Source organism: Bacillus sp. D48C, assembly GCF_053345735.1.
On record NZ_JBKFAQ010000008.1, the window covers coordinates 115,344 to 165,044 of the forward strand.

The following is a 49,701-nucleotide window of genomic DNA, read 5'->3' on the forward strand; positions in this document are numbered from 1 at the left end:
AGTAACGAAATTAATATGCAAGAAGACCAATTAACGGTTGTTTTATTTGTTGGTGTTAACGGTGTAGGAAAAACGACGACAATTGGTAAACTGGCGCATAAGTTTAAATCAGAAGGTAAGTCAGTCTTATTGGCGGCAGGAGACACATTCCGTGCTGGGGCGATTGAACAATTAGAAGTATGGGGCGATCGCGTTGGTGTAGAAGTGATTAAACAAGGATCTGGATCTGATCCAGCGGCGGTTATGTATGACGCTGTACAAGCTGCAAAAGCACGTAAGGTAGATGTATTACTATGTGACACAGCAGGACGCTTGCAAAATAAAGTAAACTTAATGAAAGAGTTAGAGAAGGTGAAGCGTGTAATTGAGCGTGAAGTACCAGGTGCTCCTCATGAAGTATTGCTTGTTATTGATGCAACAACAGGACAAAACGGTTTAAGCCAAGCGAAAATATTCCGTGAAGCAACGAATGTAACAGGTATTGTTTTAACGAAGTTAGATGGAACTGCTAAAGGTGGTATTGTATTAGCGATTCGTAACGAAATTGATGTACCGGTGAAGTTTGTTGGATTAGGAGAGCAAATGGATGACTTGCAGCAGTTTGATCCAGAACAATATGTGTATGGTTTATTTGCGAACTTAGTAGAAACAGAAGAAGCGTAAGCGAAAGAAGCGGTATTTCCGCTTCTTTTTCTATAAAAATATATGATGTTAAGAAAAAAACTTGACACTCTTTTGGACTCCATGTAAACTAACTTATGTAAAGGGAAATCACTTAACAAAGGATGATCCAACATGCTCGAAAAAACAACGAGAATGAACTATTTATTTGATTTTTATCAATCGTTGTTAACGCAAAAACAAAGAAGTTATATGTCGCTTTATTATCTAGATGATTTATCTCTTGGTGAAATTGCGGAAGAATTTGATGTAAGTCGCCAAGCCGTGTATGATAACATTAAACGGACTGAAGCGATGCTTGAAGAATATGAAGAAAAATTAGTATTACTTCAAAAGTTTCAAGAGCGACAGCGACTTGTTGCAAAGCTAAAACAGCTAATCAGCGAAGAAGAGCATGTGAATGAAGAAATGAAACAAGTTGTTGAAGCTATCGAAAAATTAGATTAGGAGGGCGGCAATATGGCATTTGAAGGATTAGCCGACCGACTTCAACAGACAATGCAAAAAATCCGCGGCAAAGGAAAAGTTTCTGAAGCCGATGTGAAAGAAATGATGAGAGAAGTTCGTCTAGCTCTTTTAGAAGCAGATGTTAACTTTAAAGTAGTAAAAGATTTTGTGAAGCGTGTGTCTGAACGTGCTGTCGGACAAGATGTAATGAAAAGTTTGACACCTGGACAACAAGTAATTAAAGTTGTACAGGAAGAACTTACAGAACTTATGGGCGGAGAGCAAAGCAAAATTGCTGTTGCTAATAAGCCACCGACTGTTATTATGATGGTTGGTCTGCAAGGTGCGGGTAAAACAACGACGACAGGTAAGCTTGCGAATTTGCTTCGTAAAAAGCATAATCGTAAACCGATGCTTGTTGCAGCGGATATTTACCGTCCAGCAGCGATTAAACAGCTTGAAACATTAGGGAAGCAATTGGACATGCCTGTATTTTCTTTAGGAGATCAAGTAAGTCCTGTTGAAATTGCGAAACAAGCGATTGCAAAAGCAAAAGAAGATCATCATGATTATGTTTTAATCGATACAGCGGGTCGCCTGCATATTGATGAAGAACTAATGGATGAATTAGCGAAAGTTAAAGAAGTTGCGAAACCGGATGAAATTTTCCTTGTTGTCGATGCGATGACGGGACAAGACGCGGTAAATGTTGCACAAAGTTTCCATGAACAGTTAGGTTTAACAGGTGTTGTATTAACGAAATTAGATGGTGATACCCGCGGTGGTGCTGCATTATCTATTAAGGCTGTAACAAACACACCGATTAAATTTGCTGGTATGGGTGAAAAACTAGATGCAATTGAAGCGTTCCATCCAGAGCGTATGGCATCCCGTATTTTAGGGATGGGCGATGTCTTAACATTGATTGAAAAAGCGCAAGCTACAGTTGATGAAGAGAAAGCAAAAGAACTTGAGCAAAAAATGCGTACGCTTTCGTTTACGCTTGACGATTTCCTAGAACAACTTGGACAAGTGCGTCAACTTGGACCGCTTGATGAATTGTTAGGAATGCTTCCTGGTGCAAATAAAATTAAAGGGCTGAAAAATGCGCAAGTTGATGAAAAACAAATTGGGCATATTGAGGCAATTATTCGTTCTATGACTAAATTAGAACGAGAACAACCGGAAATAATCAATGCTAGTCGCAAAAAGCGCATTGCCAAAGGTAGCGGTACAACTGTACAAGAAATCAATCGTCTAATTAAGCAATTCGATGACATGAAAAAAATGATGAAGACGATGACGGGAATGCAAAAAGGCAAGAAAAAAGGACTAGGTGGATTGAAGTTTCCATTCATGTAAGGAAAAAAAGATGGCTCTGTTAAGAAAAAATACTTTACAAAGCAATAGTCTTTTTGCTAATATAATTATCTGTGTGAAATAAATTCGGAGGTGCTTTATAAATGGCAGTTAAAATTCGTTTAAAACGTATGGGAGCTAAAAAAACTCCTTTCTATCGTGTAGTTGTTGCAGATTCTCGTTCTCCTCGTGACGGACGTTTCATTGAGGAAATCGGAACTTACAATCCAGTTGCTCAACCAGCTGAAGTTAAGATCGACGAAGAAGCAGCATTAAAATGGTTAGGAAATGGTGCTAAACCATCTGATACAGTTCGTAACTTATTCTCTAACCAAGGTATCATGGAGAAATTCCACTTATCTAAACAAGGTAAGTAATTGAGGCAATGACTATGAAGAAGTTAGTCGAGACGATTGTCAAGCCTCTTGTCGATCATCCTGAAGATGTAAAAGTTACACAGGAACTTTGCAACGGAGAGATAAAGTATCGATTAACTGTACATCCTGAGGATGTTGGAAAAGTCATTGGAAAGCAAGGGAGAGTTGCGAAAGCGATTCGAATGCTCTTGTATTCAGTGGGACATCATAATGATGAAAAAGTAACACTGGAAATTCAATAAACGTAAAAAGGGCGAGGAGTTATTCCTCTCCCTTTTTTAACATTTAAATAGAGATTGCATGTTCCATCTATGAAATGGAGATGCTTAATTTATATAGAAACCAGGGGTGACATACTATTTATGACAAAGTGGTTTAACGTAGGGAAAATTGTAAATACTCATGGAGTAAGAGGAGAAATCCGTGTGATTTCTCGTACTGATTTTCCAGAAGAGCGATATAAAGTAGGAAACACGCTATACATATCGAATGAGAAAGACACAGACTATCTTCCAGTGAAGGTAACTTCTCATCGCCAACATAAGACATTCGATTTATTAACATTTGAAGGATATAACAATGTAGATGAAGTAGAGAAGTTTAAAGGTTCTTTAATAAAAGTACCGGAAGAGCAGTTAGGTGAACTTGCTGAAGGTGAATACTACTATCACGAAATTATTGGTTGCAGCGTTGTAACGGAAGAAGGAGAAGCGCTAGGGACAATCAAAGAGATTCTCTCTCCTGGTGCAAATGATGTTTGGGTGATTAAACGTCCGAAGGGTCAAGATCTCTTAATTCCTTATATTGATGACGTTGTACTTCAAGTTAATATTGAAAATAAATTAGTAACCATTCATGTAATGGAAGGATTGCTATAATGAAAATTGATATTTTAACGTTGTTCCCAGACATGTTTACCGGTGTATTTGGATCTTCTATATTAAAGAAGGCACAAGAAAAGGAAGCGGTAAACCTTCGTGTTGTTAACTTTCGTGATTATACAACAAGTAAGCATAATAGCGTAGACGATTATCCTTACGGCGGAGGAGCTGGTATGGTGCTTACTCCTCAGCCTATTTTTGACGCTGTAGAAGATTTGACGAAAGAGACAGAGCGTAAGCCGAGAGTTGTCTTAATGTGTCCGCAGGGCGAAAGATTTACGCAGAAGAAAGCGGAAGAGCTTGCAGGGGAAGAACATTTGATCTTTGTATGTGGGCATTATGAAGGGTATGACGAACGAATTCGTGAGCATCTCGTAACGGATGAGATTTCTATTGGTGACTATGTATTAACGGGCGGAGAATTAGCTTCTATGGTTATTACTGATAGTGTTGTACGTCTCTTGCCAGGCGTGCTAGGAAATCATGCTTCACAAGTAGAGGATTCGTTTAGTACAGGTTTATTAGAGCATCCTCATTATACACGTCCGGCTGATTTTCGTGGTATGAAGGTACCGGATGTATTAATGTCAGGGAATCATAAAAATATTGACGAATGGCGACATAAGGAATCTTTGCGCCGTACGTATACGCGTAGACCTGATTTGTTAGATGATAGAGATCTATCTAAACAAGAGAAAAAATGGCTTGAGGAAATAAAGCGAGAGCAGTAATAACTTCATATATTTGCTATTGCAACAGGCCTAGTAATATGCTATTATAACATTTGTGCTACTGAAATCAGTAGCCGTATTAACGATGTTCCGCTGTAATTTATTAAGACTTTATAAGAGCATCTGTTTAAAGGAGAGAATTTAATATGCAACAATTAATCGCAGAAATTACAAAAGGCCAATTAAAAACTGACCTTCCTTCATTCCGTCCTGGTGACACTTTACGTGTACACGTAAAAGTTGTTGAGGGAACTCGTGAAAGAATTCAGCTTTTCGAAGGTGTTGTAATTAAACGTCGTGGTGGCGGAATTAGTGAAACATTCACAGTTCGTAAGATTTCTTACGGTGTAGGTGTTGAGCGTACATTCCCAGTTCACACGCCAAGAATCGCGAAAATCGAAGTACTTCGCCGTGGTAAAGTACGTCGTGCTAAGTTATACTACTTACGTAACCTTCGCGGTAAAAAAGCACGTATTAAAGAAATTCGATAAGACATGTATGGGAGCTTGTAAATGCACAAGCTCCCTTTTTCCAATCTATATGAAATTTTGGTATAATACGAACAGCTTACATAACCGTGGAGGGGAAATGCATGAAAAAAGAGAAGAGTTCACTTTGGGAATGGATTAAAGCAATTTTGATTGCTGTTGTATTAGCTGGTGTTATTAGACAGTTTTTCTTTGCGCCAATTCTCGTAGACGGGGTATCGATGGCACCTACTTTACATGATCGTGATCGAATGATTGTAAATAAAATTGGTTATCACATTGGAGATCCGAAACGATTTGATATTATCGTATTTCGAGCAACAGAAGATAAAGATTACATTAAGCGCATTATAGGCCTACCGGGCGATGAAATAGAGTATCGTAATGATAAGCTGTATGTTAACGGAAAGGCTTATGAGGAGCCGTATTTAGACAAGCAGAAAAAGCAAATTGCTGACGGACCGCTTACATATGATTTTAATCTTGAAGAAATGACAGGCAAGAAAACCGTTCCAAAAGATCAATTATTTGTTTTAGGTGATAATCGTCGTTTTAGTAAAGATAGCCGTTCAATCGGTACGATTTCAATGGATCAAGTAATTGGTAAAGCTAATATGTTATATTGGCCGTTAGAAGACGCACGTATTGTGAAATAAATGAAAAAGAAGGTGGCAACATGGTAATTCAATGGTTTCCAGGGCATATGGCGAAGGCTAGACGCCAAGTAACGGAGAAATTAAAATTAATTGATGTTGTAATTGAACTTGTAGATGCTCGATTACCATTATCATCTCGAAACCCAATGATTGATGAAATCATTACACATAAGCCAAGGCTTGTTGTTTTAAATAAAGCGGATATGGCAGATGACCGTTTAACAAAACAATGGATCGCATATTTTAAAGAAAAAGGTCATATGGCAATTTCGATTAACGCGCAAGCTGGACAAGGTATGAAAGAAATTGCAGCAGCTTGTAAAGTGCTTGTTAAAGAAAAATTTGATAAAATGGTTGCAAAAGGTATTAGACCGAGAGCGATTCGTGCATTAATTGTAGGTATACCAAATGTTGGTAAATCTACATTAATTAATAAGTTGGCAAAGAAAAATATTGCTAAAACAGGAGATCGTCCAGGTGTGACAACAGCTCAACAATGGATTAAAGTTGGGAAGGAAATGGAATTGTTAGATACGCCAGGTATTCTGTGGCCTAAATTTGAAGATCAATTAGTGGGTCTTCGCTTAGCGACGACGGGTGCAATTAAAGATTCAATTTTAAATTTACAAGATGTAGCTGTTTACGCATTACGTTTTATGGAGAAACATTATCCAGAACGCTTGAAAGAACGCTATAATTTAAATGAGATTCCAGAAGATATTGTGGAATTATTCGATGCAATTGGAAAAAATAGAGGCTGCTTAATGGGCGGCGGAATGATTGATTATGATAAGACATCTGAGCTTGTACTTCGTGAGCTTCGTGGTGGCAAACTTGGAAAAATGACGTTTGAAACACCGGAAGAGTTTGCAGAGCAAGTAGAAGATGTGGAAAAAATAGAAGAAGTATAAGACGTGCGTTTGTGCGTCTTTTCTTTTTGGATACGTTTAAAAAGGAGTTTGTATAAATGCAAAAAATGACGATAAAAGAAGCGGAAAATGTATTGAAAGAAATTATGAATGAAGAAGATGATCGCTTTCAACTGTTAATGAAAGATGAGCGAAAAGGCGTTCAAAAGCTCGTTTTGAAGTGGTATAAACAAAAAGAGTTAGAACAGAAAGAAAAAGAGAATTTTTTTGAAATGTCCAAGTATGAAAATGCTTTGCGTGAAAAAGGGGTCACATATATCGCGGGTATTGATGAAGTAGGGCGTGGCCCGTTGGCTGGGCCTGTTGTGACGGCAGCTGTCGTCCTTCCAGAGGATTTTTATATTCCAGGGTTAAATGACTCAAAAAAGCTGAGTGAAGCGAAACGTGAGCGTTTTTATGATGAAATAAAAGTACAAGCAATTGCAATTGGAGTAGGAATTGTATCACCGCAAGTTATTGATGACATTAATATTTACCAAGCAACGAAACAAGCAATGTTAGATGCAGTTGCAAATTTATCTTGTACACCCCAACATTTATTAATTGATGCGATGAAGCTTCCTACACCAATTCCGCAAACCTCAATTATTAAAGGTGATGCGAAAAGTATTTCTATTTCAGCTGCATCTATTATTGCGAAAGTAACGAGAGATCGTATGATGAAAGAACTGGGAGAAAAGTATCCTGAATACGGATTTGAGCAACATATGGGATATGGCACAAAGCAACATTTAGAGGCAATTGAAGTGCATGGAGTATTAGATGAACACCGAAAGTCATTCGCGCCAATTAAAGATATGATTCAAAAATAAGCTGTAAATATACAGCTTATTTTTTATTTTGGCATATAAACATTACTATTTTCGAAAAAGAATAAAGCGATTTCAGTTTTCTGACACTTTATTGTAGACAGCGTGCCAATCATCTTATACAATGGCAATGTAATGTTTTTTAAACATTAAAAAACTTTTCGAGTAAAACAGGAAAACAGGGGAGGATGGGACCATGAATATCCATGAGTACCAAGGTAAGGCAGTCCTTAGAAGCTATGGGGTTAGCGTTCCGAACGGGAAGGTTGCATTTACAGTAGAAGAAGCTGTAGAAGCAGCGAAAGAACTAGGAACAGATGTATGTGTAGTGAAAGCACAAATTCACGCTGGTGGACGCGGCAAAGCTGGCGGAGTAAAAGTTGCAAAAAATTTAGATGAAGTTCGTACATATGCAGAAAGCATTTTAGGAACTACACTTGTGACACATCAAACAGGTCCTGAAGGTAAGGAAGTAAAACGCTTACTTATCGAAGAAGGTTGCGATATTAAAAAAGAATATTATGTAGGTCTAGTTTTAGATCGTGCAACTTCTCAAGTTGTTTTAATGGCGTCTGAAGAAGGCGGAACAGAAATTGAAGAAGTAGCAGAAAAAACACCTGAAAAAATCTTTAAAGAATATATTGATCCAGCAGTAGGCTTACAAGGTTTCCAAGCACGCCGAATTGCATTTAACATCCATATTCCAAAAGAGCTTGTAGGACAAGCTGTGAAGTTTATGATGGGCTTATACCGTGCGTTTATCGAAAAAGATTGCTCTATCGCTGAGATTAACCCACTTGTTACAACAGGTGAAGGTAAAGTTATGGCATTAGATGCAAAATTAAACTTTGATTCTAATGCGTTATATCGCCATAAAGACATTTTAGAGCTTCGTGATCTTGATGAAGAGGATTCAAAAGAAATTGAAGCTTCAAAATACGATTTAAACTACATTCCTTTAGATGGAAATATCGGTTGTATGGTTAATGGTGCAGGTTTAGCGATGGCTACAATGGATATCATTAAACATTACCACGGTGACCCAGCTAACTTCTTAGATGTTGGTGGCGGTGCAACTGCTGAAAAAGTTACAGAAGCATTCAAAATTATCCTTTCTGACAAAAATGTAAAAGGTATCTTCGTTAACATTTTTGGTGGTATTATGAAGTGTGATGTTATTGCAGAAGGTGTTATTGAAGCAACGAAACAAGTAGGTCTTGAGTTACCTTTAGTTGTACGTCTTGAAGGTACAAACGTAGAACTAGGTAAGAAAATTTTAAATGAGTCTGGCTTAAATATTGTTGCAGCAGAATCTATGGCAGACGGTGCACAAAAAATTGTTTCACTAGTGGGCTAATAGAAAGCGGGGGAGAAAAATGAGCGTATTAGTTAATAAAGATACAAAAGTTATTGTTCAAGGTATTACAGGTTCTCAAGGTTTATTCCATACAAAACAAATGATTGAATACGGTACGAAAATTGTCGGTGGTGTAACACCAGGTAAAGGCGGCACTGATATTGAAGGTGTACCAGTATTTGATACAGTAGAAGATGCAGTGAAAGCAACAGGCGCAAACGCTTCAGTTGTATACGTTCCACCCGCTTTTGCGGCAGATGCAATTATGGAAGCAGTTGATGCAGAAATTGATTTAGTAGTATGTATTACTGAAGGAATTCCTGTATTAGATATGGTAAACGTAAAGAGATATATGGCTGGTAAACATACACGTTTACTTGGACCAAACTGCCCAGGTGTAATCACACCAGATGAATGTAAGATTGGTATTATGCCAGGATATATTCATAAAAAAGGTCATGTTGGTATCGTATCTCGCTCTGGTACATTAACGTATGAAGCTGTACATCAATTAACACAAGAAGGTATTGGCCAATCTACTGCTGTAGGTATCGGTGGAGACCCTGTTAACGGTACAGACTTTATTGATGCGTTAAAAGCATTTAATGAAGATGAAGAAACACATGCTGTAATTATGATTGGTGAAATCGGCGGTACAGCAGAAGAAGAGGCAGCTGAATGGGTAAAAGCTAATATGACAAAACCTGTTGTAGGCTTCATTGGTGGTCAAACAGCGCCTGCTGGCAAACGTATGGGCCATGCTGGTGCAATCATTTCTGGTGGTAAAGGAACTGCTGCTGAAAAGATTAAAACAATGGAAGCTTGTGGCATTAAAGTAGCTGAAACTCCAGCAGTTATGGGAGAAACGCTAATCTCTGTTTTAAAAGAAAAAGGTCTATTTGAGACTTGCAAAAACTATTAATCTGTTGAAAGACACCTTCTTACTTGAGGGTGTCTTTTTACACTTTTTTCTGTTTACATAATAAAAATTATGGGTAAGGAGAATCAAGATGAAAAGAGAGCGGTTATTACATCTTCATTACTTGCTAGCAGATTATTGGAAAGCGATGGAGAGGCTACTATATGTCGATCCAGAATTAAAGAACATATATAATTTTAACGAAAAACAAATGGAGCACTACACTGGAATATCCTCGAAAAAATCTTCAGAACTAGTGAAATTTCTTCAAAGTTCAAATCTTCCGCAATATATATCTTATTTAGAGAAAAATCGTATCTTTTATATAACGATATGGGATGAAAATTATCCACAATTATTACGTGAAATACAAGACCCTCCCTTCGTTTTATATGGAAAAGGAGAGAAAGATTTTCTAAATAAAGTAAATAAATTAGCAGTTGTTGGAACGAGAGAACCATCATTATATGGTCATGAGAGCTTGAAATTTATTTTACACCCTTTATTAGAAAGAGAGTGGCTTATTGTCAGTGGGTTTGCAAAAGGGATAGATACAATGTCTCATGAGATTACAGTAAGGCATCATTGTCCCACTATTGGGATATTAGGGCATGGATTGTCGTTTATGTATCCGAAAGAAAATAGACATTTATATGAAATGTGGAAGGAATATATATTGTTATTGACAGAGTATCCTCCGCACTATGCACCGAAAAAATGGTATTTTCCAAAAAGGAACCGGATTATTAGTGGTATAAGTAAAGGTGTTTTAGTTGTAGAAGCGAAATCGAGAAGTGGGACACTTATTACTGCAGACCTTGCGTTAGAGCAAAATAGAGAGGTGTTTGCGCTTCCTGGACCTATATTTATAGAGGGGGCATCGGGAACAAATCATCTTATTCAACAAGGCGCAAAATTAGTAAGAAATGCAGAAGATATCTTGGAAGAGATTTTAAATTAACCTTATATTTTTAAATTTTTATTAAACAATTATTGACAAATGGTAGATTGGCACTGTATGGTATATTCATTCTTGATTGACAAAAACAAGAGAAATCAATAAGATTAATGAAGACTTGAATCCACCTCTTAAGGAGGCACTAGCATGTCAGATTACCTCGTGATCGTGGAGTCGCCTTCTAAGGCGAAGACCATTGAGAAATATTTAGGGAAAAAATACAAAGTTGTCGCGTCTATGGGACATGTTCGCGATTTGCCAAAAAGTCAAATGGGGATAGAAGTAAAGAACAACTTCACCCCGAAGTATATTACCATTCGTGGTAAAGGTCCCGTCTTAAAAGATTTAAAATCAGCGGCGAAAAAAGCAAAGAAAGTCTATCTCGCGGCCGATCCAGACCGCGAAGGGGAAGCAATTGCTTGGCATTTAGCGAATACGTTAAATGTGGACGTTGAATCAGATTGTCGGGTTGTGTTTAATGAGATTACGAAAGATGCAATCAAAGAATCATTTAAACATCCTCGTGCAATTAATATGGATTTAGTAGATGCACAACAAGCAAGACGTATACTTGATCGTCTTGTTGGTTACAATATTAGTCCTTTATTATGGAAGAAAGTAAAAAAAGGATTAAGTGCAGGGCGTGTACAATCTGTAGCAGTTCGTTTAATCATCGAACGTGAAAAGGAAATTCAAAGCTTTGAACCTGAAGAATTCTGGACAATTAAAACAGAATTTGTAAAAGGAAAAGACACATTTGAAGCAAGCTTTTACGGTGTAGATGGGGAAAAGGTTCAATTAACGAATGAAACGCAAGTGAATGAAATAATTGAACAGATGAAAGACAATGCGTTTTCAGTTGAAAATGTAACGCGCAAAGAGCGAAAACGTAATCCTGCATTACCGTTTACAACATCTTCCTTGCAACAAGAAGCAGCACGTAAGTTAAACATGCGAGCAAAGAAAACGATGATGCTTGCACAGCAATTGTATGAAGGGATAGATCTTGGAAAACAAGGAACTGTAGGTCTTATTACGTATATGAGAACTGATTCAACACGTATCTCAGAAACAGCTCAAACAGAGGCTCGTACTTACATCACTGAAGCGTATGGTACGGAATACATAGGAACAGAAAAGAAGAAAGAAACGAAAAAGTCAAATGCACAAGATGCACATGAGGCAATTCGTCCTACTTCGGTAATGAGAAAGCCAGAGGAACTAAAAAGTTTCTTAAGTCGTGATCAACTTCGATTATATAAATTGATTTGGGAGCGATTTGTTGCAAGTCAAATGGCGTCTGCTATAATGGATACTGTGACAGCGAGACTCATTAATAACAATGTTCAGTTCCGTGCAAGTGGATCGGTTGTAAAGTTCCCAGGATTTATGAAAGTGTATGTAGAGTCGAAAGATGATGGTGCTGAAGAAAAGGATAAGATGTTGCCGCCTTTAGAAGTAGGGGAAACTGTATTTTCGAAGGATTTAGAACCGAAGCAACATTTTACACAACCTCCTCCGCGCTATACAGAGGCTCGTCTAGTAAGAACACTTGAAGAACTTGGAATTGGAAGACCGTCGACTTATGTACCTACACTTGAAACGATTCAAAAACGTGGATATGTAGGCTTGGATAATAAACGCTTTGTTCCGACTGAACTTGGTGAAATAGTAATTGAACTTATTTTAGAATTTTTCCCGGAAATTATTAACATTGAATTTACTGCCAATATGGAGCAAAGCCTTGATGAAGTGGAAGAAGGAAATGCCAATTGGGTGAAAATTGTTGATGATTTCTACGTAGGATTTGAACCGCGCTTAGAAAAAGCGGAAAAAGAAATGCGTGAAGTGGAAATTAAAGATGAGCCAGCTGGGGAAGACTGTGAATTATGCGGACATCCAATGGTCTTTAAAATGGGTAAATACGGGAAGTTTATGGCTTGTTCGAATTTCCCTGATTGTCGTAATACAAAACCGATTGTGAAAGAAATCGGTGTAACTTGTCCGAAATGTGAAGAAGGACAAATTATTGAGCGTCGTAGTAACAAAAAGAAACGCCTTTTCTATGGATGCGGTACGTATCCAGAATGTGACTTTGTATCTTGGGATAAGCCGATTGGTCGTAAATGTCCGAAGTGTGAAGGCATGCTTGTAGAGAAGAAGTTGAAAAAAGGCGTGCAAGTACAATGTATTTCGTGCGATTATGAAGAAGAACAACAAATGTGAGCGTAACTGCTCACATTTTTTTCGGGAAGAAAAGGAAAGGTGATATATATGACAACACAAGTAGTAAACGTCATTGGCGCAGGTCTTGCAGGAAGTGAAGCGGCTTACCAAATTGCAAAACGTGGTGTCCAAGTTAGATTATATGAAATGAGGCCGGTAAGGCAAACGCCAGCTCATCACACAGATAAATTTGCTGAATTAGTATGTAGTAACTCACTTCGTGCAAACACTTTAACAAATGCAGTTGGAGTTATTAAAGAGGAAATGCGTTTAATGGATTCTGTAATTATTCGTGCGGCAGATGAGTGCTCTGTACCAGCTGGAGGTGCGTTAGCTGTAGACCGTCATGAGTTCGCAGCTAAAGTAACAGAATACGTAAAAAACCATCCGAATGTAACGGTAGTGAACGAAGAGCTTACTGAAATTCCAGAAGGACCAACAATTATTGCAACAGGTCCACTTACATCTCCTGATCTTGCTGCACAATTAAAAGAACTAACAGGTGAAGATTATTTCTATTTCTACGATGCGGCAGCACCAATCGTAGAAAAAGACAGTATTGACATGAATAAAGTATATTTAAAATCGCGTTATGACAAAGGCGAAGCTGCATATTTAAATTGCCCAATGACAGAAGAAGAGTTTGACCGTTTTTATGAGGCTTTAATTGCTGCTGAGACAGTGCCTTTAAAAGAGTTTGAAAAAGAAATTTTCTTTGAAGGTTGTATGCCAGTAGAAGTTATGGCAAGTAGAGGGAGACAGACGCTAGTATTTGGACCTATGAAACCTGTTGGATTGGAAGATCCAAAAACAGGGAAAACGCCATATGCTGTTGTTCAGTTACGTCAAGATGATGCAGCAGGAACTTTATACAATATCGTAGGTTTCCAAACGCATTTAAAGTGGGGACCACAAAAAGAAGTGCTACAGTTAATACCGGGACTGGAAAATGCAGAGATTGTACGTTATGGTGTAATGCATCGTAATACGTTTATTAATTCACCTAATTTGCTTCGTCCAACATATCAATATAAACAACGTGATGATTTATTCTTCGCTGGTCAAATGACTGGAGTAGAGGGATATGTTGAATCAGCAGCATCAGGATTATTAGCAGGAATTAATGCTGCACGTCTTGTGCAAGGTGAAGAGCCAGTTGTATTACCGTCAGTAACTGCGATGGGCAGCATGGCAAATTACATTACGGCAACGAACGCTAAAAACTTCCAACCGATGAATGCGAACTTCGGTCTATTTGCACCGTTAGAGAAGAAGATCAAAAAGAAAGCGGAACGAAATGAAGCATACGCAACACGCGCTTTAGAAACAATTCAAAATTTTGTAAATATTTAGTTAAATTTCTTGCAAAGGCTACTAAGTTGTGATACGATTTAGTAGCCTTTATTGAGGTGAGTTGTGTGAATGTGAAGAAATTGTTACAATTATTCGTTGGATATTTACAAATTGAAAGAAATTATTCAAAATATACAATTGCAAGTTATCAAAATGATTTAGAACATTTTGTGCAATTTATGGAGCGAGAAGGCATATCCTCTTTTTTAGACGTTACATACGCGGATGTTCGTTTGTACTTAACGACGTTGCACGATGAAAAGTTAGCCCGTAAATCTGTCGCAAGAAAAGTATCAAGCTTACGAAGTTTATATCGTTTTTTGATGCGTGAAGGTTATCGGAAAGATAATCCGTTTGCACTTGCGTCACTCCCCAAAAAAGAATTGTCAATCCCAAAGTTTTTATATGCTGAAGAGTTAGAGGAATTATTTGAAGTTTCTGACACGGGAACGCCATTAGGTCAAAGGAATCAAGCTTTATTAGAGTTGATGTATGCGACTGGAATCCGTGTGAGTGAATGTGTCAATTTACAACTTACCGATATTGACTTTGCGGTGGGAACAATTTTGGTAATGGGAAAAGGAAAAAAACAAAGGTATATTCCGTTCGGAAGCTATGCGCAAGATTCTTTAATTACTTATATAGAGAATGGGAGAAAACAGTTAGTTAATAAGACTGACGAAGACTCTCGTATGGTGTTTTTAAATGCGAAAGGTACACCGCTAACAAGTCGTGGAGTGCGTTATGTTTTAAATGAACTCATTAAAAAGGCTTCACTGACAATGCGAATAAGTCCCCATATGTTAAGGCATACATTTGCTACACATATGTTAGATGAAGGGGCGGATTTACGTACTGTACAGGAGCTATTAGGTCATGAGAATTTGTCGACCACACAAATTTATACGCATGTCTCTAAAGAAAGATTGCGTTCTGTTTACATGAAGCATCACCCGCGGGCATAAATTGCTTTAAAAGCTATAAAAACAAATAAAGGAGTTTTTTCTATGGGGAATTTCCACGCTACAACGATATTTGCAGTTCATCATAATGGAGAATGTGCAATGGCTGGAGATGGTCAGGTGACAATGGGAAATGCTGTTGTAATGAAACATACAGCTCGTAAAGTTCGCAGACTTTTCCAAGGTAAAGTTTTAGCTGGTTTTGCAGGTTCAGTTGCTGATGCATTTACTCTTTTTGAAATGTTTGAAGGAAAATTAGAAGAGTATAATGGCAACTTGCAGCGTGCAGCTGTTGAAATGGCAAAACAATGGCGTGGCGATAAAATGTTACGTCAACTAGAAGCGATGCTCATTGTCATGGATAAAACAACTATGCTCCTTGTTTCAGGTACAGGAGAAGTGATTGAACCGGATGATGGTATTTTAGCAATTGGATCTGGTGGGAATTATGCACTTTCTGCAGGTCGTGCTTTAAAGCAATATGCAAGTGAACACTTAACAGCGAAACAAATTGCGAAAGCGAGTTTAGAGATTGCTGGCGATATTTGTGTTTATACGAATCACAACATAATTGTTGAAGAATTGTAGAATCGTAAGGGAGGCATTTTATATGCATTTACATTTTACTCCGCGCCAAATTGTGGAAAAATTAGATCAATACATCATCGGTCAAAAAGACGCAAAGAAAGCGGTTGCTGTAGCGTTGAGAAATCGATACCGTCGCAGTAAATTAGCTGAAAATTTACGTGATGAAATAGCACCTAAAAACATTTTGATGATTGGACCGACAGGTGTTGGGAAAACAGAGGTAGCACGACGAATGGCGAAACTCGTTGGAGCACCTTTTATTAAGGTTGAGGCTACAAAATTTACAGAAGTTGGATATGTGGGTAGAGATGTAGAGTCGATGGTACGTGACCTTGTGGAAACATCGGTTCGTATTGTAAAAGAAGAAATGGTAGTGAAAGTTCAAGATAAAGCAGAAGAGCAAGCGAATCAACGTCTTGTTGAAATTTTAGTGCCGAGTCCGGAGAAGCAATCTGGATTTAAAAATCCATTAGAGATGCTTTTTGGGGGCGCTCAAAATTCGAGTCAAACGTCTGATACACAAGAAGATGGTGAAATTGAAAAGAAACGTCAAGATGTGGAGAGAAAGCTTGCTGCAGGGCTTCTTGAAGACGAAATTGTATCGATTGAAGTGACTGAGCAACAGTCGTCAATGTTTGATATGTTACAAGGAACTGGCATGGAGCAAATGGGAATGAATTTCCAAGATGCGTTAGGGAGTTTTATGCCGAAAAAAACAAAAAAACGTAAACTTTCTGTAAAAGAAGCAAGAAAACTCTTGACAAATGAAGAGGCACAGCGCTTAATTGATATGGATGAAGTTACACAAGAGGCTGTTTATCGTGCTGAACAGCTCGGGATTATTTTTATCGATGAAATTGACAAAATTGCTGGTAAGCAGTCGAATAGCGTAGATGTATCACGTGAAGGTGTGCAACGTGACATTTTGCCAATTGTAGAAGGGTCGAATGTTGCGACAAAATACGGATCAGTAAAAACGGATTATATTTTATTCGTTGCAGCTGGAGCGTTCCATATGTCTAAACCGTCGGATTTAATTCCGGAATTGCAAGGGAGATTTCCGATTCGAGTAGAATTAACGAAATTATCGACAGACGATTTTGTTAAAATATTAATCGAGCCTGACAATGCGTTAATTAAACAATATATGGCATTATTAGCGACTGAAGGTATAGAAATTGAATTTTCAGACGAAGCTATTCGTAAGATTGCTGAGATTGCTTATCAAGTTAATCAGGATACAGATAATATTGGAGCAAGAAGACTTCATACGATTATGGAGAAGCTCCTTGAAGATTTATCGTTTGAAGCATCTGAAATTACGTTAGAGAAAATAACGATAACCCCTCAATACGTTGAGGAGAAATTAGCATCAATTGCTAAAAATAAAGATGTGAGCCAGTTTATTTTGTAATAGTGTCATCAGGTGACTCGCCCTAGTTTCCAAGTGATGAAAAAATATGTGAGTAACATGTAGGAGGAACTTTTGAAATGGAATTATTAGCAAAAACAAGAAAATTAAATGCGTTATTACAGAGCGCAGCAGGGAAGCCTGTAAACTTTAGAGAAATGTCTGACACAATGTGTGAAGTAATCGAAGCAAACGTATTCGTAGTTAGCCGTCGTGGTAAATTACTAGGTTATGCAATTCACCAACAAATCGAAAACGAACGCATGAAGCAAATGCTTGCAGAACGTCAATTCCCAGAAGAATATACACAAAGCTTATTCAACATTACAGAAACATCTTCAAACTTGGATGTGAACAGTGCTTACACAGCATTCCCAGTAGAAAACAGAGAATTATTTGGTCAAGGTTTAACTACAATCGTACCAATCGTTGGTGGTGGTGAGCGTCTAGGTACATTAGTATTAGCTCGTCTAGGTCAAGAGTTCTTAGATGACGATTTAATCCTTGCTGAGTACAGCTCAACTGTTGTAGGTATGGAAATCTTACGTGAAAAAGCAGAAGAAATCGAAGAGGAAGCACGTAGTAAAGCTGTTGTTCAAATGGCGATCAGCTCATTATCTTACAGTGAGTTAGAAGCAATTGAGCACATCTTCGAAGAATTAAATGGAACAGAAGGTTTACTTGTTGCAAGTAAAATTGCTGATCGCGTAGGAATTACTCGCTCTGTAATCGTAAATGCACTACGTAAATTAGAAAGTGCTGGTGTTATTGAGTCTCGCTCTTTAGGTATGAAAGGAACATACATTAAAGTGCTAAACGACAAGTTTCTACAGGAACTTGCTAAATTAAAAACAAACTAATTTATAAAAAACTCTCCTCGATTGAGGAGAGTTTTTTTGTGCAATGATTGATGGTGCTTGTGAAAAGTGGCATAAGCGTGTTTTCTGGGAAAACTATTAATTGTATTTTGCTTTTTTGCTTAAAAGAAATGAAGGTTGGTAATACTAGAATTCGAGTATGAACAAAGAAAGTTTTACATTGTTCGCATTTTCGACTTGATTGTAATATTTCAGTATGATATAGTAAGCAGTGGTGTCAGTACAAAGTACACACGTTTACTGATTTAAGTGTTGGTGCTACGTTTGTAGTTTCGCTTAGAGATGAAGTAAACGGAGGATATCAAAAACCATTTAGGAGGAACTATATTATGTCAGTAATTTCTATGAAGCAATTGCTTGAAGCTGGTGTTCATTTCGGACATCAAACTCGTCGTTGGAACCCAAAAATGAAGCGTTACATTTTCACAGAGCGTAACGGTATCTACATCATCGACTTACAAAAAACTGTGAAAAAAGTTGAGGAAGCTTACAGAACGATGCGTGACATCGCTGCTGAAGGTGGAGACATTTTATTCGTAGGTACTAAAAAACAAGCACAAGAAGCTATTAAAGAAGAAGCAACTCGTGCGGGTATGTACTTCGTTAACCAACGTTGGTTAGGTGGAACTTTAACAAACTTCCAAACAATCCAAAAGCGTATCAAGCGTCTTAAAGACATCGAAAGAATGCAAGAAGATGGTACTTTCGAAGTACTACCTAAGAAAGAAGTTGTTCAACTTAAAAAAGAGTTAGAGCGTCTTGAGAAATTCTTAGGCGGTATTAAAGATATGAAAGGTCTTCCAAGTGCATTATTCGTAGTAGACCCTCGTAAAGAGCGTATTGCAGTTGCTGAAGCACGCAAATTACACATTCCAATCATCGGTATCGTTGATACAAACTGTGATCCAGACGAAATCGATCACGTTATCCCAGCAAACGATGATGCAATTCGTGCTGTAAAACTTCTTACATCTAAAATGGCAGACGCGATCCTTGAAGCAAAACAAGGTGAAGAAACTGTTACTGCGTAACAAAGTTGGAAAGGTGATAAGGGGTTCGGCCTTTTATCACCTTTTTTAAGGTATAAACACCTTTATAAAAAGTATAAATACATATTTTAGGAGGATGAAAAGTATGGCAATCACTGCTCAAATGGTAAAAGAATTACGTGAAAAAACTGGCGCAGGTATGATGGACTGCAAAAAAGCTTTAACAGAAACTAACGGCGACATGGAGAAGGCAATTGACTTCTTACGTGAAAAAGGTATTGCGAAAGCTGCTAAAAAAGCAGACCGCATTGCTGCTGAAGGTTTAACTTTCATCGAAACAAACGGTAACGACGCTTTAATCTTAGAATTAAACTCTGAAACTGATTTCGTTGCGAAAAACGAAGGTTTCCAAGCATTAATTAAAGAACTAGCTGCTCACTTATTAGCTAACAAACCTGCTAACGTTGAAGAAGCTATGACTCAAACAATTGAAGGCGGCAAAACAGTAGAAGAGCACATCAACGAAGCAATCGCTAAAATTGGTGAAAAACTTACACTTCGTCGTTTCGAAATCGTATCAAAAACTGATGCAGATGCATTCGGCGCTTACCTACACATGGGTGGACGTATTGGTGTATTAACAGTTCTTGAAGGTTCTACTGATGAAGCAGCTGCTAAAGATGTAGCAATGCACATTGCAGCAGTTAACCCTAAATACATCGACCGCGATGCTGTAACAGCTGAAGAAGTTGAGCATGAGCGTCAAGTATTAACACAACAAGCATTAAACGAAGGCAAGCCTGAAAAAATCGTTGCAAAAATGGTTGAAGGCCGTCTAGGCAAATTCTTCGAAGAGATTTGCTTACTTGACCAAGCATTCGTTAAAAACCCTGATATGAAAGTTCGTCAGTTCGTTGAGTCTAAAGGCGGAACATTAAAAGGATTCGTTCGCTACGCTGTTGGCGAAGGTATCGAAAAACGTGAAGACAACTTTGCTGAAGAAGTAATGAACCAAGTAAAAGGTAGTAACTAATACAGATTAGGGAACACATTGTGTTCCCTTTTTTAAAATAAAGATGTAAGCAATTGGAGGTTCATTATGAGTAAACCGAAATATAATCGTGTCGTTTTAAAGTTAAGTGGAGAAGCTTTAGCTGGAGAGCAAGGATTTGGAATTAATCCAACTGTTATTAAGTCAGTTGCAGAACAAGTAAAAGAAATTGCAGAACTTGATGTAGAGGTTGCTGTTGTTGTTGGTGGCGGTAACATTTGGCGTGGGAAAATTGGAAGTGAAATGGGCATGGATCGTGCAGGAGCAGATTACATGGGCATGTTAGCTACAGTTATGAATTCATTAGCTCTTCAAGATAGCTTGGAGAATATTGGAATCCAAACTCGTGTACAAACTTCAATTGAGATGCGTCAAGTGGCAGAGCCTTACATTCGCCGTAAAGCAGTTCGTCACTTAGAGAAAAAACGTGTTGTTATCTTTGCAGCAGGTACAGGTAATCCATACTTCTCTACAGATACAACAGCAGCATTACGTGCAGCGGAAATCGAAGCAGACGTTATTTTAATGGCGAAAAATAATGTGGATGGCGTATATAGCGCAGATCCATCTATTGACCCAACGGCTACGAAATACGAAACGCTTACTTACTTAGATGTATTAAAAGAAGGTTTAGGTGTAATGGATTCTACAGCTTCTTCTCTATGTATGGATAATGATATTCCATTAATTGTATTCTCGGTTATGGAAAAAGGTAATATTAAACGTGCCGTTTTAGGCGAAAATATTGGAACAGTTGTAAGGGGGAAATAAATATGGGACAACAAGTATTGAAGTCTTCAAATGAAAAAATGGAAAAAGCAGTTGCTGCTTATTCTCGTGAATTAGCAACAGTTCGCGCTGGTCGTGCAAGCTCGTCTGTATTAGATAAGGTACAAGTTGATTACTATGGTGCACCAACACCAGTTGTGCAATTAGCGAACATTACAGTTCCAGAAGCACGTTTACTTGTAATTCAACCTTATGATAAAACTTCTATCGGTGATATCGAAAAAGCAATTTTAAAAGCAGATTTAGGCTTAAACCCTTCTAATGATGGAACTGTAATTCGTATTGCATTCCCTGCATTAACAGAAGAGCGTCGTCGTGATCTTGTTAAAGTTGTGAAAAAATATGCTGAAGAAGCAAAAGTTGCTGTTCGTAACGTACGTCGTGACGGAAATGATGATCTTAAGAAGCTTGAAAAAGCTGGCGAGATTACAGAAGATGATTTAAGAGGATATACTGAAGATATCCAAAAAGAAACAGATAAATATATTGCAAAAGTTGACGAAATCGCAAAAAACAAAGAAAAAGAAATCATGGAAGTGTAATAGCGATTACTTCGCAAATATGACCCTCTTCTTAAGGGGGTCTTTTTACACTTTTAGGCATACGTCTGCTTGTTGGAGGGTATGAATGATGTTTAAAAACTTTCCTTTTTTTAAAGGTAAAAAGGACACATCGTTTGATCATCTCGTTGAAGAAGTGAAAAAAGGATATATCCCAGAACATATTGCCATCATTATGGATGGGAATGGAAGATGGGCAAAGAGGAGAGCAATGCCTCGTATTGCGGGACATCATGAAGGTATGCAAGTTGTAAAGAAAATTACAAAATTTGCAAGTAAACTTAATGTGAAAGTGTTAACTCTCTATGCTTTTTCAACTGAGAACTGGAAAAGACCGAAAAAGGAAGTTGATTATTTAATGAAGCTTCCAGAAGAATTTCTAGGTACATTTTTACCAGAATTGATTGAAGAAAACGTACAAGTCCGAGTAATAGGGCAAAAAGATCGTCTTCCTACGCATACACGCAGAGCGATGGAGAAAGCCATGGAAGATACGAAAGAGAATACGGGATTAATTCTTAATTTCGCGTTAAACTATGGAAGTCGAGATGAAATCGTTTCTGCTGTGCAACATATGATGAAAGATAACGAGGAAGGAAAAATTCGTTCTGAAGAGGTAAGTGAAGAAATGCTTTCTTCCTACTTAATGACGAGTTCTTTACCTGATCCAGAGTTGTTAATCCGAACAAGCGGAGAGCTACGTATTAGTAATTTCATGTTATGGCAAATTGCGTATTCGGAGTTTTGGTTTACAGACGTGTATTGGCCAGACTTCAAAGAAGAACATTTGCTAAATGCAATTACTGACTTTCAACATAGAGGGCGCAGATTCGGAGGCGTGTAGAAAGAGAGGGTTTGGTAGTGAAACAGAGAATTATTACTGGAGTGGTTGCTGCCGCGCTATTCATTCCCATCGTAATATACGGTGGCGTGCCTTTTACGGTTTTAGTGTATGCACTTGCTTCTATAGGTTTATATGAATTAATTCGTATGAATAAGCTTACGCTTATTTCAGTACCGACAGTTTTAGCTGCAGTATTATTGTGGATTCTTTTAATTCCAAGTAGTGCATCAGAACTGTTTACATGGATTGGATTAGGTAAATTGGAAATCACATTTGTGATTGTTTTATTACTTTTATCATATACAGTCCTTTCTAAGAATACATTTACTTTTGATAATGCTTCATTTTTACTGATGGCAACGACATATGTGGCAATGGGATTCTTATATTTAAATGAAACGAGAATATTAGGAATTAAATATGTGTTTTGCGCATTATTTATTATATGGGCTACTGATTCAGGCGCATATTTCGTAGGAAAAGCATTAGGCAAGAGAAAATTGTGGCCAGAAATTAGTCCAAATAAAACGATTGAAGGTTCATTAGGCGGCATCGTTTGCGGAATTATCGTGGCACTTGTTTACAACGCGTTCTTCCCAGTTGAATCGAATGTAGTAATTTTAATTGTGCTGACAATTATCATTTCTATTTTTGGACAAATTGGTGATTTAGTACAATCTGCTTTTAAACGTCATTATGGCGTAAAGGATTCAGGTACAATTTTACCTGGACATGGTGGTATATTAGATCGAACAGATAGTTGGTTATTCGTTTTACCAATTCTCTACTTCTTATTACAATACAATTAATAAATGAACGAGGGGTTGGAGTCATGAAAAACATTAGTTTATTAGGTGCGAGCGGATCAATTGGTACACAAACTTTAGATGTATTACGCTCGCACCCAGACCAATTCCGTCTCGTTGCTTTTTCTGTAGGGAAAAATATTGACTACGCAGTAAAGGTAATTCAAGAATTTTCTCCGCAAATCGTCTCTGTGCAAAGAGAGGAAGATGTTTCAAAATTACAAGCTGTTTCTGGTAATACAAAAATTGTATATGGTAGTGAAGGGCTTTTAGAAGTAGCATTACATCCAGATGCGGAGATTGTAGTAAATGCTGTTGTAGGTAGCGTAGGGTTGTTACCAACACTTCGTGCAATTGAGGCGAAAAAAACAATTGGAATTGCAAATAAAGAAACGTTAGTAACTGCAGGACATCTTGTAATGGAAGCAGCACGAAAACATAATGTTTCGTTACTTCCAGTAGATAGTGAACATTCAGCTATTTTTCAATGCTTGAATGGTGAAAATGAGAAAAGAATTTCTCGTCTTATTATAACGGCTTCTGGTGGAAGTTTCCGTGATAAAACGAGGGATGAATTGCATCATGTGACCGTAGAAGATGCGCTTCGACATCCAAACTGGTCAATGGGTTCGAAAATTACAATTGATTCTGCTACAATGATGAATAAGGGACTAGAAGTAATTGAAGCACATTGGCTTTTTGGTATCCCTTACGAGCAAATCGATGTTGTTTTACATAAAGAAAGTATTATCCATTCTATGGTTGAATTTGAAGATCGTAGTGTAATGGCGCAGCTTGGTTCACCTGATATGCGAGTACCAATTCAATACGCACTTACATATCCTGATAGATTGCCTCTTTCAGACACAAAACAGTTAAACTTATGGGAAATAGGGACGTTGCATTTTGAGAAAATGGACCAAGAAAGATTCCGTTGTCTACGTTTTGCGTATGAAGCTGGAAAAGCAGGTGGAAGTATGCCAGCTGTAATGAACGCAGCGAATGAAGTAGCTGTTGAAGCCTTTTTACAAAAGAGAATTGGTTTCTTAACAGTAGAAGACCTCATTGAAAAAGCAATGAACCATCACAATGTCATTGCACGTCCGAGCTTAGAGGAAATTCTGGAAATTGATGCAGCCACAAGACGGTTTGTGATGGAACAAATTTAGCAAAGGTGGTTATGGAATTGAATACAGCGATTGCCTTTATATTAATTTTCGGTGCACTCGTATTTTTCCATGAGCTAGGACATCTATATTTCGCAAAAAGAGCAGGTATTTTATGCCGCGAGTTTGCGATTGGTTTTGGTCCGAAAATATTCTCATTTGAAAAGAATGAAACGGTGTATACGATTCGATTACTGCCCCTTGGTGGCTATGTAAGAATGGCTGGCGAGGATGCGGACACAGTTGAGTTAAAGCCTGGGAAAAAGGTTGGCCTTGTATTAAATGAAAAAGACGAAGTTGTGAAATTAGTTTTTGATGGATATGAAAAGTATCCAAATGTTCGTGTCATTGAAGTCGAACAAGCTGATTTGGAGCACAATCTAACAATTTCGGGCTATGAGGAGTACGAGGAAGAGCTTCAAACGTTCCGAGTGAATGAAAAAGCTCGTATTATTACTGCGGGGGAAGAAATTCAAATTGCTCCGTATAATAGACAATTTGGTTCAAAAAAATTAGGGCAACGCGCTTTAACAATCTTTGCGGGTCCTGCAATGAACTTCATTTTAGCATTTGTTATTTTTGTGATTCTTGGATTTGTACAAGGGGTTCCTATTGACAAACCAATGGTCGGAAAAGTGATGGATAATAGTGCAGCACAGCAAGCTGGATTGAAAGAGAATGATACAATTCAAGCGATTGATGGAAAAAACACAAGTACATGGAAAGATGTTGTTGACATTGTACGTGAAAATCCGGATAAAGAAATTACGTTACAAGTAAAGCGTGATAATGAACAGTTTAATGTGAAAGTAACGCCAACACTCGATAAAGAAGGAAAAGACGAAGTTGGTAGAATTGGTGTTTATTCCCCTGTAGAGAAAACAGTAATGGGTTCTATTAAATCAGGATTTGAACAAACATACCAATGGACGAAACTAATTTTTGAATCTCTTGTGAAATTAGTAACTGGTCAATTTTCTATTAATGAGTTGTCAGGTCCAGTAGGAATTTATAATCTAACAGATCAAGTTGTAGATTATGGATTTACGCGTGTACTAAGTTTAGCGGCAGTTTTAAGTATTAATCTTGGTTTATTCAATTTATTACCAGTTCCTGCTTTAGACGGTGGCCGTTTATTCTTCTTCTTAATTGAGGCGTTACGAGGAAAACCAATTGACCGTCAAAAAGAAGGAATGGTTCACTTTATTGGTTTTGCATTATTAATGTTATTAATGTTAGTTGTAACATGGAATGACATTCGTAAGTTTTTCTTGTAAAATAGAATGAAACTTATAATGAAATAGAGCCCGTAGAATAAAATCCCTCACCTAATTCGAGGTGAGGGGTTTTACTGCGTGTAAGAGTAAAATGAAGAGGTGCAAATAAATGAAACAAAGTATGGTATTCAGTCCTACATTACGTGAAGTTCCAGCTGATGCTGAAATTAAGAGTCATCAATTATTACTTCGCGCAGGTTTTATGCGTCAAAATGCTTCTGGTATTTATAGTTTTCTACCATTTGGGTTAAAAGTATTACACAAAGTAGAACGTATCGTTCGAGAAGAAATGGAGCGCGCAGGAGCTGTGGAATTATTGATGCCAGCTATGCAAGCTGCAGAATTATGGCAAGAATCAGGTCGTTGGTATTCTTACGGATCTGAATTAATGCGTATGAAAGATCGTAACGCTCGTGAGTTTGCTTTAGGAGCGACGCATGAAGAAGTAATTACTGATCTTGTACGTGATGAAATAAAATCATATAAAAAATTACCGTTAACATTATATCAAATTCAAACGAAATTCCGCGATGAACAAAGACCTCGTTTCGGTTTATTACGTGGAAGAGAGTTTCTAATGAAAGATGCATACTCTTTCCATGCTACACAAGAGAGCTTAGATGAAGTATACGATCGCTTATACAAAGCATATTCTAACATTTTTGCTCGTTGTGGTTTGAACTTCCGTGCAGTTATTGCTGATTCTGGAGCAATGGGCGGAAAAGATACACATGAATTCATGGTATTATCTGATGTTGGTGAAGATACAATTGCATACTCTGATACATCTGATTATGCAGCGAACATTGAAATGGCTCCTGTTGTAGCTACGTATACGAAGAGTGACGAAGCGGAAATGGCACTTGAAAAGGTTGCAACGCCAGATCAAAAAGCGATTGAAGAAGTATCTGCATTCTTAAACATTGAAGCTGACAAGTGTATTAAGTCTATGGTATTTAAAGTAGATGAGAAATTAGTAGTTGTACTTGTTCGTGGTGATCACGAAGTAAACGATGTAAAAGTGAAAAATGTATACGGCGCTTCAGTTGTTGAGCTTGCTTCTCATGAGGAAGTAAAAGAATTATTAAATTGTGAAGTTGGTTCATTAGGACCGATTGGTGTAACAGGTGATATCGAAATTATCGCTGACCATGCTGTAGCATCAATTGTCAACGGATGTTCAGGAGCGAACGAAGAAGGATTCCATTATGTAAATGTAAATCCAGAACGTGACTTTAAAGTAAGTCAGTATACAGATTTACGCTTTATTCAAGAAGGAGACCAATCTCCAGACGGAAACGGAACAATTCTTTTTGCACGTGGAATTGAAGTTGGTCATGTATTCAAATTAGGAACTCGTTATAGTGAAGCAATGAACGCAACATTCCTAGATGAAAATGGGAAAACACAACCACTTATTATGGGTTGTTACGGTATCGGTGTATCTCGTACAGTGGCAGCAATTGCAGAGCAGTTTAATGATGAGAACGGCTTAGTTTGGCCGAAAGCTGTAGCACCGTTCCATGTGCATGTAATTCCAGTAAATATGAAATCTGATGCACAACGTGAAATGGGTGAAAACATCTACAACTCATTACAAGAAAAAGGCTATGAAGTGTTATTAGACGATCGTGCAGAACGTGCAGGTGTTAAATTTGCAGATGCAGATTTATTCGGCCTTCCAGTTCGTGTTACAGTTGGTAAAAAAGCAGACGAAGGTATTGTAGAAGTGAAAGTACGTGCTACAGGTGAGTCTGAAGAAGTAAAAGTAGAAGAACTTCAAACATATATTGCAAATATTTTAAAATAAGAAGAGGTACCTCGTAATGGGGTACCTTCTCTTTCTTTGTAAACGTATTTTGTAAAAGAAGAAGTGAGAAATCTTTCTTTGTAGTACGTTTCAATTTATAATAGCAAATGGAAGGAGAGTGCTTATGTCTTTAACAAATGAACAACAAGAGCGATTTCAAATTTTGCTCCAGCAGTTGCAAATACCAGACGACCTTATAAATCAATATTTACAAGGCGGTGGTATTGAAAGGCTCGTTATTGATAAAGCGAATAAAAGTTGGCATTTTGATTTACAAGTGCCACGTATTTTGCCTACAGAATTATATGAATTGCTAGAAACAAAGCTTAAGCAATCATTTTCTCATATTGCAAGAACAACATTTGCATTAGAAACAGAGAATAAACAATTTACAGAAGAAGAAGTGAGGGCGTATTGGCCGCTTTGTACGGAACGAATTACATTTTCACCTATGTTTGCTTACTTAAAGAAACAGCTTCCGCAGGTGAATGGAGTGAAGTTGCTAATAAATGTGAATAATGAGCTGGAGTCTACTGCTTTAAAGAAAAACGTTGCGAAACCAGTAGGGGATCAATACGAAGCTTTTGGATTTCCACGTTTCCAGTTAGACACACATATACAGCAAAATGCAGAAGAAATGCAAAAGTTTCGTGAGCAAACGCAGCAAGAAGACCGCGAGCGTGTTATACAAGCTATGGAAGAAATGGCGAAGAAGCAAGCTGAAGAAAGTAGCGTTGTGTATGAAGGACCGATTACACTCGGGTATCTTATTAAGCCAGATGAAGAGATTACACCGATGCGAGAAATTCAAGATGAAGAAAGAAGAAAAACGGTTCAAGGATATGTCTTCCATGTAGAGACAAAAGAGCTTCGTAGTGGACGTACGTTATTAACTTTAAAAATAACGGATTATACGGATTCTATTATGATCAAAATGTTCTCGCGTGACAAAGAAGATATTCCAATGCTGCAATCCTTGAAAAAAGGAATGTGGGTGAAAGCCCGTGGTTCAGTTCAAAACGATACATTTGTTCGAGATTTAGTAATGATTGCGAATGATATTAATGAAATAACAGGTCCGTCTCGTAAAGATAAAGCGCCAGAAGGCGAAAAGCGTGTAGAACTTCATCTTCACACTCCCATGAGCCAAATGGATGCTGTTACTCCTGTTTCTAGGCTTGTTGCCCAAGCTGGTAAATGGGGACATGAAGCTATTGCGGTTACAGACCATGCTGTGGCTCAGTCGTTCCCGGAGGCATATTCTGCGGGGGAAAAGGCTGGAGTTAAAGTTATATACGGTGTAGAAGCGAATTTAGTTAATGATGGTGTACCGATAGCGTATAACGAAGCGCATCGTTTACTTGCGGAGGAAACGTATGTTGTTTTCGACGTTGAGACGACAGGTTTATCAGCTGTATACGATACAGTCATTGAGTTGGCTGCCGTAAAAGTAAAGGGTGGCGAAATCATTGATCGTTTTGAATCTTTTGCAAACCCACATCAACCATTATCAGCGACGATTATTGAATTAACAGGTATTACAGATGATATGTTAACTGATGCACCAGAAGTGGACGAAGTGTTTAAAAAGTTTGAGGAATGGATGGGTGACCATACCCTTGTTGCCCATAACGCAAGCTTCGATATGGGATTTATTAACGTAGGTTTTAAAAAGGCTGGGTTAGAAAAAACGAATAACCCTGTTATTGATACGTTAGAACTTGCACGATTCTTATTCCCAGAAATGAAAAATCACCGATTAAATACGATGTGTAAAAAACTTGATATTGAATTAACGCAACATCACCGTGCGATTTATGATACAGAAGCGACGGGATATTTACTTGTGAAAATGTTGAAAGACGTAATTGAAAAGGGATTTGAATATCACGATCAATTAAATGATAGTATGGGGCAAGGGGATGCGTATAAGCGTGGCCGTCCAAGCCATCTGACGTTACTTGCCACATCAGATGTTGGATTGAAAAATTTATATAAACTTGTTTCATATTCTCACCTTAATTACTTTTACCGTGTACCACGAGTACCGAGGTCACTATTAAAAAAATATCGTGAAGGAATTTTAGTAGGAACGGCTTGTGATAAAGGTGAAGTGTTTGAGGCAATGATGCAAAAAGCTCCTGAAGAGGTAGAAGAAATTGCACAGTTTTATGATTACATTGAAGTAATGCCTCCAGAGGTGTTGCGTCATTTAGTAGAGCGTGAACTCGTTCGAGATGAGGGACAATTAAAAACAATTATCTCTAACTTAGTAAAACTAGGCGAGACGTTAGATAAACCAGTTGTTGCTACAGGGAACGTGCATTACTTAGATCCAGAAGATGCAATGTATCGTAAAATTTTAGTCAGTTCGCAGGGCGGAGCCAATCCGTTAAATCGACATTCATTACCGCCAGTACATTTCCGTACAACTGATGAAATGCTAGAGTGTTTTTCATTTTTAGGTGAAGACAAAGCGAAAGAAGTTGTTGTGACGAATACACAAAAGGTTGCGTCATTAATTGGTGATGTTCGTCCAGTAAAAGATGATCTATATACACCGAAAATTGAGGGTGCCGATGATGAAACACGTGATATGAGTTATAAAATGGCACGCAGTATATATGGTGAAGAACTACCAGAAATTGTAGAGGCTCGTTTAGAAAAAGAATTGAAAAGTATTATTGGACATGGATTTGCCGTTATCTATTTAATCTCACATAAGCTTGTGAAAAAATCGTTAGTCGACGGATATCTAGTAGGTTCGCGTGGTTCGGTAGGTTCATCGTTCGTTGCAACGATGATGGAAATTACAGAAGTAAACCCATTACCACCACACTATGTCTGTCCAAAGTGCAAGCAATCTGAATTCTTTAATGATGGTTCCGTAGGCTCTGGTTTCGACTTACCAGATAAAGATTGTCCGACATGTAATGTGGCATATGTGAAAGATGGACATGATATTCCATTCGAAACGTTCCTTGGATTTAAAGGAGATAAGGTACCCGATATCGATTTGAACTTCTCCGGGGAATACCAACCACGTGCCCATAACTATACGAAAGTACTGTTCGGTGAAGACTATGTATACCGTGCTGGAACGATTGGTACAGTTGCGGAAAAAACCGCTTATGGATATGTAAAAGGTTATGCAAATGATCACAATTTAACAATTCGAAATGCAGAGATTGATCGCTTAGTAGCGGGATGTACAGGGGTAAAACGTACAACTGGACAGCATCCAGGTGGTATTATCGTTGTGCCAGATTACATGGATATCTTTGATTTCTCACCAATACAGTTTCCTGCTGATTCAATTGGTGCTGAGTGGAGAACAACGCATTTTGACTTCCACTCGATTCATGATAATTTATTGAAACTTGATATACTAGGACACGATGATCCGACCGTTATTCGTATGTTACAAGATCTAAGTGGTATTGATCCGAAAACAATCCCAACGGATGATCCAGAAGTAATGAAAATTTTCTCTGGTCCAGAAACGTTAGGGGTAACGGAAGAACAAATTAACTGTAAAACAGGTACACTTGGTATCCCGGAATTCGGTACGAAGTTCGTAAGACAGATGTTAGAAGAGACAAAACCAACGACATTTTCAGAATTGGTCCAAATTTCTGGGCTGTCACATGGTACTGACGTATGGCTTGGTAATGCAAATGAGTTAATTTATAACGGTACATGTACGCTGAGTGAAGTTATCGGTTGTCGTGATGACATCATGGTATATTTAATCTATCAAGGTTTAGATCCATCATTAGCCTTCAAAATCATGGAGTCGGTTCGTAAAGGTAAAGGTGTACCAGAAGAATGGGAAGATGACATGAAAGGTAATAATGTGCCAGGTTGGTATATTGATTCATGTAAGAAGATTAAATACATGTTCCCTAAAGCCCATGCGGCTGCTTACGTACTTATGGCTGTGCGTATCGCATACTTTAAAGTACATTTTGCACTTTTATTCTATGCGGCATATTTTACAGTCCGTGCAGATGATTTTGATGTAGAGGCGATGGCGAAAGGTTCAGCATCCATACGTGTAAAAATTGATGAAATTGCTCAAAAAGGATTGGATGCAGCGCCGAAAGAGAAGAGTTTATTAACAGTACTAGAAATGACACTGGAAATGTGTGAGCGTGGATATTCATTCCAAAAGGTCGATTTATACCGCTCGCATGCAACTGAGTTTATTATTGATGGGGATACTTTAATTCCTCCATTTAATGCAGTGCCTGGTCTTGGTACGAACGCAGCCTTAAGTATTGTGGAAGCGCGCAAAAATGGAGACTTCTTATCAAAAGAAGACTTACAGCAGCGAAGTAAGGTTTCGAAAACAATTATTGAGTATTTAGATAGCCAAGGTTGTTTAGGAGATTTGCCAGATCAAAACCAATTATCACTGTTCTAATAGGTAGGAAAAGTCTTTGCAAATCAATATTTGCTATGGTATACTATAAACCGAGATAACCATGTCATGTATATTTTGTGAAAAAGAGAGTGGGGAAACCCACTCTTTCGTGTTACTATCTACATTTTATTCATGTAGATAGTAAAGACATTTCTGTCGTATATACATATTTTGTTACAAGTTTTACTTCTTAAATTTGGTAATACTAAGACAGATATTCCCTGCTTAACGGCAGGGGCTTTTGTTAGCTAACGAGAAAGAATAAGATAGACCGTCTTTGTGAACGGGATCTTTTCTTGTAAATGGTACATGGCGGCAGGAAGGAGGCTGTTTATGGATAAGAAAGTCACAGAAGTTGTAGAAGCATTTGCGCAGCCAATCGTTGAAGAGTTAAATCTTGAACTTGTAGATGTAGAGTATGTGAAAGAAGGACAAGACTGGTTCTTACGCGTATTCATCGATTCTGAAAAGGGAGTCGACATTGAAGAATGCGGTGCGGTAAGTGAACGTTTAAGCGAAGCTTTAGATAAAGAGGATCCAATTCCTCACCTTTACTTTTTGGATGTATCATCTCCTGGAGCAGAACGCCCATTAAAGAAAGAGAAAGACTTCCAGCAAGCGGTAGGAAAACAAGTGGCAATTAAAACATATGAGCCAATTGATGGCGAAAAGATGTTTGAAGGAAAGTTACTTTCCTACGACGGTACTACAATTACACTACTATTAACAATTAAAACACGTAAAAAAGAAATCCAAATTCCAATGGATAAAGTTGCAAATGCGCGACTTGCTGTTACGTTTTAGTAAGAAGGGGGATCTTCATGAGCACTGAGTTGTTAGATGCTTTGCTCGTATTAGAGTCAGAAAAAGGTATTAGTAAAGATATTATTATTGATGCGATTGAAGCAGCATTAATCTCTGCTTATAAACGCAATTTTAACCAAGCACAAAACGTTCGTGTGAGCTTTAACCCAGAAGTGGGAACAATTCAAGTTTTAGCACGTAAGGACGTTGTTGATAATGTGTTTGATCCACGTCTTGAAATCTCTGTAGAAGAGGCAAGACAAATTAATCCAAACTACCAAGATGGCGACGTACTAGAAATTGAAGTAACGCCAAAAGATTTTGGTCGTATTGCAGCGCAAACTGCAAAACAAGTTGTAACACAACGAGTTCGTGAAGCAGAACGTGGTGTTATTTACTCAGAATTTAGTGATCGTGAAGAAGACATTATGGTTGGTATTGTACAACGCCAAGATGCTCGTTTCATCTACGTAAGCTTAGGCAAAGTAGAAGCTTTATTACCTGTAAGTGAGCAAATGCCAAATGAGCAATATAAGCCACATGATCGTATTCGCGTATTTATTACAAAAGTAGAAAAGACAACAAAAGGACCACAAATTTACGTATCACGTACACATCCTGGTCTTTTAAAACGTTTATTCGAAATGGAAGTTCCAGAAATTTATGATGGAACTGTAGAAATTCGCTCTGTAGCGCGCGAAGCAGGAGATCGTTCTAAAATCTCTGTGCATGCAGAAAACATTGATGTTGATCCAGTTGGTTCTTGCGTAGGACCGAAAGGACAACGTGTACAACGTGTTGTAGATGAACTAAAAGGTGAAAAGATTGACATCGTTCGCTGGTCAAATGACCCAGTTGAATATGTTGCAAATGCTTTAAGCCCATCACAAGTTGTTAAAGTACTTGTAGATGAAGATGAAAAAGCAACAACTGTTGTTGTTCCAGACCACCAGCTATCGTTAGCTATCGGTAAGCGTGGACAAAATGCACGTCTTGCAGCTAAATTAACAGGCTGGAAAATTGATATTAAAAGTGAGTCTGATGCGAAACAACTTGGAATTGTTACAGAAGAAGATAGCGTAATCGCATTCGGATTCGATTCAGTTGAAGACGAAATCGAATAGAGGTGATGAGTATGAGCAATCGAAAAGTTCCGTTACGAAAATGTATTGCGACGCAAGAGATGAAATCAAAACGAGAGCTGGTTCGCATTGTTCGTTCCAAAGAGGGCGAAGTGTCTATTGATTTATCTGGAAAAAAATCAGGACGAGGTGCATATTTGTCAAAAGATAAAGAATGCATTATACAAGCCCAAAAGAAAAACATTTTGGAACATCATCTAAAAGCGAAAATCGACAGTTCTCTGTACGAAGAGCTTCTTGAGCTTGTTGAGAAGGAGTCGAAATAAGTGTCCGATTGGAAATCGTTTTTAGGACTAGCAAATCGCGCTCGAAAAATCATTTCGGGTGAAGAACTCGTTTTAAAAGAAGTACGAAGTGGTAAAGCAAAGCTCGTATTGCTTTCTGAAGATGCGTCAGCGAACACTACTAAACGTATCACTGATAAAACGACGTACTACAACGTACCAATGAAAAAAGTCGAAAATCGACAACAATTAGGGCATGCGATTGGGAGAGACGAGCGAGTCGTTGTAGCTGTGTTAGATGAAGGCTTTGCGAAAAAGCTACGTAGCATGCTCGATACAAATTACCGGGGGTGAAGGTATGAGTAAAATTCGAGTACATGAATATGCAAAAAAAAATAATATCTCAAGTAAAGATCTTATGACAAAACTTAAAGAGATGAATATCGAGGTTTCGAATCATATGACAATGTTAGAAGACGAAGTAGTAAATAAATTAGATAATGAATATAACACTGGAGCGGAAAAACCTTCTGTTGCAGATGAGTTTGAAGTAGAAGAGAAAGTTGTTCGCAGTAAAAAGAACAGCAATAAGAAAAAGAAAAAAGGCAAAGGAAATGAAGACAAACGTCAAGATAACTTTGCTGGAAGACAACAAACACAAATAGTAGAAACACCAGATAAAATTACTTTCTCTGGAAGCCTTACAGTAGGTGAACTTGCTAAAAAGTTAAGCAAAGAGCCATCTGAAATTATTAAAAAGCTCTTCATGCTAGGAATTATGGCGACAATTAACCAAGATTTAGATAAAGATACAATTGAGTTAATCGCTACTGATTACGGTATTGAAGTAGAAGAAGAAATAGTGGTAAGTGAAACTGAGTTTGAAACATTCATGGATGAGCAAGATGATGAAGAAAACTTAAAAGAGCGTCCAGCTGTTGTTACGATTATGGGACACGTTGACCATGGTAAAACAACATTACTTGACTCTATTCGTAATTCAAAAGTAACTGCTGGCGAAGCTGGTGGAATTACTCAGCATATTGGTGCATACCAAGTTGAAGTAAATGATAAGAAAATTACATTCTTAGATACGCCTGGTCACGCGGCATTTACAACAATGCGTGCTCGTGGTGCGCAAGTAACTGATATTACAATCCTTGTTGTTGCAGCTGATGACGGTGTTATGCCACAAACAGTTGAAGCGATTAGCCATGCAAAAGCAGCTGGAGTACCAATTATTGTTGCTGTGAATAAAATGGATAAACCAGCGGCGAATCCTGATCGTGTAATGCAAGAATTAACAGAATATGAATTAGTTCCAGAAGCTTGGGGCGGAGACACAATTTTCGTACCAATTTCTGCAATTCAAGGCGAAGGCATTGACAACTTGCTAGAGATGATTCTTCTTGTAAGTGAAGTAGAAGAATATAAAGCAAACCCAAATCGTTATGCAACGGGTACTGTAATTGAAGCACAGCTTGATAAAGGTAAAGGAACTATCGCGACATTATTAGTTCAAAACGGTACGCTTCGAGTTGGAGATCCAATTGTTGTTGGAACTTCATTCGGACGTGTTCGTGCAATGGTAAGTGATATTGGTCGTCGTGTAAAAGTTGCTGGTCCATCAACTCCTGTTGAAATTACAGGTTTAAATGAAGTACCACAGGCTGGAGATCGTTTCATGGCATTCGCTGATGAGAAGAAAGCTCGTCAAATCGGTGAATCACGTGCACAAGAAGCGTTAGTTGCACAACGTGGTGAGAAATCTAAATTAAGCCTTGAAGATTTATTCCAACAAATCCAAGAGAGCGATGTAAAAGAAATCAACTTAATCGTAAAAGCAGACGTACAAGGTTCTGTTGAAGCGATGGCAGCATCACTTCGTAAAATTGATGTTGAAGGCGTAAAAGTTAAAATCATTCACACTGGTGTAGGTGCGATTACAGAATCTGATATTATTTTAGCTTCTGCATCTAATGCAATTGTAATTGGATTTAACGTACGTCCGGATGTGAACGCGAAGCGTACAGCTGAATTAGAGAACGTTGATGTTCGCTTACACCGCATTATCTACAAAGTAATCGAAGAAATTGAATTAGCAATGCAAGGTATGCTTGATCCAGAATTCGAAGAAAAAGTAATCGGTCAAGCGGAAGTTCGTCAAACATTCAAGGTAACAAAAGTTGGAACAATTGCAGGTTGTTACGTAATTGACGGTAAAATTACACGCGATAGTGGCGTTCGTATTATCCGCGATGGTATAGTAATTTTCGAAGGACAACTTGATACGTTAAAACGTTTCAAAGACGACGTAAAAGAAGTTGCACAAAACTATGAGTGTGGTATTACAATTGAGAGATATAATGACCTTAAAGAAGGGGACATCATTGAAGCATACGTTATGGAAGAAGTGAAGCGATGATTGTCGCTTCACTCTCATTCGAGTGTATGATTTACGATGTACATTCTTTAAAAGAGAAACGGGCAATTTTGCAACGAGTGCTAACTCGTGTGAAACAGCGCTATAATGTAGCTGTTTCTGAAGTTGGGCATCAAGATGTATGGCAACGTACAGAAATTGCGATTGTTTCCGTATCCTCAAATCGTGTTATCTGTGAAAAAGAAATGAATCGTGTACTGGAGTACATCGATTCATTTCCTGAAATTGAACGTACGATAACACAATTGGAATGGTATTGAATGAGGTGAAGAGTTATGAAATTACGTGCAAACCGTGTAGGCGAGCAAATGAAAAAAGAATTAGGCGACATCATTAGTCGTAAAATTAAAGACCCACGTATCGGATTTGTTACAGTAACAGATGTACAAGTGAGTGGTGATTTACAAATTGCCAAAGTATATATTTCTGTTTTAGGTGACGAAGAACAGAAAGAAAATACGTTAAAAGGTTTAGCGAAGGCAAAAGGCTTTATTCGTTCAGAAATTGGCCAACGTATTCGTCTTCGTAAAACACCGGAAATTACCTTTGAGTTTGATGAGTCTATCGGATATGGTCATCGAATTGATACACTTTTACATGAAATTAATAAAGACGGTAAACGTGAAGAATAATGGATAGACATTTGTCTATCCATTTTTTCAATGCAAAATAAGTTTTGGATATTTACTACGAAAGAATTATGATGAGGTGAACATATATGGAAGGTGTAGTATTATTACATAAGCCAAAAGGCATGACATCACATGATTGTGTATTTAAATTAAGAAAGGTATTGAGAGAAAAGAGAATTGGTCATACGGGAACATTAGACCCAGATGTAACAGGAGTATTACCAATTTGCGTCGGAAGAGCAACAAAAATTGCACAATTTTTAACAAGTGAAACGAAAACATATGAAGGTGAAGTAACATTAGGATTTTCAACGACAACTGAAGATGCTTCTGGTGAGGTTGTTGAAACGAAAAATATAGATCGTGCTATTACTCGTAAGGAAATAGAAAAAGTTCTTGCTGAATTAACAGGCACGATTGAACAAAAGCCACCAATGTTCTCGGCTGTAAAAGTAAACGGGAAAAAATTATACGAATATGCAAGAGCAGGACAAGAGGTGGAACGTCCAGTTCGTACAATTACGATTCATGAGTTCGTATTACTTGATGATCGTGAAGTTTTTGAAGGAGAAAATATTTCATTCCGTTTCCGTGTAACGTGTAGTAAAGGAACATATGTAAGAACGTTAGCGGTAATGATTGGGGAGAAACTTGGTTTCCCATCACATATGTCTCACCTTGTAAGAACGGCATCTGGTGAATTTTTATTAGAAGATTGCATATCATTTGAAGAAATTGAAGAAAACGTGCAAAATGGAACAGTAGAGTCTATCTTCATTTCAATTGATGAAGCATTAAGTAAGTTTCCAAAAATGGTTGTAGATGAAAAGCAAGCAGAGAAAATTAAGAATGGTATGTTCTTAAAGAATGAATTAGAAATAACGGCACCATTTATTACAGTGTTTGATAAAAATGATCGTTGCTTAGCAATTTATGAACATCATCCGAAACATCCTGGCATGTTAAAGCCGATGAAAGTACTTGTGAATAATCAAGAACTAAAGCTATAATGAATTATTGGAAGGATTATTACAGAAAAAGGTGAATTCAAGCGTGAAACTTATTCATTTAACTCATCCACATGAACAAAATAAATTAGAATTACCACCTACTGTAATGGCATTAGGATTTTTTGATGGCATTCATTTAGGACATCAATGTGTAATTCGAACTGCGAAAAAAATAGCGGACGACAGAGGATATAAAAGTGCAGTTATGACATTTCATCCCCACCCATCTGTTGTTTTAGGGAAAAAGGATGCGCATGTGGAGTATATTACACCAATGCGTGATAAAGAAAAAATAGTCGAAAGCTTAGGAATCGATATATTATATGTGATTAAATTTGATGAATCATTTGCAGGGTTATTACCGCAACAATTTGTAGATGATTATATTATTGGTTTAAATGTAAAGCATGTAGTAGCAGGGTTTGATTATTCATATGGACGTTTAGGAAAAGGAAAGATGGAGACTTTACCATTTCATGCAAGAGGGGAGTTTACACAGACTGTGATTGAAAAAGTTGAATTTCAAGAAGAGAAAGTAAGTTCTACAGCATTACGAAAGTTAATTCGAAATGGCGAAATGGAACAAATTCCATCTATTTTAGGTAGAGCCTATACTGTAGCGGGAACAGTTATACACGGCGACAAACGTGGACGCCAAATTGGTTTTCCAACAGCTAATGTAGGTTTAAGTGATGAGTATTTATTGCCACCTGTAGGTGTTTATGCAGTGAGATTAAAAGTTCACGATGAATGGTACGATGGTGTATGTAATATTGGATATAAACCGACTTTTAAAGAAGATGAGCGTCAATTATCAATTGAAGTGCACTTATTTGAATTTAACAAAGATATATACGACCAAAATGTTACAGTAGAGTGGCATATGCGTATAAGAGAAGAGAAGAAATTCAATGGCATTGATGAGTTAGTTGAACAAATCGCAAAAGATAAGAAAACAGCACAAGAATATTTTGCGAGCGAAAAGAATATACTTGCTTTTTCAAATGAAAAGTAGTATTCTATGTTATGTACTTTATGACAACCATTGCTTGGCATTGCGACTCACCGACGCTTGCTAGGTAATTGGGGGTTTAATTAATAGGAGGTGAAATAGGATGGCTTTAACACAAGAGCGTAAAAACGAAATCATTGCACAATTTAGAACTCATGAGACTGATACTGGTTCTCCAGAGGTTCAAATTGCTGTCCTAACGGAGCAAATTAACACTCTAAACGAGCACTTACGTACTCACAAGAAAGATCATCATTCACGTCGTGGTCTATTAAAGATGGTTGGTAAACGTCGTAACTTACTAACTTACCTTCGTAATAGCGATATCACACGTTACCGTGAATTAATCACAAAGCTTGGCTTACGTCGATAGTCAAAGAAGCGGGAATATTCCCGCTTTTTTGTTAGGTAAAAATATATCTTCTACGCTTTATAGCTTACTTAATTTTAGGCAATACTAGAGGTAGAATATTGTGATATACTATCCATTTACATAGAAGAATTGAATACTTTAAATTGAGAGGGGTACTTAAATGAGTCAAGAAAAGCAAGTCTTCTCGATAGATTTAGCTGGTCGCCAGCTAACAGTTGAAACTGGTCAGCTTGCCAAACAAGCGAACGGAGCAGTATTAGTAAGATATGGCGATACAGCGGTTCTATCTACAGCAACTGCATCAAAAGAAGCTAAAAATGTAGATTTTTTCCCACTTACAGTAAACTATGAAGAGCGTTTATATGCAGTCGGAAAAATTCCTGGCGGTTTTATTAAGCGTGAAGGTCGTCCAAGTGAAAAAGCAATTTTGGCAAGTCGTTTAATCGACCGTCCAATTCGTCCGCTATTCGCAGATGGTTTCCGTAACGAAGTGCAAGTTGTCAGCATTGTAATGAGTGTTGATCAAGATTGTTCTTCTGAAATGGCAGCTATGCTTGGTTCTTCATTAGCGTTATCGATTTCAGATATTCCATTTGAAGGTCCAATCGCTGGTGCGACAGTTGGTCGTATTAATGGCGAATTCGTTATTAATCCAACAGTAGAACAGCAAGAACAAAGTGATATCCACTTAGTTGTAGCTGGTACGAAAGATGCGATTAACATGGTTGAAGCAGGAGCAGATCAAGTGCCTGAAGAAACAATGTTAGAAGCAATTATGTTTGGTCATGACGAAATTAAACGTTTAATTGCATTCCAAGAAGAGATTGTACAAGCTGTAGGTAAAGAGAAATCAGAAGTGAAACTTTATGAAGTTGACGCTGATCTTAATCAAGCTGTACGTGAAATGGCTGAGAAGGATATGCATTCTGCAATTCAAGTACATGAGAAACATGCACGTGAAGATGCAATTAACGAAGTGAAAAAGCGTGTAATTGAGCATTACGAAGCTGAAGAAGCTGACGCTGATACATTAGGACAAGTAAATGAGATTTTATATAAAATTGTAAAAGAAGAAGTACGTCGTCTTATTACAGTTGAAAAAATTCGCCCAGATGGCCGTAAAGGTGACGAAATCCGTCCTTTAGCATCAGAGGTTGGTATTTTATCTCGTACACACGGTTCTGGTTTATTCACACGTGGACAAACACAAGCATTAAGTATTTGTACATTAGGTGCATTAGGCGATGTGCAAATTTTAGATGGTCTTGGTGTAGAAGAATCAAAACGCTTTATGCACCATTACAATTTCCCATCATTTAGTGTTGGTGAAACAAGACCGATGCGTGGACCAGGTCGTCGTGAAATTGGTCACGGGGCACTAGGAGAGCGCGCACTTGAGCCTGTAATTCCATCTGAAAAAGATTTCCCATACACAGTACGCCTTGTATCTGAAGTATTAGAATCAAATGGTTCTACTTCACAAGCAAGTATTTGTGGTAGTACTTTAGCAATGATGGATGCGGGTGTTCCACTTAAAGCTCCAGTTGCAGGTATTGCAATGGGTCTGGTTAAATCTGGTGAGCATTACACAATTTTATCTGATATTCAAGGTATGGAAGATCATTTAGGTGATATGGACTTTAAAGTAGCAGGTACAGCACAAGGTGTAACTGCACTGCAAATGGACATTAAAATCGATGGTTTATCACGTGAGATTTTAGAAGAGGCATTACAACAAGCGAAAATTGGTCGTGTGCACATTCTAAATCATATGTTATCTGTTATTGCAGAGCCACGTACTGAATTATCAGCTTACGCTCCAAAGATTATTACAATGACAATTAACCCAGATAAAATCCGTGACGTTATTGGACCAAGCGGTAAACAAATCAATAAGATTATTGAAGAAACTGGTGTTAAAATTGACATCGAGCAAGATGGTACAGTATTCATTTCATCAATAAATCAAGAAATGAACGACAAAGCTAAGAAGATTATCGAAGATATCGTTCGCGAAGTACAAGTAGGTGAGATCTACGAAGGAAAAGTGAAACGTGTTGAGAAATTCGGTGCTTTCGTTGAATTATTCAGCGGTAAAGATGGATTAGTTCATATTTCTGAACTTGCACTTGAGCGTGTAGGTAAAGTAGAAGACGTTGTGAAAATCGGTGATGTAATTACAGTTAAAGTTATCGAGATTGACAAGCAAGGTCGCGTAAATCTATCTAGAAAAGTATTGCTAAAAGAAGAGCAAGAAAAAGAAGCTGCTAAAGAAGAAGACAAACAAGAGCAGCAATAAGTAAAAGCCAGTTAAACTGGCTTTTTTTGTTATGTAAAAAACATGATGTTCATATATTTTTATGTCGGTATAGGTATAGTTTTCATTATAACGCTCAAATTAACAAAGATAAGAAGAAAATGTTTTTATATAGTTAATTTGGGAGGGTTTATATGAAAGTTCGTATATTGGCATACATATGTATATTTTCTTTATATGTCAGTTTAGGCTCTTATTCTGTTTTTGCACAAGATAACTTGCATGAAGAAATTCAAAAGCATGCAAAACAGTATGAGATTGCACCTCAAAATGCGATGATTGATAAAATATGGAAGGCAACACCTGGATATAATGGAAGACAAGTGGATATTGAAGCATCGTATAATAATATGAAGAAGCTAAAGGAATTTGATCAAAAATATCTTGAATTCAAAGAAGTCTCACCGAGTGTTCATTTGGAAGATTTATCACCAGCTCCAATTTATAGAGGGCATCCAAATAAAAAGATGGTAGGATTAACAATAAATGTGGCATGGGGAAATGAGTATTTGCCTCGCATATTAGAAATCTTGAAAAAGCATGATGTGAAGGCCACTTTCTTTTTAGAAGGACGTTGGGTGAAAGAAAATTTGCGGTTTGCAAAAATGATTGTCGATGCAAAACAAGAAGTTGGAAATCACTCATACACACACCCTAATATGAAAACGTTATCCTCAGATGAAATACGAGATCAGTTACAAAAAACAAATCGAATGATAGAAGTAGCAACGAATCAAAAAGTAAGATGGTTTGCCCCGCCGAGTGGAAGCTTTCGAGATGAAGTCGTAAAGATTGCAGATGATTTTCAAATGGGAACGATTATGTGGACTGTAGATACGATTGATTGGCAGCGACCTGAGCCAGATGTACTATTGCAGAGAGTAATGAGAAAAATACATCCAGGTGCTATCATATTAATGCATCCTACTTCGTCTACAGCAGAGGCTTTAGATATAATGATTACAAAATTGAAGGAACAAGGATATAAAGTGGGGAATATAACTGAATTACTGGATGAAAAACGTGTGGATTAAATACATTTGCATGACATTCATCCTTAAACTTGTTATCATTAAATAATAGCGTTTTATTTAGAGAAACTGGCAGTAGGAGGAAAGTTTTTGATTAAAAAATATACTTGTAAAAATGGTGTAAGAATAGTTATGGAGAATATACCAACTGTAAGATCGGTTGCAATTGGTATTTGGATCCATGCGGGATCAAGAAATGAAAATGAAAAAAATAATGGGATTTCTCACTTTTTAGAGCATATGTTCTTTAAAGGGACAGAGACACGTAGTGCACGAGAGATTGCAGAATCATTTGATAGCATTGGTGGTCAAGTGAATGCATTTACTTCAAAAGAATATACTTGTTACTATGCAAAAGTATTAGATGAGCATGCTAAATATGCTTTAGATGTTTTAGCAGATATGTTCTTTAATTCAACATTTGATGAGGAAGAACTGAAAAAAGAGAAGAATGTCGTATGTGAAGAAATTAAAATGTACGAAGATGCGCCAGATGATATTGTGCATGATATGTTAACGAAAGCAACATATGAAACGCATCCACTTGGATATCCTATTTTAGGAACAGAAGAAACGCTTAATACGTTTACAGGTGATACGTTACGTCAATATATAAAAGATCATTACACACCTGAAAATGTAGTTGTATCAGTTGCAGGAAATATTGATGAAGCATTTTTACAAACAGTGGAGCAATATTTCGGTAGTTATGAAGGAACAACAAACCGTGAACAAGTACATAGCCCAATTTTCCATTTTAATAAGGTAGCCCGTAAAAAGGAAACGGAACAAGCTCATTTATGTCTAGGATATAAAGGTTTACAAATGGGACACGAAGATATTTATAACTTAATTGTATTAAATAATATTTTAGGCGGTAGCATGAGTAGCCGTTTATTCCAAGAAGTACGTGAGCAACGTGGATTAGCTTACTCGGTATTTTCTTACCACTCTTCTTATGAAGATACAGGTATGTTAACACTTTACGGTGGAACAGGTAGCCAACAATTAGATACACTGTATGAAACAATGCAAGAAACATTAGAGACATTGAAAAATACAGGTATTACAGAAAAAGAGCTTATGAATAGTAAAGAGCAATTAAAAGGAAACTTAATGTTAAGTTTAGAAAGTACAAATAGCCGTATGAGCCGTAACGGTAAAAATGAATTGCTTCTTCGTAAACATCGTTCACTTGATGAGATTATTGAAAGTGTAAACACTGTAACAAAAGAAAATGTGGACGGATTAATTCGCAACATGTTTACTGATGAATTCTCTGCGGCACTTATTAGTCCAGATGGAAAACTTCCAAAAGGAATAAAACTATAATCGATTTTTATGATGTATCTGATAATAACCTTCTCTCTTTTTAAATGAGAGAAGGTTATTTTTTTTATACATATAGAATAGGTACTAATTATAGACAATGCAAATGAAAAATTCAGTAGTGGGAGTGGAGTATGTATGCGATTAAGTGAATTAAGTGGTAAAGAGGTTGTAGATATAGAAAAAGCGGAAAAAATGGGAGTCTTAGGTTATATGGATTTAGAGATTAATGAGAAAGACGGACAAATACAAACACTTATAATACCTGTAGGGAAGTGGGGAGGTTTTAAAAAGGAACCACAAGAAGTAAGGGTGGCATGGAGTCAAATAAAGAAAGTCGGACATGATATGCTTCTTTGTGATAGTATAGATCGTTCAAATTCGGAGTGAAGGATGGCCATTTTGGTCATCTTTTTTTGTATCTACATAGAAACCTGATAAATCATATGTGCATTTGGATTTTCAATCACCATAAACTCGTACATTACATATGATGTGGAGGAAAAAGAAAAAGTAGGCACTTTTCTTATAAATGACAGAAAAAGAAGGTGAATTAGGGAATGTTGACTGAGATGCATATTGCTGTCATAGGAGGAGATGCAAGGCAGCTAGAAGTAATTCGTAAGCTAGTTGAATTGGATGCGAAACTTTCTTTGATAGGGTTTGATCAGTTAGATCATGGTTTCACAGGGGCAGCAAAAGAAAGTATACAAAATTTAGATTTCACTTCTGTAGACGCAATTATTTTGCCGGTTGCAGGTACAAATGCCAAAGGAGAAGTAGATACTATTTTTTCAAATGAAAAAGTTTCAATAACGAAAGAACAAATTGAAAATACACCAGAACACTTTACTATATATTCGGGTATTGGTACACCTTACTTGGAAAATCTCGTATCTACTACGAACCGAAAACTTGTTAAATTATTTGATCGTGATGATGTGGCAATATACAATTCTATTCCAACTGTAGAAGGTACATTAATGATGGTAATTCAACATACCGACTATACAATTCATGGGTCCAATGTAATGGTTCTAGGATTTGGTAGAACAGGAATGAGTGTTGCGAGAGCATTTCAATCATTAGGAGCCCATGTCAAAGTTGGAGCAAGACGATCTGAACATATTGCACGTATTACAGAAATGATGTTTTCTCCTTTTCATATGCAAGACATAGAGAAAGAAGTAGGAAATATCGATATTGTAATCAATACAATTCCGCACCTCGTTGTAACAGCGAATGTTATTGCAAAAATGCCAGCTCATACGTTAGTGATTGATTTAGCTTCTAAACCAGGCGGTACTGACTTTAGATATGCGGAAAAAAGAGGAGTCAAAGCGTTGCTAGCACCTGGATTACCAGGTATTGTTGCTCCCAAAACGGCTGGGCAAATTTTAGCAAATGTTCTTTCTCAGTTATTAGCAGCAGATGCAATTGCAAAGGAGGAGGAAAAGAAATGAGTTTGAAGGGGAAACGAATTGGTTTCGGATTTACGGGTTCACATTGTACGTATGAGGAAGTTATGCCGCACTTAGAAAAATTAATTGCTGAAGGGGCAGAAGTACGTCCCGTTGTTTCATACACTGTTCAATCAACAAATACTAGATTTGGAGAAGGAGCAGAGTGGATTAAGAAAATTGAAGAAATAACAGGTTTTAAAGCAATTAATTCAATTGTTGGAGCAGAGCCACTTGGACCTAAAATTCCATTAGACTGCATGGTAATCGCTCCTTTAACAGGAAATTCTATGAGTAAATTTGCAAATGCAATGACAGACTCTCCAGTACTAATGGCAGCAAAAGCGACGTTAAGAAATGGCAAGCCTGTCGTATTGGCGGTTTCGACGAATGATGCATTAGGATTAAATGGGGTAAATCTCATGCGCCTAATGGCAACAAAAAACATCTACTTCGTTCCATTCGGTCAAGATGCACCAGAGAAAAAACCCAACTCAATGGTAGCTCGCATGGAGCTGCTGGAAGACACAGTATTAGAAGCACTGCAAGGAAAGCAATTGCAACCGGTGGTCGTAGAAAAATTCAGATATATGAATTAAAAAACGAAAAAAAACGGACAATTTTTGATGAAACCATCATTCTTACTGTAGAATATGATAAAATTAACGTTATTAAGATTAGAAGGGGTATTGTATACTCCTTCTGATTCTAAGTTATAGAAGGATTGGTATCTAGAAAGGGGCATAGTGATGGAAAAGCAAAAAACTTTTCATGTCGCTGTAGTTGGAGCAACCGGCGCAGTTGGTGAACAAATGTTAAATACTTTAGAGAAACGAGAATTTCCGATTGGGAAGTTAACGTTACTTTCATCTAAACGATCTGCAGGTAAGAAACTTGTATTTAAAGGCGAAGAATTTACAGTTCAAGAGGCAACTCCTGAAAGCTTTGAAGGAGTAGATATCGCACTATTTAGTGCTGGTGGATCTGTATCGAAACAATTAGCGCCAGAAGCAGCAAAACGCGGTGCGATTGTTGTTGATAATACAAGTGCATTCCGTATGACAGAAAACGTGCCACTTGTTGTACCTGAAGTAAATGAAAATGACTTAAAAGAACATAATGGCATTATTGCAAATCCAAACTGTTCTACAATTCAAATGGTAGTAGCTCTTGAGCCAGTTCGTCAGCAATATGGTTTAAAACGAGTAATCGTTTCCACATATCAAGCTGTATCAGGTGCTGGTGCGGCAGCTATTGAAGAACTTCATGAACAATCACAAGCAATCTTAAATGGCGAAGAAGTTAAGGCAAATGTTCTTCCTGTATCAGGTGATAAGAAGCATTTCCCAATTGCTTTTAATGCGATTCCACAGATTGATAAGTTCCAAGATAATGGATTTACATTTGAAGAAATGAAAATGATTAACGAAACGAAAAAAATTATGCATATGCCTGAATTAGAAGTAGCGGCAACATGTGTACGTTTACCAGTTGTATCAGGACACTCTGAGTCTGTTTACATCGAAGTAGAAAAAGAAGGCGTAACAGTAGCAGAATTAAAGAGCTTACTTGCAAATGCGGAAGGTATTGTTCTGCAAGATAATCCAGAAGAGCAGTTATATCCAATGCCAGCTACTGCAGTAGGTAAAAACGAAGTATTCGTTGGAAGAATCCGTAAAGATTTAAATAACGATAAAGGATTCCATCTTTGGGTCGTATCTGATAACTTATTAAAAGGCGCTGCATGGAATTCTGTTCAAATTGCAGAGCGCTTAGTAAAATTACAATTAGTGTAAACGGCTAAGAGAAGGTGCAAAATATGAAAATAATTGTTCAAAAATTTGGTGGCACATCAGTACGTGATGACAATGGACGTAAGCATGCGCTTCATCATATAAAAAAATCATTAGCTGCTGGTTATAAAGTAGTTACTGTCGTATCTGCTATGGGTCGTAAAGGTGAACCATATGCAACGGATACGTTATTAAGTCTTGTAAATCAAGAGGAATCTACTATTTCTAAACGTGAGCAAGATTTATTATTATCGTGCGGAGAGTTAATCTCTGCAATTGTTTTCTCTAATATGTTGAATGAGAACGGTATAAAAGCAGCAGCATTAAATGGTGCACAAGCTGGTTTTGTAACGAATGATGACTTTACGAATGCAAAGATTATTGAAATGAATTGCGATCGTATACATGAAGAGTTAGAAAATGTAGATGTAATCGTCGTTACAGGATTCCAAGGGCAAACGAAAAAAGGTGATACGACAACACTTGGACGCGGAGGTAGCGATACTTCAGCTTCAGCATTAGGTGTTGCGCTTCATGCTGAATACATCGATATATTCACTGATGTAGAAGGTGTTATGACTGCGGATCCTCGTATTGTAAAAGATGCACGTCATCTTCAAACTGTAACGTATAACGAAATTTGTAACATGGCTTATCAAGGTGCGAAAGTCGTTCATCCACGTGCAGTTGAAATTGCGATGCATGCAAAAGTACCGCTTCGTGTACGTTCTACGTATTCTGAGAGTGAAGGTACGCTTATTTCAGCATATGACGGTGCTACAAGAGGTCGTGATGTAGAAGAACGTCCTGTTACAGGTATTGCCCACGTATCAAACGTAACGCAAATTAAAGTGCTTGCAAAAGAAACGGCATATGATTTGCAGCAACATGTGTTTAAAGAAATGGCGAACGAAGGAATCAGTGTCGATTTAATTAACATTTCACCTACTGGCGTAGCATATACGGTGAGTGATAATGTATCAAGTCATGCAGTTAAATTATTAAAGAACCTTGGATATGAGCCAATTGTGACAGAGCATTGTGCGAAAGTATCTATCGTTGGAGCTGGAATGGCAGGATACCCAGGGGTTACTGCGAAAATCGTTACAGCTTTAGCAGAAAAAGGTATTCAAATTCTGCAATCGGCAGATAGTCATACAACAATTTGGGTTCTTGTAAAAGAAACTGATTTAGTGGAGGCTGTAAATGCATTACATAGTGCGTTTGAGCTTTCAAAAGAAAAGCAACTGGAACAATAAGGAGTGAGACCATGATAGATTTTGGGACAATTGCAACTGCGATGGTAACACCGTTTGATATAAACGGTAATATCGATTTTGCGAAGACAACGAAATTGGTAAATTATTTAATTGATAACGGTACAACAGCAATCGTGGTAGGAGGAACGACAGGCGAATCTCCTACATTAACTTCAGAAGAGAAAGTAGCGTTATATCGCCATGTCGTATCTGTTGTCGATAAAAGAGTGCCCGTAATCGCTGGAACAGGTAGCAATAATACGCATGCTTCTATTGACTTGACTAAAAAGGCAACAGAAGTTGGTGTGGATGCAGTAATGCTAGTAGCACCGTATTATAACAAGCCGAGTCAAGAAGGAATGTATCAGCATTTTAAGGCAATTGCTGAAAGCACGCCGCTTCCGGTTATGCTATATAACGTTCCAGGACGATCTATTGTACAAATCTCCGTTGATACAGTTGTTCGTTTATCAGAAATAGAAAACATTGTTGCTATTAAAGATGCCGGCGGCGATGTGTTAACAATGACAGAAATCATTGAAAAAACAGCGGACGACTTTGCGGTATACAGCGGTGATGACGGTTTAACGTTACCGGCTATGGCAGTTGGAGCGAAAGGTATCGTTTCGGTAGCATCTCATGTCATCGGAAACGAAATGCAAGAAATGATTACAGCATTTCAAGCAGGAGAGTTTAAGAAGGCGCAAAAATTACATCAATTACTTGTAAGAGTAACTGATTCGTTATTTATGGCGCCAAGTCCAACTCCAGTAAAAACAGCGTTACAAATGGTTGGATTAGATGTAGGTTCTGTACGTTTACCACTTCTTCCATTAACAGAAGAAGAAAGAGTAACGTTACAATCTGTAATGCAATCTATTCCTCGTTAATAAAAATGACCTAGTGTGGAACTAGGTCATTTTTTTATTGATATGAAAATGTTTGAATCTGTTTTAATGTGAATCTTTTGTAAAATGATTTTAGGCTCGCCTTTCTCGTCTGTATATGACCCTATATAGAAAACATTTTATGTTGAAAACGAGTATATTACGCTACGCGTTCTCTACTGGCTAAAGTATGATATGGTCCTTTCGTTAATTTTGTTTCAACCTCTTGTTCTCGATAGTGACTGTCAAATCCCGCT

49 protein-coding genes (1 of these 49 cut by a window edge) are annotated in these 49,701 nt (G+C 37.6%); all 49 read left to right on the plus strand.

Features of this window, described 5'->3' with window-relative positions; genetic code table 11:
- Positions 1-663, plus strand: the 3' portion of a protein-coding gene (ftsY, locus tag ACLBXA_RS19490; RefSeq protein ID WP_277490131.1) for a signal recognition particle-docking protein FtsY. It extends 327 nt beyond the left edge of the window; only the last 663 of its 990 coding nucleotides appear in the window; its start codon lies beyond the left edge, outside the window; it ends in the stop codon at positions 661-663.
- A 132-nt stretch (positions 664-795) separates the two neighbouring features.
- Positions 796-1,128: a putative DNA-binding protein gene (locus ACLBXA_RS19495; RefSeq protein ID WP_000891062.1), complete on the plus strand. Its 333-nt coding sequence runs from the start codon at positions 796-798 to the stop codon at positions 1,126-1,128.
- A 12-nt stretch (positions 1,129-1,140) separates the two neighbouring features.
- Positions 1,141-2,490, plus strand: a complete 1,350-nt coding sequence (ffh, locus tag ACLBXA_RS19500; protein ID WP_000863460.1) for a signal recognition particle protein — start codon at positions 1,141-1,143, stop codon at positions 2,488-2,490.
- A 101-nt stretch (positions 2,491-2,591) separates the two neighbouring features.
- A complete protein-coding gene (gene rpsP / locus ACLBXA_RS19505) occupies positions 2,592-2,864 on the plus strand; it encodes a 30S ribosomal protein S16 (protein WP_000268748.1) in 273 nt (90 codons plus the stop codon).
- Positions 2,865-2,878: 14 nt separating this feature from the next.
- A complete protein-coding gene (locus tag ACLBXA_RS19510) occupies positions 2,879-3,106 on the plus strand; it encodes a KH domain-containing protein (RefSeq protein ID WP_000737393.1) in 228 nt (75 codons plus the stop codon).
- A 120-nt stretch (positions 3,107-3,226) separates the two neighbouring features.
- Positions 3,227-3,742: a ribosome maturation factor RimM gene (gene rimM, locus ACLBXA_RS19515; protein ID WP_000170272.1), complete on the plus strand. Its 516-nt coding sequence runs from the start codon at positions 3,227-3,229 to the stop codon at positions 3,740-3,742.
- Entirely contained in the window at positions 3,742-4,476 is a 735-nt protein-coding gene (trmD, locus tag ACLBXA_RS19520; protein ID WP_000686901.1) for a tRNA (guanosine(37)-N1)-methyltransferase TrmD, read from the plus strand. Before rimM ends, trmD begins: the two co-directional genes overlap by 1 nt.
- A 146-nt stretch (positions 4,477-4,622) precedes the next feature.
- A complete protein-coding gene (gene rplS / locus ACLBXA_RS19525) occupies positions 4,623-4,967 on the plus strand; it encodes a 50S ribosomal protein L19 (RefSeq protein WP_001186516.1) in 345 nt (114 codons plus the stop codon).
- Between the two features lie 101 nt (positions 4,968-5,068).
- Positions 5,069-5,620 (plus strand): signal peptidase I, encoded by a 552-nt coding sequence (gene lepB, locus ACLBXA_RS19530; protein WP_000711853.1) that lies wholly within the window; start codon positions 5,069-5,071, stop codon positions 5,618-5,620.
- Between the two features lie 20 nt (positions 5,621-5,640).
- A complete protein-coding gene (gene ylqF / locus ACLBXA_RS19535; protein ID WP_000236702.1) occupies positions 5,641-6,531 on the plus strand; it encodes a ribosome biogenesis GTPase YlqF in 891 nt (296 codons plus the stop codon).
- A gap of 56 nt (positions 6,532-6,587) precedes the next feature.
- Positions 6,588-7,361: a ribonuclease HII gene (locus ACLBXA_RS19540; RefSeq protein WP_001171121.1), complete on the plus strand. Its 774-nt coding sequence runs from the start codon at positions 6,588-6,590 to the stop codon at positions 7,359-7,361.
- A 193-nt stretch (positions 7,362-7,554) separates the two neighbouring features.
- Positions 7,555-8,715 (plus strand): ADP-forming succinate--CoA ligase subunit beta, encoded by a 1,161-nt coding sequence (gene sucC, locus ACLBXA_RS19545; protein ID WP_001020784.1) that lies wholly within the window; start codon positions 7,555-7,557, stop codon positions 8,713-8,715.
- 19 nt (positions 8,716-8,734) lie between these two features.
- Positions 8,735-9,637, plus strand: a complete 903-nt coding sequence (sucD, locus tag ACLBXA_RS19550) for a succinate--CoA ligase subunit alpha (RefSeq protein WP_000115178.1) — start codon at positions 8,735-8,737, stop codon at positions 9,635-9,637.
- Between the two features lie 88 nt (positions 9,638-9,725).
- Positions 9,726-10,595 (plus strand): DNA-processing protein DprA, encoded by an 870-nt coding sequence (dprA, locus tag ACLBXA_RS19555; RefSeq protein ID WP_000818044.1) that lies wholly within the window; start codon positions 9,726-9,728, stop codon positions 10,593-10,595.
- Between the two features lie 144 nt (positions 10,596-10,739).
- Entirely contained in the window at positions 10,740-12,818 is a 2,079-nt protein-coding gene (topA, locus tag ACLBXA_RS19560; RefSeq protein ID WP_001286957.1) for a type I DNA topoisomerase, read from the plus strand.
- Positions 12,819-12,866: 48 nt separating this feature from the next.
- Complete coding sequence (gene trmFO / locus ACLBXA_RS19565; RefSeq protein ID WP_000213006.1) at positions 12,867-14,171, plus strand: FADH(2)-oxidizing methylenetetrahydrofolate--tRNA-(uracil(54)-C(5))-methyltransferase TrmFO; 1,305 nt, start codon at positions 12,867-12,869, stop codon at positions 14,169-14,171.
- A 65-nt stretch (positions 14,172-14,236) separates the two neighbouring features.
- Positions 14,237-15,136 (plus strand): tyrosine recombinase XerC, encoded by a 900-nt coding sequence (gene xerC, locus ACLBXA_RS19570; RefSeq protein WP_001101245.1) that lies wholly within the window; start codon positions 14,237-14,239, stop codon positions 15,134-15,136.
- Positions 15,137-15,178: 42 nt separating this feature from the next.
- On the plus strand, positions 15,179-15,721 hold the full coding sequence (gene hslV, locus ACLBXA_RS19575; protein ID WP_000526274.1) for an ATP-dependent protease proteolytic subunit HslV: 543 nt from the start codon (positions 15,179-15,181) through the stop codon (positions 15,719-15,721).
- Positions 15,722-15,743: 22 nt separating this feature from the next.
- Entirely contained in the window at positions 15,744-17,135 is a 1,392-nt protein-coding gene (gene hslU, locus ACLBXA_RS19580; RefSeq protein WP_000550083.1) for an ATP-dependent protease ATPase subunit HslU, read from the plus strand.
- Between the two features lie 77 nt (positions 17,136-17,212).
- Entirely contained in the window at positions 17,213-17,992 is a 780-nt protein-coding gene (codY, locus tag ACLBXA_RS19585; RefSeq protein ID WP_000421290.1) for a GTP-sensing pleiotropic transcriptional regulator CodY, read from the plus strand.
- Positions 17,993-18,339: 347 nt separating this feature from the next.
- A complete protein-coding gene (rpsB, locus tag ACLBXA_RS19590; protein WP_000111485.1) occupies positions 18,340-19,041 on the plus strand; it encodes a 30S ribosomal protein S2 in 702 nt (233 codons plus the stop codon).
- 103 nt (positions 19,042-19,144) lie between these two features.
- Complete coding sequence (gene tsf / locus ACLBXA_RS19595; RefSeq protein WP_001018576.1) at positions 19,145-20,032, plus strand: translation elongation factor Ts; 888 nt, start codon at positions 19,145-19,147, stop codon at positions 20,030-20,032.
- Between the two features lie 66 nt (positions 20,033-20,098).
- Positions 20,099-20,821 carry a UMP kinase gene (pyrH, locus tag ACLBXA_RS19600; RefSeq protein ID WP_000042669.1) on the plus strand — a complete coding sequence of 241 codons (723 nt, stop codon included), beginning with the start codon at positions 20,099-20,101 and terminating at the stop codon, positions 20,819-20,821.
- Positions 20,822-20,823: 2 nt separating this feature from the next.
- Entirely contained in the window at positions 20,824-21,381 is a 558-nt protein-coding gene (gene frr, locus ACLBXA_RS19605) for a ribosome recycling factor (RefSeq protein ID WP_000531505.1), read from the plus strand.
- Between the two features lie 85 nt (positions 21,382-21,466).
- Positions 21,467-22,243 (plus strand): isoprenyl transferase, encoded by a 777-nt coding sequence (gene uppS, locus ACLBXA_RS19610; protein WP_000971296.1) that lies wholly within the window; start codon positions 21,467-21,469, stop codon positions 22,241-22,243.
- Between the two features lie 17 nt (positions 22,244-22,260).
- Positions 22,261-23,052, plus strand: coding sequence for a phosphatidate cytidylyltransferase (cdsA, locus tag ACLBXA_RS19615; protein WP_000813589.1), 792 nt, complete (start codon positions 22,261-22,263; stop codon positions 23,050-23,052).
- Positions 23,053-23,075: 23 nt separating this feature from the next.
- A complete protein-coding gene (dxr, locus tag ACLBXA_RS19620; protein ID WP_242297027.1) occupies positions 23,076-24,218 on the plus strand; it encodes a 1-deoxy-D-xylulose-5-phosphate reductoisomerase in 1,143 nt (380 codons plus the stop codon).
- 17 nt (positions 24,219-24,235) lie between these two features.
- Positions 24,236-25,492, plus strand: coding sequence for an RIP metalloprotease RseP (rseP, locus tag ACLBXA_RS19625; protein WP_001090241.1), 1,257 nt, complete (start codon positions 24,236-24,238; stop codon positions 25,490-25,492).
- Positions 25,493-25,601: 109 nt separating this feature from the next.
- Positions 25,602-27,302, plus strand: coding sequence for a proline--tRNA ligase (locus ACLBXA_RS19630; RefSeq protein WP_000814295.1), 1,701 nt, complete (start codon positions 25,602-25,604; stop codon positions 27,300-27,302).
- A gap of 124 nt (positions 27,303-27,426) precedes the next feature.
- Entirely contained in the window at positions 27,427-31,728 is a 4,302-nt protein-coding gene (locus ACLBXA_RS19635) for a PolC-type DNA polymerase III (protein WP_447617416.1), read from the plus strand.
- A 333-nt stretch (positions 31,729-32,061) separates the two neighbouring features.
- On the plus strand, positions 32,062-32,532 hold the full coding sequence (gene rimP / locus ACLBXA_RS19640) for a ribosome maturation factor RimP (RefSeq protein WP_000359095.1): 471 nt from the start codon (positions 32,062-32,064) through the stop codon (positions 32,530-32,532).
- A 17-nt stretch (positions 32,533-32,549) separates the two neighbouring features.
- On the plus strand, positions 32,550-33,656 hold the full coding sequence (gene nusA, locus ACLBXA_RS19645) for a transcription termination factor NusA (RefSeq protein WP_000102598.1): 1,107 nt from the start codon (positions 32,550-32,552) through the stop codon (positions 33,654-33,656).
- Between the two features lie 11 nt (positions 33,657-33,667).
- Positions 33,668-33,940 carry an RNase P modulator RnpM gene (gene rnpM / locus ACLBXA_RS19650; RefSeq protein WP_000071123.1) on the plus strand — a complete coding sequence of 91 codons (273 nt, stop codon included), beginning with the start codon at positions 33,668-33,670 and terminating at the stop codon, positions 33,938-33,940.
- Complete coding sequence (locus ACLBXA_RS19655; protein WP_001286522.1) at positions 33,941-34,252, plus strand: YlxQ family RNA-binding protein; 312 nt, start codon at positions 33,941-33,943, stop codon at positions 34,250-34,252.
- Positions 34,253-34,256: 4 nt separating this feature from the next.
- Positions 34,257-36,323: a translation initiation factor IF-2 gene (gene infB / locus ACLBXA_RS19660; protein WP_000036346.1), complete on the plus strand. Its 2,067-nt coding sequence runs from the start codon at positions 34,257-34,259 to the stop codon at positions 36,321-36,323.
- The gene (locus tag ACLBXA_RS19665) at positions 36,320-36,601 is read left to right on the plus strand and encodes a DUF503 domain-containing protein (RefSeq protein ID WP_000634349.1); all 282 of its coding nucleotides are present in this window, start codon (positions 36,320-36,322) and stop codon (positions 36,599-36,601) included. Before infB ends, ACLBXA_RS19665 begins: the two co-directional genes overlap by 4 nt.
- Positions 36,602-36,616: 15 nt before the next feature.
- A complete protein-coding gene (rbfA, locus tag ACLBXA_RS19670) occupies positions 36,617-36,973 on the plus strand; it encodes a 30S ribosome-binding factor RbfA (RefSeq protein ID WP_000776437.1) in 357 nt (118 codons plus the stop codon).
- Between the two features lie 86 nt (positions 36,974-37,059).
- Positions 37,060-37,983, plus strand: coding sequence for a tRNA pseudouridine(55) synthase TruB (gene truB, locus ACLBXA_RS19675; protein WP_000399363.1), 924 nt, complete (start codon positions 37,060-37,062; stop codon positions 37,981-37,983).
- 43 nt (positions 37,984-38,026) lie between these two features.
- Positions 38,027-38,998 (plus strand): bifunctional riboflavin kinase/FAD synthetase, encoded by a 972-nt coding sequence (gene ribF, locus ACLBXA_RS19680; RefSeq protein WP_000766703.1) that lies wholly within the window; start codon positions 38,027-38,029, stop codon positions 38,996-38,998.
- A gap of 100 nt (positions 38,999-39,098) precedes the next feature.
- Positions 39,099-39,368 carry a 30S ribosomal protein S15 gene (rpsO, locus tag ACLBXA_RS19685; RefSeq protein WP_001229392.1) on the plus strand — a complete coding sequence of 90 codons (270 nt, stop codon included), beginning with the start codon at positions 39,099-39,101 and terminating at the stop codon, positions 39,366-39,368.
- 160 nt (positions 39,369-39,528) lie between these two features.
- Positions 39,529-41,667: a polyribonucleotide nucleotidyltransferase gene (gene pnp / locus ACLBXA_RS19690; protein ID WP_000076744.1), complete on the plus strand. Its 2,139-nt coding sequence runs from the start codon at positions 39,529-39,531 to the stop codon at positions 41,665-41,667.
- 152 nt (positions 41,668-41,819) lie between these two features.
- A complete protein-coding gene (locus ACLBXA_RS19695) occupies positions 41,820-42,719 on the plus strand; it encodes a polysaccharide deacetylase family protein (RefSeq protein ID WP_000868223.1) in 900 nt (299 codons plus the stop codon).
- An 87-nt stretch (positions 42,720-42,806) separates the two neighbouring features.
- Positions 42,807-44,048 carry a M16 family metallopeptidase gene (locus ACLBXA_RS19700; protein ID WP_447617417.1) on the plus strand — a complete coding sequence of 414 codons (1,242 nt, stop codon included), beginning with the start codon at positions 42,807-42,809 and terminating at the stop codon, positions 44,046-44,048.
- Between the two features lie 135 nt (positions 44,049-44,183).
- Positions 44,184-44,435: a YlmC/YmxH family sporulation protein gene (locus ACLBXA_RS19705; protein WP_001239759.1), complete on the plus strand. Its 252-nt coding sequence runs from the start codon at positions 44,184-44,186 to the stop codon at positions 44,433-44,435.
- 170 nt (positions 44,436-44,605) lie between these two features.
- Positions 44,606-45,508: a dipicolinic acid synthetase subunit A gene (gene dpaA / locus ACLBXA_RS19710; RefSeq protein WP_000954735.1), complete on the plus strand. Its 903-nt coding sequence runs from the start codon at positions 44,606-44,608 to the stop codon at positions 45,506-45,508.
- A complete protein-coding gene (dpaB, locus tag ACLBXA_RS19715) occupies positions 45,505-46,104 on the plus strand; it encodes a dipicolinate synthase subunit B (RefSeq protein ID WP_000053596.1) in 600 nt (199 codons plus the stop codon). The genes dpaA and dpaB overlap by 4 nt, the downstream gene beginning before the upstream one ends.
- A gap of 150 nt (positions 46,105-46,254) precedes the next feature.
- Complete coding sequence (gene asd / locus ACLBXA_RS19720; RefSeq protein ID WP_000414846.1) at positions 46,255-47,301, plus strand: aspartate-semialdehyde dehydrogenase; 1,047 nt, start codon at positions 46,255-46,257, stop codon at positions 47,299-47,301.
- Between the two features lie 23 nt (positions 47,302-47,324).
- The gene (gene dapG / locus ACLBXA_RS19725) at positions 47,325-48,557 is read left to right on the plus strand and encodes an aspartate kinase (protein ID WP_000692456.1); all 1,233 of its coding nucleotides are present in this window, start codon (positions 47,325-47,327) and stop codon (positions 48,555-48,557) included.
- An 11-nt stretch (positions 48,558-48,568) separates the two neighbouring features.
- A complete protein-coding gene (gene dapA / locus ACLBXA_RS19730) occupies positions 48,569-49,447 on the plus strand; it encodes a 4-hydroxy-tetrahydrodipicolinate synthase (protein WP_000564763.1) in 879 nt (292 codons plus the stop codon).
- Positions 49,448-49,701 lie beyond the last annotated feature (254 nt).

What these genes read in the sequence shown, in the direction of transcription:
- ACLBXA_RS19495 (WP_000891062.1), top strand. Translation starts at nt 796, where the DNA reads ATGCTCGAAAAAACAACGAGAATGAACTATTTATTTGATTTTTATCAA.
- ffh (WP_000863460.1), top strand. Translation starts at nt 1,141, where the DNA reads ATGGCATTTGAAGGATTAGCCGACCGACTTCAACAGACAATGCAAAAA.
- rpsP (WP_000268748.1), top strand. Translation starts at nt 2,592, where the DNA reads ATGGCAGTTAAAATTCGTTTAAAACGTATGGGAGCTAAAAAAACTCCT.
- ACLBXA_RS19510 (WP_000737393.1), top strand. Translation starts at nt 2,879, where the DNA reads ATGAAGAAGTTAGTCGAGACGATTGTCAAGCCTCTTGTCGATCATCCT.
- rimM (WP_000170272.1), top strand. Translation starts at nt 3,227, where the DNA reads ATGACAAAGTGGTTTAACGTAGGGAAAATTGTAAATACTCATGGAGTA.
- trmD (WP_000686901.1), top strand. Translation starts at nt 3,742, where the DNA reads ATGAAAATTGATATTTTAACGTTGTTCCCAGACATGTTTACCGGTGTA.
- rplS (WP_001186516.1), top strand. Translation starts at nt 4,623, where the DNA reads ATGCAACAATTAATCGCAGAAATTACAAAAGGCCAATTAAAAACTGAC.
- lepB (WP_000711853.1), top strand. Translation starts at nt 5,069, where the DNA reads ATGAAAAAAGAGAAGAGTTCACTTTGGGAATGGATTAAAGCAATTTTG.
- ylqF (WP_000236702.1), top strand. Translation starts at nt 5,641, where the DNA reads ATGGTAATTCAATGGTTTCCAGGGCATATGGCGAAGGCTAGACGCCAA.
- ACLBXA_RS19540 (WP_001171121.1), top strand. Translation starts at nt 6,588, where the DNA reads ATGCAAAAAATGACGATAAAAGAAGCGGAAAATGTATTGAAAGAAATT.
- sucC (WP_001020784.1), top strand. Translation starts at nt 7,555, where the DNA reads ATGAATATCCATGAGTACCAAGGTAAGGCAGTCCTTAGAAGCTATGGG.
- sucD (WP_000115178.1), top strand. Translation starts at nt 8,735, where the DNA reads ATGAGCGTATTAGTTAATAAAGATACAAAAGTTATTGTTCAAGGTATT.
- dprA (WP_000818044.1), top strand. Translation starts at nt 9,726, where the DNA reads ATGAAAAGAGAGCGGTTATTACATCTTCATTACTTGCTAGCAGATTAT.
- topA (WP_001286957.1), top strand. Translation starts at nt 10,740, where the DNA reads ATGTCAGATTACCTCGTGATCGTGGAGTCGCCTTCTAAGGCGAAGACC.
- trmFO (WP_000213006.1), top strand. Translation starts at nt 12,867, where the DNA reads ATGACAACACAAGTAGTAAACGTCATTGGCGCAGGTCTTGCAGGAAGT.
- hslV (WP_000526274.1), top strand. Translation starts at nt 15,179, where the DNA reads ATGGGGAATTTCCACGCTACAACGATATTTGCAGTTCATCATAATGGA.
- hslU (WP_000550083.1), top strand. Translation starts at nt 15,744, where the DNA reads ATGCATTTACATTTTACTCCGCGCCAAATTGTGGAAAAATTAGATCAA.
- codY (WP_000421290.1), top strand. Translation starts at nt 17,213, where the DNA reads ATGGAATTATTAGCAAAAACAAGAAAATTAAATGCGTTATTACAGAGC.
- rpsB (WP_000111485.1), top strand. Translation starts at nt 18,340, where the DNA reads ATGTCAGTAATTTCTATGAAGCAATTGCTTGAAGCTGGTGTTCATTTC.
- tsf (WP_001018576.1), top strand. Translation starts at nt 19,145, where the DNA reads ATGGCAATCACTGCTCAAATGGTAAAAGAATTACGTGAAAAAACTGGC.
- pyrH (WP_000042669.1), top strand. Translation starts at nt 20,099, where the DNA reads ATGAGTAAACCGAAATATAATCGTGTCGTTTTAAAGTTAAGTGGAGAA.
- frr (WP_000531505.1), top strand. Translation starts at nt 20,824, where the DNA reads ATGGGACAACAAGTATTGAAGTCTTCAAATGAAAAAATGGAAAAAGCA.
- uppS (WP_000971296.1), top strand. Translation starts at nt 21,467, where the DNA reads ATGATGTTTAAAAACTTTCCTTTTTTTAAAGGTAAAAAGGACACATCG.
- dxr (WP_242297027.1), top strand. Translation starts at nt 23,076, where the DNA reads ATGAAAAACATTAGTTTATTAGGTGCGAGCGGATCAATTGGTACACAA.
- ACLBXA_RS19630 (WP_000814295.1), top strand. Translation starts at nt 25,602, where the DNA reads ATGAAACAAAGTATGGTATTCAGTCCTACATTACGTGAAGTTCCAGCT.
- ACLBXA_RS19635 (WP_447617416.1), top strand. Translation starts at nt 27,427, where the DNA reads ATGTCTTTAACAAATGAACAACAAGAGCGATTTCAAATTTTGCTCCAG.
- rimP (WP_000359095.1), top strand. Translation starts at nt 32,062, where the DNA reads ATGGATAAGAAAGTCACAGAAGTTGTAGAAGCATTTGCGCAGCCAATC.
- nusA (WP_000102598.1), top strand. Translation starts at nt 32,550, where the DNA reads ATGAGCACTGAGTTGTTAGATGCTTTGCTCGTATTAGAGTCAGAAAAA.
- rnpM (WP_000071123.1), top strand. Translation starts at nt 33,668, where the DNA reads ATGAGCAATCGAAAAGTTCCGTTACGAAAATGTATTGCGACGCAAGAG.
- infB (WP_000036346.1), top strand. Translation starts at nt 34,257, where the DNA reads ATGAGTAAAATTCGAGTACATGAATATGCAAAAAAAAATAATATCTCA.
- ACLBXA_RS19665 (WP_000634349.1), top strand. Translation starts at nt 36,320, where the DNA reads ATGATTGTCGCTTCACTCTCATTCGAGTGTATGATTTACGATGTACAT.
- rbfA (WP_000776437.1), top strand. Translation starts at nt 36,617, where the DNA reads ATGAAATTACGTGCAAACCGTGTAGGCGAGCAAATGAAAAAAGAATTA.
- truB (WP_000399363.1), top strand. Translation starts at nt 37,060, where the DNA reads ATGGAAGGTGTAGTATTATTACATAAGCCAAAAGGCATGACATCACAT.
- rpsO (WP_001229392.1), top strand. Translation starts at nt 39,099, where the DNA reads ATGGCTTTAACACAAGAGCGTAAAAACGAAATCATTGCACAATTTAGA.
- pnp (WP_000076744.1), top strand. Translation starts at nt 39,529, where the DNA reads ATGAGTCAAGAAAAGCAAGTCTTCTCGATAGATTTAGCTGGTCGCCAG.
- ACLBXA_RS19695 (WP_000868223.1), top strand. Translation starts at nt 41,820, where the DNA reads ATGAAAGTTCGTATATTGGCATACATATGTATATTTTCTTTATATGTC.
- ACLBXA_RS19705 (WP_001239759.1), top strand. Translation starts at nt 44,184, where the DNA reads ATGCGATTAAGTGAATTAAGTGGTAAAGAGGTTGTAGATATAGAAAAA.
- dpaA (WP_000954735.1), top strand. Translation starts at nt 44,606, where the DNA reads ATGTTGACTGAGATGCATATTGCTGTCATAGGAGGAGATGCAAGGCAG.
- dpaB (WP_000053596.1), top strand. Translation starts at nt 45,505, where the DNA reads ATGAGTTTGAAGGGGAAACGAATTGGTTTCGGATTTACGGGTTCACAT.
- asd (WP_000414846.1), top strand. Translation starts at nt 46,255, where the DNA reads ATGGAAAAGCAAAAAACTTTTCATGTCGCTGTAGTTGGAGCAACCGGC.
- dapG (WP_000692456.1), top strand. Translation starts at nt 47,325, where the DNA reads ATGAAAATAATTGTTCAAAAATTTGGTGGCACATCAGTACGTGATGAC.
- dapA (WP_000564763.1), top strand. Translation starts at nt 48,569, where the DNA reads ATGATAGATTTTGGGACAATTGCAACTGCGATGGTAACACCGTTTGAT.